The following is a 42,470-nucleotide window of genomic DNA, read 5'->3' as shown; positions in this document are numbered from 1 at the left end:
GCAACCTTCAGCGGTTTACGCAATCTGACTACACGATAAAGCACTGCGTGGCTCCCGTTAACCCTTCGGATCTCAGGCATAACCCTCGAGAGGCTCTACCATCGCCCTGAAATTCCAGGCGCGTTTCGATCATTGTCTGGCTCACATTTTTTGTTCGTGAGTCCCAGATAGCTCATTGCTCATGGATGACGCCGCCATTCAGCCAGCAAACATCAGCACCACACCAAGCCCTTAGAGCACTAGGAATTCGGTCCAGAGACGGCTCAATGATGGCAAGCTGCTCTCGCTCTCCGGCTCGTCCTGCCGGGTATCACTAGTAACGGAGGGGTACCACATGGGGTTGTCGCCGGCACTCTGTATGAGCCGGGTGCCATAGAAATAGAAGCCCAGCAATATCGGGGTAACTGGATGGATGTTCCAGACGGTCACATCCGGCAAGGTCGGCGCCAGAAGGAGCAATGCCAGGAGCGCGATCAGCAGTCCGTTCTGCATCATGTTCGGCGCCGAGGCCGCCGCGTGTTCCAGGTTTGCGCGACGGTAGACCATATCGGCAATAGCCAGGAAAAAGGTCTGTACCGCGATGCCCCCAAGAGCATTACTCACAGCCAACTCCGGGTGCCCACGGTAGGCCGCTGTTACCGAGAGCACCGAACCACTGAGGGAGGTCGCTGCCCCCAGAAGCACGGCTCCAGCGGTTGCCTCACCCAGCCCGGTCCTGTCGGCGAGCTGGTCGACCACCCGTGTGATGCGTGAGCCCGCAATCGCAATGACCAGGGCACAGATGCTGAAAATTACGATGCTCTGTGACAGCGTCCAGCTGTCCAGATCCATGATCGGCAAAGCCATCCTCCTGTTGCCTCTGAAGCCTACCGCGCGGCCAACGCGAAACGCGCGACAGCGACCGGTGTCGTCAGCACTTTTTTCTCATTACCCACTAAACCCAGCTCTCAGGTCCGAGCGCGCCTAACCCCCATAGTGGCGAGACCCAGTGCAAACGTACAACCCATGGCAGGGGTTTCCCATGCCCACTTGCACTGTCACGGGCGCGAATCGGTCTCTGTCGCCGCAGCCATCACAGCGGCCCACAACGCCCAAACCGGCGCTCCCCGGTTCTTTGCCCAGGTTCTGTTTTCTGCGGCCAATGAGGGTGACCACTTTGTGGGTGGCAGAGTGAACACCGCGCCTCAGGTTTATGTTCAGCCTGGTGCGGGAGGGCGGAAGCTTCGGACTCAAACAGGCCTAGATGAACCATATGCTAGAAGCAATTGGCCAAATCGTCGCCGGGGCTGCTCTGGAAGCGCTACGTTTCAGCCTCTTAGCAAAAGAGTTGGGAAAGCCTTTTCCGTTTTAAAATCTTTTACACATCAAACCGGCACTATCTCGAATCACTGCTACGCTTAAATAGGAACCTAAATCGAATAAAAGCATGGAGCTAGCCGTGTCCAACCGTCCTGACTTCCTCTCTGGCGGAGAACCCGCCCGACTCATCCCAATAGCCGCAGACAGTGCGCGGGAACAGAAATCCGTTTCGGTACTACTTGCGGGCCTCCGCTCCGTGCTTGAACTACGCCAGGCACTGCTGAAATCCCTGAATGTCAGGGTAGGCACAAATGCCACGCTGGAAGCCTGGACAGAAGTGGTCTTCCAGAACGAGGACAAGAAAGCCGCCAAACAGAAAGACCGGCCGGATGGACTACTGATACTCCGAACAGGACGCCGCGAGTGGCGGGCATTGATTGAAGCCAAGGTCAACAACGACACCATCGGTGAAGAACAGGTTTCGCGCTACCTCCAACAAGCTAAAACCCACGGTTTGGACGCTGTGATCACCATCACCAACCAATTCGCAGCACTGCCAACTCATCACCCTGTGAAGCTTCCGAAAAACGCCACCAAGTCCGTAGCGTTATTCCATTGGTCCTGGGCCTTCATTCGCACCCAGTGTCAGCTTCTACTCAAGAACGACAGCGTTGAGGACGTAGACCAGGTATTCATACTCAGCGAGATACTGCGTTATCTTGAAAGCGACCGTTCCGGTATCAGCCACTTCGACCAGATGAATGCTGAATGGAAAGATGTCGTCAACAAGGTGAAGAGTAATGCTCCACTGGCCAAAACCAGTGATGAAGTCCAGAACACGATTGCAGCCTGGCACCAAGAGCAACGGGATCTTTGCCTCATAATGTCCCGCTTAACCGGCAGTGACGTGTCACTGAAACTGAAAAACGAACACCGGCTAGACCCCGCCAAACGCGTAAAAGACGATGCCGAAGCATTCTGTAAAGCACCTACCCTTAATTGTGCACTCAGCATTATCAACGCGGCGGCAGACTTGGAAGTGACCGCAGACCTGCAACGGCGAATGATCTACTGCTCTATGCGCCTCGCGGCCCCCAAGGACAAACAGAGCACCAAAGCAAGAGTGAACTGGCTCCTGCGCCAACTGAAGAAAACCGAGCCCGCCGGCTTCTACATTCGAGCGACCCGACCCGGCAAAGCAGAAACCACCTACCAAGCCCTGAAAGATTTACGAGATTCACCGGAGTTGCTGGAATCGGATACATCGAAAACTGCGGCTACTACGCTTGAAGTAGTTTACGAGGTGGATCTCGCTGGAAAGTTCAGTGGCCGGAAAGTGTTTGTTGAAGAACTAGAGAAAGCTGTGCCGCATTTTTATCAGGAAGCCGGCCAGTCACTGAAAGCCTGGACACCACCTCCACCCAAAATCTCTAAAACAACGCCTTTACCTAATACAGATGATGAGGACGTAACACTGGAACAGTAGTTTGTGCATAGGGAAATCCAGGAACTATTTAATAAGCACGTCATCTTCCCTTGATGACATCAGCATTGGGAAACCCGGCAGCTAACAGTGTCGGCACAGCGCCTTGTTGGCAGGTATACCACAGACTTTACTCACAAAAGCTGTGGATAACTATGTTGGAAACCTAGCGTTAACCAGGCGCCACCCTTGCCCCACGGGCGCTCAGGAAAGTTGATGCAAAAACGGACGATAGTAATGAATCTCCCATAAACAGGACGCCGAAACTCAATGGGAAACCATAGAGACCGTCATTGTTCTCACCGTAGCTGACTATCCTTGCTGCCCCGCCGATTAAAGCCGCGTGATGTAGATTGCTGCTTCTCAAGCGCAGACTGGCAGGCAATGCAGAGGCGCACACCCGGAATGGCCTTGCGGCGAGCCTCAGGAATCGCCTGGTCACACTCCTCACAATAGCGCGCACTCTCACCGCCACCAAGCTGGCTCCGTGCCCGCTGCACTTCGTCTTCAACGCTCGCGTCTATCTGATCCTGAACTGCGCCATCCCGTGACCAACCACCAGCCATAGCGTTCTCCGTTCATCAAATGAATAGATTCAGCCTAGGGAACAAAAGGATAAGCTCCCCTCACCTGCCCCATCAAAATCCGCGCGTCTTCCGGTTTCAGACCCTGTTTTCGCAACTGCGGCATCACCATTGCGCCCACATGCTTACACCGAGATTGATCAATACCGTGTTTTTTGAAGACATCAGCAATGGCCTGCGGCTGGGCATCCGGATGGGCTTTGAGCAGGTTGCCGATTTCGATGGCGCAGGCTTGGTCTTCAGGTGCGGTGTTTTGTTTGCTGCGCCAGATCAGGAAAGCGACGATGGCGGCAAAGATTCCGATGATCAGAAATTTCATTGTGTAGAACCACTGTTTCGGACAGTGACAAGCAGGATAGTTCCAAACCTCTGACCTGTTAAGTCCATCTCCGGTGGAATAGGATAACAAGCAAACCCAGCCACTTCTCCGCCTGGCATGCAGAGGCTATCAATAGCGAACTGCCGTTGACGGTTGAATGGGATGACAAAAACTGACGCATAATCACCCATCGGCGAATTGAGGGGGATTGGCCTCCGGTATCTAACCCAGGCGTAAAAGCATTTTTCTCCGAAACGCTGAATGCGTTCGTTAATGCCTTCCGGCCACGCATGGAAACGTTGAGCGCCCTCGAGAACTGAGCGCCAAATGCTTAATGCTCCTTCAAGCCACGGTAGTGATCACAAGCCCTATCCCGCTCTCGCGCCAGCCTGGGATCACTATTCCCCATGGCTGCAACTGTCGCTGCATTGCAGGCCTGACGAGCCTCATCCAAACCCGACATCGCTGGTGCCGCCCCAATATTTGCTACTGTGGGTTTGAAAGATATCGCCGCGTTGCAATACATTGTCTGGAACTTCGCTTGCTGCCAGTTACTGGAACTAGTCTGCTTCAATTCCGAACATAGCGCGTTGAACAACCGCGATGCCTTCACGGTGCACTCAGAGAATTGCCCTATCTTCTGCTTATAGTTGGCGCACACACTCTCGGAGCGAACACGCCACATCTGATGCTGGTAGGAGATGGGAACACCCTCGTATTCGACAACAACAGGTGTCACCTCAAGGTTTCTGGTTTCACTGAAATGATTCGAAACCGTCGACTGCAAGGTATTGAGGTAAGCAGCGAAAACGTAACTTACTGGATCCAAGACGTCATACTCCGTTAGCGCCACCGGCAGTGGCTAGGCCGTCAGGCAAGATATTCCACTCCAGTATCCGACACTGTCAAAAACTTCTCCTGCACCAGTTGATTAACTGCCTTCTGGATAGCCATTTCATTGCCCTGAATGCGCAGGTGAGAGGCAATGTGATTACGAAGGGCTGTGACCTTTTGGGGGCGTTTCTCTCGGGGCTTTGCGGAGAGATTCTTGATCAGTTTCTCGGTATCACCCGAGGCACCCGCCACCTTAACTTGTTTACACACCCTTCCGCTGGCCTTGATATGGGCAATCAGCGGCGAGAAACCGGAATCGTTACTGATCACCTCGAACGCGACCGAGCGCTCGGCCTGACCGTCATACTTGCCCAGATAGTACGCGAGGTGAAAGTCCAGATTATTCGCCTGACAAGCTTTCAGCTGAACAACGACCATGTTGATGGGCTTGTCGTATTTCGTTTCCGCGAAATCCAGCTTGGGCTGCTTTGCTCCGAGAAACACAATGACTCGGTCGTAGTCGGAGAGATTAACCTTGCCGAGGTTTCCGATGTTTTCGTAATCAATAAAAGCCCATTTCACCTTTTAAATTCCTTATCAGTAAAAAACAATCTCATATACCCCGGCATCACCGACTCCCCATATGTAATTACTGAAAAATCACGAAATAAATGCTTTTCCAATGTTAGAGAAAAGTGATTTAAACCCTTTTAGATCGGCAGGCGAAACGTTCTTAGTCTTTTTGAATTCCTCAAGAAGCTTGGTTTTAAGCTCGTTTTTCGCCGACTTCCTTGTCTTAGTGTCCGTCGACGTCAATTTCATCACTAAATCAGTATTATTTCCGTAAACATTGGATAAAACATTTTTCGGCAAAAGCCCTTCAATACAATCCTTTCCTGCTTCATTCAGGCCTACGGCCATATGATCAACTTCATCTTCCAAGCTAAGATGAGACATTATTCTATTTAGTTCATTTTTAGCATCCAAATCATATGTAACATAAACACGATTAAACTTCTCAATCACAAACTTTAGCATTATAGAGTTCTTCAAGGCATCTTTTCCACCATATGCAATAACCTCAACTCCTTCAGGTATGGCAAACCCTTTAATCCCTAACGAAGAAATATACTCTAAATATTCTTTATCTATTGGCCCTTCAACCAAAACCGCATTATCTCTTGAGGCTTTAACGACATCACCCCATGGCTCAACGGACTCATGATTTAAGCCTAATATTTCTCCAAACGGCTCCATCCATTTTTCACGCGAAACATCGACAACAACAGTTTCTTTAAGCCTATTTCTAAAAACCTTCCTATCGAGAAGCACATTTGACTCAGGCTGCTCTTGACACAACATATAAGGACTATGGGTTGTAATAATAATTTGTATTTCAAGCTCTCTTGAAAGCCCTCTAATAACTCTCCCAAACTCTGCCTGTGCGGAAGGATGAAGAAAGCTTTCTGGTTCCTCTATGATAATAATTGGTGTGATTCTATTTTCGTCATTAGATTGCTGCTTAACTCGGCTTGCAGATAAAATAGACATCATAATTTGGGTACGATTCTGTGTTCCTGCACCCCAGTCATCCAACGGCACCTCTAATCCCTTATCTTTTAGATTTATCCCCAAAGGAATTGAGTCTCTGAAAAGCCCATCAAATACCGTTAGCTCAACCTCGTATTTATCTTCCAGCTTACCTAGTAGCCCTGAAAGCTCTCCTCTATGCTCTGAAGCAAACTTCTTAACTTTCTTTCTGATTCTTTCTTGCTCTCTTTTTAAATCTTCCTTTTCATCTTTAGAAAGCATCATCTCATGAAAACTTTTAGCTCCAGAAGGGTAGTAGATTTTGTTACCACCACCAGTAGAGTTATGTAGAAAAACGGTATTGGAAGACGACAGCCTTTGGTATATCTCTCCCGTTTCATATTTTTTTAAAACCTGCCCATTTATCAATATTGATATTTCCTTTTCCTCTTTCTCCTTAATTTTCACATTAACTTCCAATTGAAAATTATCAGAAAGGTCATCAATTCCGGCTATTTTCTTTACAAAACTATAAAGCCCAGGATCAGCTTCTTTCGAGGCGGTCAAATAGTAACCAAACTCTATCGGTGAATTATTAGACACCCATTGCGTTTTAGATGCCGTATAAGATATAGAGTCCTCATAATCAAAAAGAGAAAATGCCTTTTCCTGCCCCTTAAAAAGAGATCTAATACACTTTATGACAGATGTTTTTCCGGCATTATTTCTACCACTAACAGATGCAAAATACCCATCAAAGGTCAAAGTAACATTTTCAAGCGTTCTAAAGTTCTTAATCTCTAATTTATCAATTTTCATTAAATAAAGGCCTCAACATCAAAATCATCAATCAAAAAAAAACAAAACAAATTTATAAATAAAATCACGAAATACCAACCATCCCTCGGCACCTGGGAAACGCCATACAACCATAAAGCTCCTTCCCAGCATTCGACCCACGCTTCACCCTCCGCTTTACCATCTCACCCTGGCATTTGGGGCACCTCGGCGCGCTCGCTTTCTGCTCCACAATGCTCTTCACATGGGCCACATGCTGCCGATGGTTCCGGAAGGTTGCCGCCAAACGCCCGGTTTCGATTTTTGAGACGATGTCCTGCACTTCCGCTTCGGCAAGCACCTCTTCTGTGCGAGATTTAATAAAGCGAATGTATCCACCACCGTAAGTGACGTTGTCCGGCATGGGCGTTTTGAAAGTTGAATCCCCCACAAACACCACCAGCGAAACTACCTGCTCATCGCCGAGGCCCAACAAGCTTTGCAGTGTCCTCACGTGTTTGTAGTTTTGATGCAGCGGGTTCTGGAATTTCTGCGAGTGCTTGAAGATCTTCTGCGTCCAATACCGCTGTTTTGCGTTACCGAAGATCCAGCCCTTCATGTTCTTGGTTTCCACCACAAACACGCCATACCGGGAGACAATGATGTGATCGATCTGGGTGGTGCCGTCTTCGGTGGGCAAGGTGACGTTTTTGATGAGGTGGTAGCGGGTTTTGTCGAGAAACAGCTTTGCGGCGAGGTTGACCATGGCTTCGCCGGCTTTGCCTTTGAACCAGGGTGTTCTCAGAATTGGCAACAGGATAAACAGTGGTACGAAATACCAGACTTGATTCGGTAGAGAGTTCAGGAGGGTGTTGAATAGCTGGCCGAAGTCCATCGGTTTTCCTTAACAGCTGCGCAATCCGTTTCTTATAACTACACACTAACCTACTCTTCAGTAAACTTCCCATACCGTCAAGGTCAAATTTTGTAAACCATATACTGAAAAAGCCGCGCGGTTTCCCGAGCGGCTTTTTCGTTTCTGAGGGGACGACGGAATCAAGCGGCGGCCAGGTATGCTCCCGCCACAGCCAACACTCCCCCAATCCCACGACTAAACCGGCTATCCGCCCTCAGCATCAGACTACCCAGCCCACGCCCAACCAGCGTGATGGCCAGGGTGGCGATGGAGAAACCGGCCAGGTAGGCCGCCAACGTAGCGCCTTCCGGCATTTCCGCCCCATGCGCAAAACCGTGAAACAGCATGAAGGCACCAACCAGAGTGCCACCCACGGCGGTGGGCAGCTTGGCCAGGGTGGCGATGAGGATGCCCGCCACCAGTACCGAGAAGGTAATGCCTGTTTCCACGCCTGGCAGGCTCAGGCCGCCCCAGGCCAGGGCGGCGCCGAATACCATGCCGCCGATGACGAAGGCGGGGGTGGCGTTTTTCATGAGTTTGCTCTGGCGCACGCTCCAGAAGCCGATGGCGGCCATAGCCAGCAAGTGATCCAGGCCTAGCATGGGGTGCAGCAGGCCGCTGGTGAAGCCGCCTTCGGTGTGGCCGGGGTGGGCCATGGCGGTGGCGGAGGCTGTCAGCAGCGCGGCGGTGGCGAGAAGTTTTGAAGTCAGTTTCATGGTGTTGCTCCTGGTGGTTCTGTAATCGTATTGTTTCGTTTGCTCAGGCTATTTCAGCCAGTTTCTCAGGACGCCTTTCCGGCAGCATGCCGCGCTCCAGAATGAAGCTGATGATGGTGTCCAGCCCTACCCCGTCGTACAGGTTGGTGAACACGAAGGGGCGTTCGCCACGCATTTTTTTGCTGTCCCGTTCCATTACCTCCAGGGAGGCGTGTACCTGTTCGGCGATGTCGATCTTGTTGATGATCAGCAGGTCGGATTTGGTGATTCCGGGGCCACCTTTACGGGGGATCTTGTCGCCGGCGGACACGTCGATCACGTACAGGGTGAGGTCGCTCAGCTCCGGACTGAAGGTGGCGGATAGGTTGTCGCCGCCGGATTCCACCAGCACCAACTCCAGATCCGGATGGCGGCGCTGGAGGTCGTCAATGGCCGCCAGGTTCATAGAGGCATCCTCGCGAATGGCCGTGTGCGGGCAACCGCCAGTTTCCACGCCCAGGATGCGGTCTGCGGCCAGGGCTTCGTGGCGCAGCAGGAAGTCGGCGTCTTCCCGGGTGTAGATGTCGTTGGTGACCACGGCGATGTCGTAGTGGTCCCGCAGGGCGGTGCATAGCTGGCGTAGCAATGCGGTTTTACCAGACCCGACCGGGCCGCCGACGCCTACTCTCAGACAATGTGTCATGGCTGTATCTCCTTGATGTTTTTATTCAGCTTCTGAAAAGCCGTGAATACTGGGTTTCATGCAGGGCACTGCCGAGCGCGAGGCCCGGCAGGATGGGCCCGAGTTCGTGGTCTTGCCGTGCCAGCGCCTGGTCGGTGGCAATCACCAGGGCCGGGCGCAGTTGTTCGATAATCCGTTGGGCGGCGGTGTGGCCCAGGGGCAAGGCTTTGCAGGCCACCGCCAGCTGGTTTTCCAGCCAGGCCCAGGCAAAGCCCAGCAGGGTTTGCCGCACCGGCACCCGGCGTACCTGGGCGGCCCAGGCAAACAGGGTGATGTAGCCGGGCTCGGCCGGAATCAGGGTTCTCTCCGGCAGCAGGTTGAGGTTGCCCAGCAGGGTTTTAAGGGCACCGCCCAGGCGAGTGTCTTCGTCGCTCAGTTCTGCGGTTTCCCGGGTGGCGTGCAGCCACTGGTTCCAGTGCGCGATGGTGGCGCCGTTGTCGTTCGCCCAGGCGGTTTGCAGCCGGGCCAGTAATGGCAGTTCACACCGGCTCAGGCCGTCTTCCAGTACGCCTTCAATCCACCGGGCCAGTTCCGCTTCGTTGTTCACCCAACCCAGCTCAAAGGCACTTTCCAGGCCCTGGGACCAGGCAAAGGCGCCGATGGGCAAAGCCGGGCTGACCAGCTGCATCAGCCCCAGCAAAGCCAGGTCGCCGCCGGGCTCGCTCTCACCCGCCATGGCTGCTGGCTCAGTGGGTGTGCTTGTGGCCGTGAGCATGGGTATGTCCAGCAGCGTGAGTGTGGTCATGGCTTTTACCGTGCAAGTGCTCATGAGAGTCCGCGTGGGAATGGCCCTGGCCGGCCTGGTTGTAGGCTCCGGGTTCCGGGTCGAAGGTGGCGGTGTGGTGCACTACGGTGGCGCCCAGGCGTTCGGCCAGCTCTTCCAATACGTGATCGGGCGGAAAGCGCACGAAGGCGCCCTGCTCGTCTTCACCGATCGCCAGGGTGACGTGGCGGTTGCCCAGGTGGTAACACAAGCGGGCCAGCGGCAGGCCGGTTTCTACGCGGGCGGTGACCACACGCTCCTCGGCAGCGCGAATGCGGATGATCTCGCCGGATTTCGCTTCCAGCAGGTCGCCATCTCTCAGCACCGGGCCCCGGTCCAGAAACAGGCCCACGTCCAGGTTGGTTTCGGTGGTGGCCCGCAGGCGGCCGCGAATGCGCAGTTCGTAGGGCAGCACCAGGTTGTCGTGGATTTCGCTGGCGTCTACTTGGGTAATGCGTTTTATCAGTTCCAACATCCGTTCGTTCCTCTCCCAGCCTTGAGCTGTCTTGCTTAAAAACCAGCCTTAGGCTGTATTGATTAAAAAAGGTGGTAGCGCTGGGCCAGGGGCAGTTCGGTCGCTGGCTCGCAGGTGAGCAATTCGCCATCGGCGTGCACTTCGTAGGTTTGCGGGTCTACGGTCAGGTGCGGGCAGGCGTCGTTCAGTTTCATGTGCTGCTTGCGCACGTCCCGCACGCCTTTGCAGGCGGAGAGCGGGCTGTCCAGGCCCAGTTCTTCACCAATATTGGCGTCCAGCGCGGCCTGGCTGACGAAGGTCAGGCGGGTGGCACTGGCCGCTTTGCCGAAGGCGCCGAACATGGGGCGATAGTGCACCGGCTGCGGCGTGGGAATAGAAGCGTTCGGGTCGCCCATGGGGGCAGCGGCAATCATGCCGCCCTTGAGGATGCAGGCGGGCTTCACGCCGAAAAAGGCCGGGCTCCACAACACCAGGTCGGCCAGCTTGCCCACTTCCACCGAGCCCACCTCATGGGCGATGCCGTGGGTAATGGCGGAGTTGATGGTGTACTTGGCGATGTAGCGTTTGGCGCGGAAGTTGTCGGCGCCGCGTTCCTGGTCTTCCGGCAACAGGCCGCGCTGCACTTTCATTTTGTGGGCGGTTTGCCAGGTACGGCAGATCACCTCGCCCACCCGGCCCATGGCCTGGGAATCCGAGGAGATCATGGAGATCACGCCCATGTCGTGCAGGATGTCTTCCGCCGCGATGGTTTCCCGGCGGATGCGGGAGTCGGCAAAGGCCACGTCTTCCGGGATGTTCGGGTCCAGGTGGTGGCATACCATCAGCATGTCCAGGTGCTCATCCACGGTGTTCACCGTGTAGGGCCGCGTGGGGTTAGTGGACGACGGCAGTACATAGTCCTTGGAGCAGGCGGTGATGATGTCCGGAGCGTGGCCACCGCCGGCACCTTCGGTGTGGAAGGTGTGAATGCAGCGGCCTTTGAAGGCGGCCAGGGTGTCTTCCACAAAGCCGGATTCGTTCAGGGTGTCGGTGTGGATGGCCACCTGGATGTCGTATTGGTCGGCCACGGTCAGGCAGTTGTCGATGCTGGCCGGGGTGGTGCCCCAGTCTTCGTGCAGTTTGAGGCCGATCACGCCGGCTTTTACCTGCAGCTCCAGCGCTTCCGGCAGGCTGGCGTTGCCTTTGCCCAGAAAGCCGATGTTCATGGGCAGGCTGTCCACGGCCTGCAGCATCTTGCCGATGTGCCAGGGGCCCGGGGTACAGGTGGTGGCGTTGGTGCCGGTGGCCGGGCCGGTACCGCCGCCGAGCATGGTGGTCACGCCGCTCATCAGGGCTTCTTCCACCTGCTGGGGGCAGATGAAGTGGATGTGGGGGTCGATGCCGCCGGCGGTGAGGATCTTGCCTTCGCCGGCGATGATTTCGGTGCCGGGGCCGATGACGATGGTCACATCTGGCTGGGTGTCCGGGTTGCCGGCTTTGCCGATGGCGGCGATGCGGCCTTTCTGGATGCCTACGTCGGCTTTGACGATGCCCCACCAGTCGAGGATGAGGGCGTTGGTGATGACGGTGTCCATCACTTCGTCGTCGCAGCGCTGGCTCTGGCCCATGCCATCGCGGATGACTTTACCGCCGCCGAATTTTACTTCGTCGCCGTAGTGGGTGTGGTCTTCTTCCACTTCAATCCACAGTTCGGTGTCGCCCAGGCGGACCCGGTCCCCTACGGTGGGGCCGTACATGTCGGCGTAGGCTTGTCTGCTGATTTTCATCTTATCCCTCGTTGTAACTTGGGTGCTGGGGCCGGTCGGGTAAGGCTTTCCAGGAAACGCTCCTGGCGGCACATCCATGTGGCGCTTGTTCTCCGGCATCCATGCCTCCGCACATTCCTGGAAAGCCTTACCCGACCGACCCTCATAGTTATTTCGTGGAGTCCAAACTCCCCATTACTTCACCCCGGAAGCCATAGATTTCGCGCTTTCCTGCAAACGGAATCAGCGTCACAGACCGGGTCTGGCCAGGTTCAAAGCGAATAGCAGTGCCGGCGGCCACGTCCAGGCGGTAGCCGCGGGCCTTGGCGCGATCGAAGTCCAGGGCGGGGTTGGCTTCGGCGAAGTGGTAGTGGGAGCCGATCTGCACCGGGCGGTCGCCGGTGTTGCCGACGTCCAGCTGGATGCGTTCGCGGCCGGCGCAGAGTTCGATGTCGCCGTCTTTGAGTTGGTATTCACCGGGGATCATGTGTCTGCTCCTTAGACGATGGGGTTGTGGACCGTCACGAGTTTCGTTCCGTCCGGGAAGGTGGCTTCCACCTGGACTTCGTGCACCATGTCAGCCACGCCGTCCATCACGTCTTCGCGGGTGAGGATTTCGGTGCCGGCGCTCATCAGTTCGGCCACAGTGCGGCCTTCGCGGGCGCCTTCCATGATTTCGGCGCTGATCAGGGCCACCGCTTCGGGGTAGTTCAGTTTCAGGCCTTTGGCTTTGCGGCGTTCGGCCAGCAGGGCGGCGGTGAACAGCAGCAGCTTGTCTTTGTCTCTGGGGGTGAGTTCCATGGATGACTCCGTTGTCTCTTATGCGTCAGGTATGCCAGATTCTGGGTGTGTGGGCCGGTACGCCGGCGAGCAGAGGGCGCAGCAGGTGCCAGGCCTGTTCACACAGGGCCCAGGCTTCGTTGCGTTCGGTGCCCAGGTAGCGCAGGAGCAGCACGCCCCGGCGCCGGGTCACGGCCCAGCGGTTGTGGTCTGGTAACTGTGCTCTCAGCACGTCGATGGCGGCGGCTCCGTCGTCCAGGCCAACGGCCCATAGGGTGGCCTGTACAGTGGCGCCACCCTGGCCCCAGGGGCCGTTGAACCGGCGGTGTTTCGGGTTCAGCAGCTGGCGCTCCAGCCACAGCGGCTGGCCGTTCAGGCTTAAATGGAAACGCTGTTCCAGTTCGCCGGTGGCAAACGGCAGGTCGCTGGCCGGGCGGCCCAGCGCGAGCACTTCCCAGCCCAGGGTTCGGGCGCCGGTTTCCAGTTCAATGGTGGTGGTTTGCAAACCACGGGAGCCGTCGAAGGCGATGGTTTCCTGGGGCAGGTATTCCAGAATCGCGTCTTTGGCTACCAGCAACCGGGTGTGCTGGCCCCAGGCCACGCCATGGCTGTCGGCCTTGTACAGTTTCGCTGCGGCGGGGGTGGTCAAAAGCACGTGGCCACCTTCGGCCACATAGGCTTCGATGCGCAGTTCGTCGCCGCTCACCAGGCCACCCGGGGGATGCAGCAGGTACACATGGCAGCAGCCGGTTTTGCCCTCCGGGTAGAAGGGGCGCTGCACCCGCAGTGGGCCATGGTGGCGCCGGCGCACCAACCGGGTTACCGGCGCAGGTTCGCTCTCGGTACGTGCCTCAAAGCCCAGTTCCAGGGCCGCCGCCCAGCGCCGTTCCGTGTCGAAACGGTGGCCGGAGGCGTGGCGGTCGATGGCTTGGTAGGCGGTCATACGGTCAGGTGCTGTTTGATGAGTTCATCGGTCAGCCCGGTAATATCGCCTTCGGCCACACGCCGGCCCCGGTCGAGGATGGCGAAGCGGTCGGCGTATTTGCGGGCAAACGGCAGTTTCTGCTCCACCAGCAGCACAGTCAGGCCGTCTTCTTCAATCAACCGACGAATCACCTCGCCAATCTGGGCCACGATGTTGGGCTGGATGCCCTCCCCCGGCTCGTCGAGGATCAGCAGTCTCGGCTCAATCACCAGCGCCCGGCCAATGGCCAGCTGTTGCTGCTGGCCGCCGGAGAGGTCGCCGCCGCGGCGGTGTTTCATTTCTTTCAGCACCGGGAAGAGTTCGTAGATGCGCTCGGGGATTTGCTTACTGCCATCGGCCCGCACCGCCAGGCCGGTGCGCAGGTTTTCCTCCACGGTAAGCAGTGGGAAAATCTGCCGGCCCTGGGGCACGTAGCCGATGCCCAGGCGGGAGCGGTCCTCGATTTTCTTTTTGGTAAGTTCCACATCCTGGGCAAACTCGATGGCACCGCTTTTCACGGTTTCCTCGCCCATGATGCATTTCATCAGAGTGGTCTTGCCTACGCCGTTGCGGCCCATCACGCAGGTACACTGGCCCTGGGGCACGTCCAGCTCCAGATCCCAGAGAGTGTGGCTTTCGCCGTAGAACTGGTTGAGCTTTTCAATCTTGAGCATCAGGCCTCCTCCCCGAGATACACCTTGATCACGTCCGGGTCGTTGGAGACCTGGTCCATGGTGCCTTCGGCCAGCACACTGCCCTGGTGCAGTACCGTGACTTTGCGGGCGATGGAGCGCACGAAGCCCATGTCGTGCTCTACCACCACCACGGACTGTTTGCCCGCGAGACTGGTGAGCAACTCGGCGGTGCGTTCCATTTCCTGTTCGGTCATGCCGGCCACGGGCTCGTCCACCAGCAGCAGCCGGGGTTTCTGCATCAGCAGCATGCCGATCTCCAGCCACTGTTTCTGGCCGTGGGAGAGGATGCCGGCGGGCTTGTCGCGCAGCGCCTGTAAACCGATCATTTCCAGGATTTCGTCAATCCGGTCCCGGTATTCCGCGGTCATGATGGCGGTCAGGGTGGGCAGGATGCGTTTGTCGGCGGCCATGGCCAGTTCGAGGTTTTCGAACACGGTCAGGGCCTCGAACACGGTGGGCTTCTGGAACTTGCGGCCAATGCCCAGGGTGGCAATATCCGGCTCGTTCATGCGCAGCAGGTTGTGGCGGCTGCCGAACCACACCGAGCCGGTATCGGGCCGGGTTTTACCGGTGATGATGTCCATCATGGTGGTTTTACCCGCCCCGTTGGGACCGATGATGCAACGCAGTTCGCCGTCGTCAATGGTGAGGTTGAGGTTGTTGATAGCCTTGAAGCCATCGAAGCTCACGCTTACGTCTTCCATGTACAGGATCGGCCCGTGGCGCACATCGACCGGCGACGCCACGGGGGTGAGAAAATCGAACACCTGGTCCCGGTTAGTGAGTTGTTCAAAGATGCTCATGCGGTGGCCTCCTGAGCGGCGGGTTGGTCATCGTCCTTCTGGCGGCGTTTCTGTAGCAGGCCGGCAATGCCCTTGGGCAGGAACACGGTCACCAGCACAAACAGCGCCCCCAGGGCGAACAGCCAGGCGTCTGGCATGACGCCGGTGAACACGGTTTTGGCGTAGTTCACCAGGATGGCGCCGATCACCGCCCCGTAAAGCGTTGCGCGACCACCCAGGGCCACCCACACCACGATTTCAATAGAGAACAGCGGCGAGAATTCGCTTGGGTTGATGATGCCCACCTGTGGCACATACAACGCGCCGGCCACACCCGCCAGCATGGCGGAGACCACGAACACAAACAGCTGCACCCGCTCCACCCGGTAACCCAGGAACCGGGTACGGGCTTCGGCATCGCGGCAGGCCACGCTGACCCGGCCCAGCTTGCTGGTCACAATGGCACGGCACACGACATAGCCCACCGCCAGCGCGATGCCGGTCGCCAGGAAAAGGCCAAGCCGGGTGGCGTCGCTGCGCAGGTTGAAGCCGAGGATGTCTTTGAAATCGGTCAGGCCGTTGTTGCCACCGAAGCCCATCTCGTTGCGGAAGAACGCCAGCATCAACGCAAAGGTGAGTGCCTGGGTGATGATGGAGAGGTACACGCCGGTTACCCGGGAGCGGAAGGCCAGGAAGCCGAACACCAGCGCCAGCAGGCCCGGGGCCAGCAGCACCATGATGAAGGCGAACCAGGCCATATCGAACCCTTGCCAGTACCAGGGCAGCTCCTGCCAGTTCAGGAACACCATGAAGTCCGGCAACACAGGATCGCCATACACGCCGCGATCACCGATCTGGCGCATCAGGTACATGCCCATGGCGTAGCCGCCGAGGGCAAAGAAGGCGCCGTGGCCCAGACTGAGAATGCCCAGATAACCCCACACCAGGTCCACCGCCACCGCCAGCAGGGCGTAGCACAGGTACTTACCCAAAAGGGTAACGGTGTAAGCACTTACATGCAGGGCACTGTCTTCCGGCATATACAGATGCAGGAAGGTAACCACCACCAGGGCGGCGAACAGCACACCAAGGAAAACTTGGGTGGAACGCTCCTGGAAGGGCCGGAGCAGCCAGGTTTGTGATGTCGCCATAACTCAGCCCTCCGCCGCCCGGCCTTTCTGCGGGAATAGCCCGCGTGGCCGCTTTTGAATGAACAGAATGATCAGCACCAGCACCATGATTTTGGCGAGGACCGCACCAGCCCAGGGTTCCAGCAGCTGGTTGATGGTGCCCAGGGAAAGCCCGGCAATGAGGGTGCCCCAGAGATTGCCCACACCACCGAACACCACCACCATGAACGAGTCGATGATGTAGTTCTGGCCCAGGTTGGGGCCAACGTTGGTGATCTGCGACAGGGCCACGCCCGCCAGCCCGGCCACACCGGAGCCCAGGGCGAAGGTCATAATGTCCACTTTGGTGGCTTTAATGCCCATGGAGCGGGCCATGGCCCGGTTCTGGGTAACAGCACGGACTTCCAGACCCAGGCGTGTCTTGCGCATGATCAGCATCAGCCCGGCGAATACCACCAGAGCAAAGCCAATCACGTACAGGCGGTTGAGGGTGAGCGACAGCGCTTCGTTTACCATGATCGAGCCGCTCATCCACTCAGGCGTGACCACCGTGCGGTTGAGCGGGGAAATCACGGTGCGCACCAGCTGCTGCAGGATCAGGCTGATGCCGAAGGTGGCCAACAGGGTTTCCAGCGGGCGGCCTTTGAGGTACTGAATCACGCTGCGCTCAATGGCGATACCCGCCAGCGCCGCCACAAGGAAGCCGGCCGGGATGGAGAGGATCAGGGCCAGGCCAGGCTGGCCGGGGAACAGCTGCTGCATACCCCAGGTGGTGTAGGCACCGAGCATGATCAGCTCACCGTGGGCCATATTGATCACGCCCATCACGCCGAAGGTGATGGCCAGGCCAATGGCGGCCAGTACCAGTACCGAGCCCAGAGACAGGCCAAAGTACAGGGTCTCGGCGGCGCGATTGAGTTTCAGTTTCTGCTCAATGCTGGCCAGGGCCTTTTCGGCCGCCGCCGCCAGCGCGGGGTTATCGCTGTTCACGGCGTTATTCAGGGCCGCGCGGGCTTTCGGGTTCAGGCTGCCAGACAGCACTTCAACCGCGTCCACATGGCCTTGCTGAACCTGATGGATCGCGAGCGCCTGGGTAAGCATGGCCCGTACCTCTTGATGCTCTTCCACTTGCAGGCGGGCCTCAAGCTGGGTCGCCAGCGCAGGATTTACCTCGCCCAGCAAATTGCGGGCGGCGTCGAGGCGCTGGTCCGGGTCGGCCACGGTCAGGTCGATGACCGAGAGAATGCCTTCAATCTCGGCCCGCAGGGCGTTGTTCACCCCCACGCTTTGCAAATCCCGGCGCGACATTTCGCCCAGGGCTTCGCCGGTCATGGCATCGGCAATTTCCCAGTTTCGGCCCCGGTTGTTAACCACGATCACCAGGGCGCCGGTGTCTTCAATCATCGCGAGTTTGCGGTCGCGAACCGCCTCCAGCCAGCCCCGGGCGCGTTCGTCGCCGGTTTCGGAGAGGGCTTTGAGTAATTCGGTTTTTTCAGCTTGCCCGGCTTCTGCGAGCCGTTTCAGCAGCGCTTCGGGCGCATCGCTCTGCGCCTGGGCATTCGCCAGTGTGGCCCCAAGGGCCAGACAGACAGCCAATACCATCCTGGCGAGCAGTCGGTGAATGCTCATGATTCATTCCTGTTGACTTGGGAATTCGGGAGCGGTGCCGGGCAGGCTCAGGCCTGCCCGGCTGTGCCCGGTTGGAGCTTAGTTGGAGGCCACGTCAGCCGAGCCACCACCGCACTTGCCGGTGACCACGTTGAAGTTGCCGCAGCGCAGGGGCGCGCGCCAGTCGCTGATCAGATCCTTGGAGCCCGGCAGGAAGTCAGACCAGGCATCGCCAGCCACGGTGGACGGGGTTTCCCAGACTACGGAGAACTGGCCGTTGTCCTGGATCTCGCCAATCAGCACCGGCTTGGTGATGTGATGGTTCGGCATCATGGTGGCGTAGCCGCCGGTGAGGTTGGGCACGCTCACCCCGATGATGGCGTCTTTCACTTCATCCACGTCGGCGGTGCCGGCTTTCTTGACCGCTTCAACGTACATGTTGAAACCGATGTAGTGGGCCTCCATAGGGTCGTTGGTAACGGCGGCATCGTCGCCCTTGTAGGCAACCCAGGCGTCGATGAAGTCGTAGTTGGCGTCGTTATCCACGCTCATGAAGTAGTTCCAGGCAGCCAGGTGGCCAACCAGCGGAGCGGTGTCGATGCCGGAGAGTTCCTGTTCACCCACGGAGAACGCAACCACGGGAATGTCGGTGGCGGAAATGCCCTGGTTGCCCAGTTCACGGTAGAAGGGCACGTTGGCGTCGCCGTTGATGGTGGAAACCACGGCGGTCTTCTTGCCGGCGCTGCCGAACTTTTTGATGTCAGACACGATGGTCTGCCAGTCCGAGTGGCCGAAAGGCGTGTAGTTGATCATGATGTCGCCGGCGGCCACACCTTTGTCTTTCAGGTAGGTTTCCAGAATCTTGTTGGTGGTGCGCGGGTAAACGTAATCCGTGCCCGCCAGCACCCAGCGCTCAACACCCAGATCGTTCATCAGGTAATCCACCGCTGGAATCGCCTGCTGGTTGGGCGCTGCACCGGTGTAGAACACGTTTTCAGACGATTCCTCGCCCTCGTACTGAACCGGGTAGAACAGCAGGCCGTTCAGCTCCTCAACCACTGGCAATACGGATTTACGGGACACCGAGGTCCAGTTACCGAAGATCACGTCGACTTTTTCTTTTTCCAGCAACTCACGGGCTTTCTCCGCGAACAATGGCCAGTTGGAAGCAGGGTCAACCACCACCGGCTCCAGTTGGCGACCAAGCACGCCACCGGCTTCGTTCTGCTTTTCAATCAGCATCATCATGGTGTCTTTCAGTGCGGTCTCACTGATGGCCATGGTGCCGGACAGGGAATGGAGAATACCCACTTTGATGGGGTCTTCGGCGGCAAACGCGGTATTGATGGAACCGAGGGAGACAGACAGCGCCAATGCAGAGAGGCCCAGTTTCACGTGTTTTTTGATGCTCATGTTGTGCGTCCTTTTCGTTGGGTTATGAGTCGTCAACGCCTGAACCCCATAGCATCAGCTGTTCCAACACCACAGAAAATACTTTAAAAACATCACGTTATATATTGTTCGGCGCGCATTTCGTAATCGCGCCACAAGATAGCGCACTAACCTTTGCTTCAATTCAGTGCACTGGGCAACCAAGCGCGCTGTTTGTGTGCACGACGCTCGTAGCACCCAAACCATGAACCCAAATTCACCGAAATACTCACAACGATGTAAGACATCTCGCACACACCAACGAGCCGATGTCCGGTATTTCCCCCACTCATGTTCAGTAAAATGGCGGTTGTCAGGGATGATAAGCCAGCACGGACGTTGGCTCAGGGATGGAAACTCCACGGATTCAGGAGTTGCCCGAAGGACAGGGCTGCAAGGATGAACGCAAGGACGAAGTGCTCAGGATGATGCGCGCCTGACGGATCAGGCAGGGGTCAGCCACGGAATGTCGGGACTACACGGATCGTAGTCCCATTCCGTGCACTCAGGCTCCAACACCTACCTACCGCCCTACCAGCAACCACTCGCTGTCATGCCTGACTGTTCATAACAACATTATCGACACTCAGGAGTTCTCCGATGAAACACAACGCCCTTCTGGCAACCCTCGTTTTGCTGTTCAGCCTGGCCACCGGCTTTGCCTACGCCAACGAAGCTGAAACCATCAATATCAATACAGCCGATGTAGCTACCCTGGCCTCGCTGAACGGCATTGGCGAAGCCAAGGCACAGGCGATCATCACTTACCGCGAAGAAAACGGCCCGTTTTCCGCCACCGAAGAGCTTGCCAAGGTGAAAGGTATTGGTGCCCGTACGGTTGAGAAGAATGCCGAGCGGCTCGCCGTAGAGTAAGACCCTGTCGGGCAGCCCCGGCTGCCCTTCCCTGCCCCTCTGGCGCAGCCATGCTGCCGCTGCTACCCTTGCCGGCCAACCCACACCAATCCGGCAGATTCAGATGATTCAAGGCGCCCTTTTGATTGCCCTGGCCGCGCTGCTCTGGGCCACCACAGGCATTGTTGCCAAGTTTCTGTTTACCGGCACAGAGCTTGAGGCCATCACCCTCGGTTTTCTTCGGCTGGTGGTTGCCCTGCCGTTCTTCTGGCTGTTGATGCGCCGGGAGCAGAAGCAACTGGTTGCCGCCCACCCCGGCCAGCAGGTTGCCGGCAGCTCGCTCCGTTCGCTGGGCCTGAAAGCCTTTTTGCCATTGGCCGCCCTTGGCCTGTTCCAGGCGTTTTACCAGGGCAGCTACCTGCTGGCCGTCGACCTGACCGGCGCTGGCATTGCCACCCTGATTTCCCTGTGCCTGCCGCCCGTCCTGGTGGCCATTCTGGCCGCGCCGCTGCTCGGGGAAAAACCGAACCTGCTGACGGTCATCGCAGCACTCGCCGCCATTGCCGGCACCGGCATGCTGGTGGTCAGCGATATGGATACCGCCGGTTCACTGCGCCTTGCAGGTATTCTGATGGCGTTGCTGGCTGCCGCCGTCTATACCGGCTTCACACTGACCAGCCGCTACAACTCTGCCGGCACACCGGTATTCACAACAGCGTTTATCTGCTTTGCCACGGCAGCGTTACTGCTGTTGCCGGTGGTTGCATTCAGTGGAGGTTTTGAAGGGCTGGACACTCTCGGGCTGAAGCACTGGCTGATGATTGTCTACATCGGCGTGGTGCCCACCTGCATCGGCTATGTGAGCTTTTTTAGCGGTATGAAAACCACACCAGCAACCTTGTCCAGCATTATCGTAACGCTGGAGCCGCTCTTTGTGGCGCTACTGGCCTGGGTGATTCTGGGGGAAGTGTTGGGGCCTGTCGGTATTGCCGGAGCACTGATTCTGACCATAGCGGTGATCGTGGCCTCCCGCTATGGCAAATCCCCGGATACCAGTGCCGAGCACTGATACCGGGGCTACCGCTGGTTAACACGCGCAGAGATCAGCTGTCTTTGCGCTGTTTTTCCAGCATGTTCGGCTGCAGGATTTCAATCCAGTAGCCGTCCGGGTCTTTGATAAAGGCCAGGCCTTTCATCTTTCCGTCGTCCGGCTTCTTCACAAACTCCACGCCCAGTTTTTCGAAACGCTCGCACGCGGCGTAAACATCCGGCACTGCAACACCGATGTGGCCAAAGCCCTGGGGCTGGTCGTTGCCATTGTGGTAAGCGAAGTCTGCATCGTCTTCGGTACCCCAGTTGTGGGTGAGTTCCAGCATGGCTTCGCGCCCGAAGGTATAGGTTGTGCGATGGGCATCGTCTGCCGGTACAGATTGGGCCTGTTTGTCATCCAGGTAGCCGAGGAAATAGAGCGTGAACTTCATTTCCGGGAAATCCAGTTTACGCACCAGCCGCATCCCCATTACCCGGGTGTAGAAGTCCAGGGAGCGCTCAGGCTCTTTAATGCGCATCATGGTCTGGTTGAACACATAACCTTCGGTTTCCGGTACCGGAGCGTCGTAAAGACCGGGCGCCTGCTCGAAATGCTTGGGCATCGTGGTTTCCCCTTTGGTTTAGAGGGTGATTTTTGGGATTCAATCCCTATAACTGCGTGCTGCTGGCGCGGATTTCAAGGTCATAGACCGCTCCCATGCGACCAGCCGGTTTGTGAAACAGCGCACAGATACCCGCGCCCTCCCCGCCTAAAGTACACCTGTACAACAAATAACCACCGCAGCCTTGGTTGTGTTGTCCCTGCGGGCTTGTCAAAACAACAACAAATTGTCGAATGAAACCCGGGGCCAACATGTACCGCACCTATTCCAAATTGCCACTGACCGGCACGTTACTGGCCGCAGCCAGCTTGCTGCCCGTGCCTGCCGTTGCTGACTTCCAGCCGCTGAATGATTCAGCCATGTCGTCGGTTACCGGCCAGGCCGGGGTCACCATCGAGCTGGAAACCAAGCTGAACATCGACAGCCTGACCTGGACCGACGAGGGCACGCTCGGTGTGAACGGCATCCGGCTGTCCGGCCACAACGATTCCGTGCTCGATAACCTGAAACTGACGGTCGATATCGCCGGTGAGGGCGAAGTACTGACCCACGGCTTCTCTGAAATCGCCCGCCGGGCAGACGCCGGCCTGCTGGACAGCTCTGACCCCGATGTTGCCGATGCCCTGGCCCGCTACGCACTCTCCGGCGGTTACGGCAAGAAATTCAACAGCGGCGACCTGGTTATCCACCTGGGCGCCACCGATTACGGCGACCCGACCAGCCTGGCCGACTACCTGCAGGCAGTGGACTTCGAACTGGCCATCGACAGCGTGACCACCACCGGCTCGGAAGGCAGTGCCAACCTGTTTTCCAATATCTTTCTGCAAGGCTATGTCGGCCCGACGGACCTGGTGATTCGTAACGGTGGCACCTCTACCCGCACCCTGGCTAACGGCAACAGCGTCTCCGGCTCGGAGCTTCAGCTGGATACCCATTTTGAGATCACCAACGGCAGCCTGGACTGGGAAGCGGCAGACGTAATCCTGCTGTTCAACTTCGCCGCCGTCGGCATTGAAGGCCTGCAGATCCACAACCGCAGGGGCGACGATACCCTTGGCCACTTCGGTATGGCCCATGCCACCGCCCGCCTTGCGAAAGGCACCAGCGCGGGCTCCGGCAAAGACGGGCTGTCCATTCACGATGTCGAGTTCCGGGCGGACATTGATATGCCGGTTTTCAAGATTGGCGGCACCAGTATCGGTACGGTGCAGTTCACCGATTTTGCCATTACTGACACCACCATGATGGTTTACGGGCGCTGATAGAACCTCGCGTGGCACCGTTCACTGGACAAGGCCCACGCCGGTCAGGGTAAACTGCCTGCCCTGATACGGCGGGCGAGCAATGGCAAGCGAGACTGACAGCGATTACCAGAAACGGACCTCCTGGCGCAGGCTGACGCTGTTCAGCCTGGTCTTCCTGCTGATGACCGGCGCAGGCCTCTATGCCGTATACGACCGCTTTGCCGGCCGCAGTTTCGAGTTTGATAACCGCCTGCTCTCCCCTACATTATTGATCCCGGCCGCGGCCCTGCTGCTGGTGTATTACCTGGCCGATGGCCTGCGCCTGCACTACACACTTCGGGCGCTCGGCCACCGGCTGCCCTTGCGCAAAGTATTCCGGCTGGTGTTTATCAACCTGTTTTTCTCCAACGTCACGCCCATGGCCACGGGTGGTGGCTTTGCCCAGATCTGGTACCTGACCCGCCACGGTGTGCCGGTTGCCCGCGCCACAGCCGCCACCACGATTCGCACGGTACTGGCGGTGATCTTCATTTTCTCCCTGACACCGGTCTTTCTGCTCACGCTGGACGCACTCGATGGCGGGGTCTTATCGTCTGGTGTCAGCACGGCCCTGGCCGTGTTCGTAACCCTGTATCTGGGATTTTTTGCGGTGCTGCTGCTCCGCACCCGCTGGCTGATTGCCCCTCTGAGCGCCCTGATCGCCGGGCTTCGCAAGGCCCACCTGATCAACGCCTGCCGCCACGACCGGTGGCAGTTCAAACTGCGCCGGGAAATGCTCCGGTTTGCCCAGTGCTTCAGCGATTACCTGCAAGGTAACCCCCGCGATATACTGCTCTCGGTGGGCTTTACCGCGCTGTTCCTGCTCAGTTTGTTCAGCTTTCCGGCGCTGCTGATCCATGGTCTGGGCTATGAGGTGGATTACCCAGTCACTCTGGGGCTGCTGGTGGTGACAACCTTCATCATGTACTTCTCACCCACCCCGGGCGCCTCCGGCATTTCCGAAGGGGTGTTCGGCAGTTTCTTCCGGGATATCCTATCGGGTAACCACCTGGTGCTGGTCACCATTGCCTGGCGCTTTCTGACGATCTACCTGGGTATGCTGATCGGCCTGCTGGTGATGCAAAGGGAACTGATCAAAAGCCACCGGAGCGTGTCATGACCCGACGAAACCCGCTGAAACTCCTGTTTTACCTGTGCCTGGTAATTGTCGTGGCCTTGATCGGCTACAAGGTGTACCTGAATTTCTTCAAGCAGGATTTCGAAGCCCTGCACAGCGGGCAGGTGGAGAGAATCCACCAGCGCACACCACCCGGCGAAGGTATCCGCTTTGCAGTAGTCGGCAACATCAACAATTCGGTCGGCATTTTCGAGCGGCGCTTTATTCCGGAACTGAACCAGGCCGGCCTGGATTTCCTGGTTTCCGCCGGCAACGCGGTCAGCGGCGGTGGTGAAGACAAATACCGGGCGCTGTACGGCACCCTGAGCCACCTGGAGATTCCCTACTTACTCACCTTCGGGGCCCACGAATACGAGGACTTCGGCAGCTTCCGGTTCTACGACCACTTCGGGCCACATTTCTACAGCATCCGTACCGGCAATACCCGGCTGATTTTTCTCGACAGCACCGGCAAAACCCCCTGGCGCTGGCAAATACGCTGGCTGAGGGACCTGCTGGCCCACGACACCAGTAACGCCCAGATCCTGTTTGTTGGCCATCCGCTGTTGAAACCGCAAACCCCGATCCTGTTTGACGGAGAAGAAGACTACTTGCAACCGGAAGCCTTTCGCCAGGCGTTGATGCAGCTGGTGAAGGAGCAGGATATCGACCTGGTGCTTTCCGCCAACCTGTCCCTGTATGACGAACAGGAGATTGACGGCACTCCGTACATCACGACCGGCGGCGCCGGAGGCCTGGTACTCAACACAGAAGAAAGCTTTTACCACTACGTTGACGTGTCCGTCTCGCCGAACGGTGAGGTACAGCACCAGATGAAGCGCCTCGAAGTGGGCCAACACCCTATCTGGAAACGGCTGGAAGGTTTCTGGTTCTTTATCTACTCCCTGTTCTATACCGGCTTTTTGAACTTCATCCTGATTGTGTCCGTGTTTGTGGCCATCACCATCAAACTGTACCAGGTGATCTTCATCGGCAAAGACTACTACCCGGACTACGACCTGGACCCTACGCCCTGGCTGGAGAAACCGTTACGGGTGGCCATGTTTACCAACAACTACCTGCCGTTCATTGGCGGTGTGCCGATTTCCATCGAACGATTGCGCAACGGGCTGGAGCAGCTGGGCGACAGCACCCTGGTTATCGCGCCAAAATACCGCGACCAGTCCGACCAGGAAGATGCAGTGGTTCGCGTGCCCTCGCTGCTGGCCATGGGCGAGAAACGGGAGTTCCGGCTGGCCAATATCTTCCTGGCCCGCATTCGCAAACAGGTGCGGGCGTTCCGGCCTGATGTGATTCACCTGCATCATCCGTTCTGGCTCGGCAGCCTGGGGCTGTTTATGGCCCGCCAGCTCAGCGTTCCGGCCATCTACACCTACCACACCCGGCTGGAGCACTATGCCCACTTCGTGCCCCTGCCCGGCATGCTGTTCCGCAACCTGATTTCCCACGCGTTGATCAAGCGTTTTGCTAACCGCTGCGACGGGGTGATTGTGCCCACCTACTCCACCGAGGAATACCTGCGCATGATCGGAGTAACCACGCCCACCTTTGTGCAGCCCACCGGCATCGAGTACCAGCGCTTTCAGTCGGTAGAAAAAGCCGACGTTGACGCCCTGCGCAACAAACTGGGGCTGACCAACGAGAAGGTTTTCATCAGCGTGGCGCGGTTGTCTAACGAGAAAAACATCGACTTCATGATTGAAGCCATCGACCGGCTGAGGACAGAAACCCGCGTACCGTTCCGCTTCCTGATGATCGGCGACGGGCACCAGCGGGACCGCCTTCAGAAAAAAATTGAAAGCCTGGACCTGGCAAGCCATTTCACCCTGGCTGGTGCGGTGCAACCGGAGGAAATGGCGATCTGGTACAACCTGGGCGATGCCTTCCTGTTCGCCTCCAAATCCGAAACCCAGGGCATGGTCATCCTGGAGGCCATGTCTGCCGGCTTGCCGGTGGTGGCTGTTCGCGCCAGCGGCATTGAAGACGTGGTGCGCGACGGCCTGAACGGCTACAAGACACCGGAGAACCAGGCTCGCTGGCTCGAGAAGGCCCGGCAACTGCTGGAAGATGACGCACTGCGTGCAGAACTCTCCGACAAGGCCCGCAGCTTTGCCGCAGGCTACTCCATCGAACAGTTTGCCCGGGATGTCCGTGGCATTTACGCCACCAGCCTGGCGGCCAGGCAAAAGCGACACTGACCCGCACACTCCGGTGTTGGGCGCAGCCGCCTGATCGGTTTACACTGAAAGTACGTAAGCGGTATCAGCAACGTCACTTTCAAGACTGGAGAAGCCTGTGAGCGGTATACCTGTTGGCATCAGCACCTGCCTGCTCGGCAAGGAAGTTCGCCACGATGGCGGCCATAAACATTCCCGATACTGCACCCAGGTGCTGTCTAAGCATTTCGAGTTCCGTTCTATCTGCCCGGAGCTGGAAGCGGGCCTTGGCGTGCCCCGCCCGGCCATTCACCTGCGCGAGCACGGAGACGGCCTGCACCTGGTTGAAAGCAAAGGCACCAAAGACCACACACAACCCATGCAGGACTTCATCCAGCAGATTTTGCCCTCCCTGGAGAATCTGCGCGGCTATATCCTGATGGCGAAATCCCCCAGCTGCGGCATGGAACGCATCAAGATCCATAACGCCGAGGGCGCCTTCATGCATCGCGATGGCCGGGGCATGTTCGCGGATGCCCTGATGAAAGCCTACCCGCTGATGCCGGTGGAAGAAGAGGGCCGCCTGCACGACGACATGCTGCGGGAAAACTTTATCGAGCGTGTGTTCGCCTACGACGACTGGATGCAGAACGTGGCCGGCGACCAGCTCACCAAGCAGTCACTGCTGGAGTTCCACCAGCGCCACAAGTTCACCCTGCTGGCACATTCTGAAAAGATCTACCGCCAGTTGGGGCCGATGCTGGCCGATTTGAAATCCGAGCCGCTGGCGCAGATTGCCGAGCGCTATATTCACGGCTTTATGGAAGCCATGACCCAGAAAGTGAGCCGGGGCTCCCACGTGAATGCCATGCAGCATTTGCTGGGCTACCTGAAAGACGGTATGTCCGCCGAAGAGAAAACGGTGCTGCTGGAGCAGATTGAAGCCTACCGGCGCGGCGAGATCCCGCTGGTGGTGCCGATGACGCTGCTGCGCCTGGCCCAGCGCAAGGAGCCGGTAGACTACCTGCACACCCAGAAATACCTGACCCCCTACCCGGACGAGCTGGGGCTGCGAAACAACGTATAACCGGTTTCCGCAAACAAAAACGGGGCAGATGGTTGAACCACCTGTCCCGTTTTTTTAACCGACGCTGCTCAGAAACCGTAGAGCAAAGACAGCGACGTTTCGGTGTCGGTCTTGTCTGAACCTTCCGGCGCATCCGACACATGCTTCACCCGGAACGCCACTTTCATGGACAGGCTGTTCACGATGGTGCTCTGCAAGGAGGTCTCAGACTGGGTGATGGTGTTGTTGTCATCCAGGCCGATTTCCGTGCTCAGTTTCTGCCGGAACAGGGAGGTTTCAGACAAACCGTAATCGAACTGGCCTGCCAGCCGCGCGATGGCTTCTTCTTCCACGTCACGACCGGTGTCCACGTCCACCTGCTCGAGCTTGTTGTAGCGATAACCGGCGCCGGCAGACAGGTCCAGGAAGGAACGGTCGCCAGACTGCCACACCCGGTTGCCATAACCGGTGGTCAGGGTGGATTCAAAGTCGTAGCCGGAGAAACGGTCATCTTCCCAGGACCCGCGAACAAACCAGTACTGCTGGTCGTCGAACTTGTGGTCGGCTTCCAGTGCAGCCTTGTATTCCTCGGCAGTGGTTTCGTCTTCCGCCTCGGTGTACTTGGAACTGAAATCGCCGCTGTTACGCCAGGTGCCGGTTTCGTGAATCAGCCCCAGCCGGCCGTTCACCTTGGTTTCCTCGCTGTTACCGGAGGTCACCAACACACCCAGTTCGGCTTCGCCTTTCCAGTTTCCGCTTTCCTGGGCATGAACCATCGGGGCCAGTGCCATACAGGCGACTACCAGCGGTTTCCTGATCAACATAGTTTCTCCTTGGTTGAGTTTTCTTTAATTCGACGCAGACTTACGTGCGTTTTCCCCCTCCAGACTTCTGCGGGCCTGTTGCTCCCACTCGGCCTTCTTTCGGGCCTTGCGCTCGGCAATAATGCGGGCCGCTTCGCCACCCACGTGGGCTTCGCCACGTTCCTCGGCCAGACGCATCTGGCGCTCGCGCTCCTTGAACCGGGCTTTCTGCTCCTCGGTCAGCGAGTCGATGCACTGGTGGCAGCTCACACCCTGCTCATATTCCGGGTGCTGTTTATCGTCTTCGGTAATGGGCCGGCGACAGGCGTGGCACTGGTCGTAATCACCACGCTCCAGGTTATGGTTGACGGTAACCCGGTCGTCGAATACAAAACACTCGCCCTGCCACAGGCTCTGCTCCTGAGGCACCTCTTCCAGGTACTTCAGAATGCCGCCCTTGAGGTGATACACCTCGTCAAACCCCTGTTCTTTCAGGTAAGCGGTGGACTTTTCGCAACGAATGCCGCCGGTACAGAACATGGCGACTTTCTTGTGTTTTTGCGGGTCCAGATTCTGTTTCACATACTCGGGAAATTCCCGGAAGGTGTCAGTGGCCGGATTGACGGCGTTTTTGAAGGTACCAATCTCCACTTCATACTGGTTACGGGTGTCGACCAGCAGCACTTCCGGGTCTGAAATCAGGTCGTTCCATTCTTTGGGGTCTACGTAGGTACCCACGACGCGTTTCGGGTCGATACCTTGCACGCCCATGGTGACGATTTCTTTCTTGAGTTTGACCTTGGTGCGTTTGAACGGCTGGAATTCCACGAAGGATTCTTTGTAATCCACGCCTTCAAAGCGGTCGTCGCTGGCAATCCAGGCTTTTACGGCGTCGATGCCTTCACGGCTGCCGGCGATGGTGCCGTTGATGCCTTCACGGGCCAGCAGCAGGGTGCCGTGGACGTCTTTTTCCAGCATGAGGTTCAGCAGGGGCTGGCGTAGGTCTTTGTAATCATTCAATACTGCGAACTTGTACAGTGCGCAGACAACGATGTTGTTGCTCATGGTTTTCTCCTGCGGGCCGGATCGTAAATCCGGAGCATGGTTTGTGGTGTTCACGGAAGGGGGCAGAGTTTAACCAACCTGAGTTTGGACGCAAGTAGGTGCTAGCCGTGGAAGGTGCCGTGGATGCCGCCCTGACTGGGGGATGTCTTTCCAAAATACGCTGTGAATACGTCCTTGTACGCTCGGCTCCGCCATCCATGGCTCCGCACGATTTTGGAAAGACATCCCCCACCCAGGGCTAACTCTTCGCCTAGCCGCCGCAACGCATGCTGCGTTACCAGGCGAGAGCTTTAGTCTGCCGTTTTATTCAATTCACGCTCTACGACCGCAGACAACTGCCCCCAACCCGGGCGGGTCAGCTGGATGTTGTCCACCATCACTGTCGGAGTGCTGGAAACACGCATTTGAACGGCAACCTGCAGGCTCTGTTCTACCGCTTCTTTGTGCAGTTCGGTTTCCATGCAGCGGCGGAAGCGGCGTTCTTCGAGGTCCATGCCGTTGGCGTAGCGGGTGAAGGTGGCTATCGGGTCGTTGGAGCCGCTCCATTCGCCCTGAGCGTCGTAGAGTTTGTCGTGCATGGCCCAGTATTGGCCCTGGTCACCGGCGCAGCGGGCAGCCTGGGCGGCGGGCATGGCGTTCTGGTGTTGGCGCAGGGGGAGGTCGAAGTAAACGAAGCGGACTTTGCCGGTTTCGACGTATTCCTGCTTCAAACGCTGGCTGGCTTGGGCGAAGCGGGCGCAGGCGGGGCATTGGTAGTCGGCAAATTCACGCACGACGACTCTGGCGTTTTCGGAGCCAACGGAGGTGCCGTACTGGTCAAGGAAGGCCGGGAAAGGTTCGGCGTTCGCGGCGGCCACCGGCAGTTCGTCGGAGGTCGGGGCCGGCGGGGTTGTGAGGAAGTACAGGGCGGCGGCCACAGCCACAACAACCACCAATGCACCTGCAATCAGCAGGGGCTTTTTGTTGTTTTTCCTGGCTGGCGAGGGGGCGCCGTTTTGTTTGCGTCGTTTGGCTTCACCCATCTGGGGCTCCTTGTTATACGTTCGGAAACTGGCGGGCGAAGGTTTGGAGTTCCGGGAAGAACGTCAGGAAATTCGCCTCGAGTTCCGGCTCATTGTCCCGAATTTCGTCAATTATTCCAGTGAATTGGTTGGGGAAGCGGATTCGGCCGGCAACCCGGTCCAGGGCGAAGCCAATATTGTCGAGGTCCTGATAGGCGCCAAACCAGTCGTGCTCCACCATACGGCGGGTGACTTTGACCATGGCAGGCGGCATGACTTGTTCGTGGCACTGCAGCTCTTGATAGACCGTCTGCACAAACTCCCCACTCTCGCAGTCGGCAAACCGGCACCAGTGCCGCAACAGGAAATGGTCGTAGAGAATGTCCAGCGCCACGCCGGCAAAGCGCCGGCGCTGGCTGGAGAACAGTCGCTTGCTGGCCAGCACTTGCGGGTGCTGGTCGGTGAAGCTATCGACTGCCAGGTGGTGGCGAACGCCTTCCAGCACCGGGGGGGGCAAGGCCGCCCAGTCCACACCCCGGGAGAAATCCCCGAGGATGCTGCCCACACGTGCCTCGGGGGAGTCAGGGGCGAGGAAGGTGTGGGCGAGGTGGTTCATACTCAGTCTTCTGCTAGTTCGATTTCTTCGGCAATATAGTCACTCGAAGCCGACCCGGAATATTCGATTTCCAGCAACGGACGCTGACCTGCATTCAGGGCATCTTCCAGAGCGTCACGACTCGTATCATCAAACTCCGCGCCGCTGGTCTCGATCTCAATCCCAAGAATACTGAAAACAGTGCCGGAAACCTCAGTTAGCTCCCCAGTTAGCTCAAACTCGAGCTCCTCGCCGGCTTCAGAATCATCATCGTCCCGCTCAATCCGGAATGCTTCCAGGAACACAACGCCAGACGCACTGGTACGTTCGATACCATCAACCTCCAGCTCGTAGCTGCCGTTCAGGTCTGCCAGTTTCAGGCGCTGATCACTGTCATCGTCACTGATAATGGTCAGGGGGGTAACCTTGACTAGCACGCCACCCACCCGGAAGGTTTCATTAGCCGGGTCCAGAGTATTTACATCGACCACACCTTCGACAGAGGCATTACCTTCACGGGCCTCGATTTCCTCTGCCAATACAGTGCCATCACTCCGGAATGTGCCTTCCACCTGAATCAACAGGCCTGGTACCAAGTCTGATTCCGTGAGGTCGTCATCGAACTCCGTGTCGTTATCTACCTGAACGATCAGGCCATTGATCCGGAAAGTCCGTGAACTTGCGCTGTAGGCCGAATTGACGGGCCCGGCGAACTCGATTTCGTCGCCAGAGCCCCGACGATAGCGGCGAATCTCGCCTTCATTGACTTGTTCCGCAATGAAATCAGTGCCCGAAATCGAGCCTTCGACTTCCACCAGCAGCAGATCGGCGAGGTCGGTCTCACTCAGGTCATCAGTAAACAAGGCGCTGCCATAGGAAACCAGCTGACCGTTGATGCTGAACTGCTGAAGGCTGGTGTCGAGTGAGCCCGGATCAATGCGCCCTTCAATTTCCAAGTCGTTTTCGGTGCCATCAACCAGACCCAGAAAACTCGCTCGATAAACCCCATCTGGCTGGCGCCAGCCACTTACCCGCACAAAGTCACCGTTAGTCAGAGTGGTCAGGGTCGTTCGTTTGGTGACTGTCTGTTTATCGACAACCAAGGGTTGGCCGTAGATGGTGAAGGTCACCGCATCCACGGCACCGTCAGTATCCAGAATTTGCTGTACATCGGAGACGGGGCCACGGAAGGTATCGTCGTATTCAACAGTATCCGCGTCGCCGGAGCCATCATCACGCCAATCGCCATCAATCCTCAGGATCATGCCTTCTTCAAGCTGATCCTCGCGCTCGATGCCGTCATTGCTGATGACTTCGCCGTCAGTCTCAAACTTCACCCCATTCACAAACACACTACCAAACCCGGAAACCGGCCCGACGCTGGAGCCGGTGCCGCGAATGCCGCCGTCGGCTATACCGATACCGCCGCCTCCACCGCCGCCACAGGCACTGAAAATGCCGAAAGCCACAGGTGCGATTGCCAGCGAAAGGCGTTTACGGAGTTGGTCAGACGTCATTGTGCTCTCCCGCCAGCCATCCGGGCCGGCCATGGTTATCAGGTATCGTTGAAGCGGCGGCGTGGAATGCCGTTGCTGAACAGGTCTTCAGGCTCAGCCAGTACCGATTCCGGTTCAGGCTGCCCCGCAGGAGCATAGGCGCTGCGTTTTAACAGAACATGACCGCTTTCCAGGGCCTCGACAATGCCCTTGCGCAGGAGTTCGTTCAGCACAACGGCAGACACCAGGTCGGGGTTGGCGCGCCGCACCAGGTCGGTGAAGGCGTCATCCCCTTCGGCGAGTGCCAGCAGTATTCTGGGCTGGTGCTGCTCATCCAGGAAGTCACCGGTTCCCAACCAGCAGCGGATCACCTGCCGAGCTCCGGGTGACAGCAAGGTGGTCACCAGCCCGGTCGGCTGCCATCGGGCAGGCTCCACCGTTGTGATCTTCGGGCTCATGAGCGTTTATCTCCGCTGGTGTCCGGTTGTATCGGTTCTTCGAAATAGAAAATGCCAACGCCGGTACGCACTTTGCTGGCGCCTTCATCTTGGTTTCCAGGCCCTTGGCGGTCATGGGGCCCCAGCCAGTCGTCCAGTTGTTCCAACAACGCCTGGGACTGTTCCGCCGAAATCTCCCGCCACCGTTCAATCACGTCTGCCGGGATGTTGTCGTAGGTCAGGGTCCGCTGGAACAGCGGCGACTTCCCGGCCGAACGGCTGATCAGGTTGTGATCGATGGTAGCCACAAGATCAGATACGTCTTCACCGAAGATTTGGAGCATATCCTCACTGTCACCGGCCGGTACGTAGGCTCTTTGTTTTAGCTGGAGCCTGCCGGAGTCCGGCTCTACCGCGGCCACGCCCACCCGCATCAGCTCATCCAGCACAGCACGCGGCGTCATGTCGCCGCTGTACTTGCGCACCAGTTCGGTGAAGCTGCCGGCACCTTCAAAATCCAGCATGGCGGGCTGTTTGTCGTCAGCCTGATAAGCCGGATCGTGTACCCAGCCAGACACCACACGGGATGCCCGGTTGGCATTAGACCGGGATTCCCGCGCTGGGTTCTGGCCCGCCAGGATTTCCCGCTGGCGTTTGACTTCCTTGCGGGTAAGGCCGGTCATGACCGCTGCCCGGGAATCCGTAGGTTTACGCCGGCCATCACTGAAATCTTCCAGTGCCGCTTCCACATAGGCGCGTTTGACCAGTTCGGAGAATTCGCCGAAAGGCACACCATTGCGCAACAGCAAACGGGCCAGGGGCCGCAAAATGCGGAACAGTGCTTTGTGGAGGGGGTTGGCATTGGCATCAGTCATGTTTGGGATTGTATTCCCATAGCGATTATAAAAGCCAGAACGGGCCGCCAGCGCTGCGGCCCGTTTCGGGGTTACCGGTCAGTCGTCATCATCGTCATCGTCGTCCTCGTCTTCACGCTCGATGGTGAAGGCTTCCAGGTATCCATCCCGGCGGCGACCTTCCACTTCTACATAGTCGCCGACCATGAAAGCGTTGATGTCGTCTACCCGGCTACGGCGGCCATCGTCATCGTCGTCATCATCAATCAGGGTGCTGGCCGTGAGTTGAACCCGAACGCCACTGACAATCAGCACTTCACCGGCCAGGTCGACCTGCTCGATCCGGCCTTCCACTTCGTCATCGCCTTCCCGGCCTTCAATTTCCTCGGCCAGCAAGACACCGTTGCGGAAGTCGCCCTCTACCTTCACAAATACACCGTCCTGAAGGCTGCCGGCGCTGATGTCATCGAAATCAGTGTCGCTGTCGATCTGCACCAGCACACCATTGATGCGGAAGGTTCGGGTACTGCTGTCGTAGTCGTAGAGATCACCGGAGATTTCGACGTCATCGTCGTCATCAAACAGGTCGTCTTCATCGTCAATTTCTTTGGCCATCAGGATGCCATCCTGCAGATAGCCTTCCACCTCGACCGCCATGCCGTCGCTCAGGTCATCCAGGTCGAAGTCGTCATCACCACTGGCCAACTCGTAATTGACGGAGAAACCGTTAATGGTGAAGGTTCGGGCTATGGCATCCAGGTTCTGTACCACGCCTTCCAGCTCAACCTCATTGTCATCGTCAAAATCCGGTTCGCTAACCCTGGCGCCCACGTAACTGGCCCGGAAGCTGCCATCGTCCAGCCGCCAGCCGCTCACCCGCACCCGGTAGCTTGCCGGGCTGGCCGCCAGTTGCTCCGGGGTTGCGCCACGGAAGACGGTTTCATTGGTCAGGCCAATCACCTGGCCCAGCATTTCAAGCTGGCCGGTATTGGCCGAGGCGTCCCAGCTTGCCGCTGTCAGCGGGCCACGCAGGTTGTCGTCATAGGAAATGTCATCGGCCCGGCCTTCACCCCGGTCGTCCCAGCTGCCCTTCACTTTCAGGATCATGCCCTTGTCCAGCTGGTCTTCCCGCTCGAGCCCGTCATCGCTGTCCACCCTGCCATCGGTGGTAAAGCGAGTGCCGTTCACATACACACTGCCAAAGCCGGTAACCGCACCCACACTGGTGCCCTGGCTGCTGGCGCTGGTGTCAGCGGAACCGGAAGAGCCGGAGCCACCACCGCCACAGGCCGCCAGGCCACCCACCAAAGCTCCGGCCACCGCCAACTTGATCGCTTTCGAAAGTCCGTTACGTTTCATGTTCCATCTCCAGGCTGATTTCACTCAATCCGGCGCATGCTCACTGCGCGCCCATTCGTTTGGGATATTTTTCCCAATTCTTTAAATGGGAAAATAATCCCAAATTTTTAGATTGTCCAGTTTTTGTTCATGAAATTTTTTTGAACCTGACCGGGCAACGAACGTATACAGCAGAAGAAACACAAACCTGGAGACTGGTTATGCTGGGGTTCTTGAAAAGCGATCCGAAGAAGAAACTGCAAAAGGCCTATGAGGAAAAACTGGCCAAGGCTCTGCACTCGCAACGCAACGGCGATCTACGCAGCCACGGCACCTTGATGGAGGAAGCTGAAAAGATCTACGCGGAAATTCAGAAGCTGGAAAAAGCCGGGGGCTGACAGCAACGCTCAGCCCCCGGCCGGTTGGTTATTCGCTCATTAGCTGGCGAATCCGCTGATTGAGCCGGTTGACCTCCCGGCGCATATCCTGCACTTCGTCCAGAAGCTCCAGCGACATTGCCAGCCCTGGCAGGTTGAGTTTCAGGTCGCGCTGCAGGCGACGGGCTTTCTGGAGGCGGCTCAGTGCGGCCACATCGAACTGCCACTGGCGGATCTCCGGCCCTTCCTCCAGCGGAGTAATAACGCCGTAGTTCACCAGCTTGATCACAAACTCGGCATGGCAGTCTCCCCGTTCGCAGATCTCGCGCAGGGTAAAGGTGGTGCCATCTGCATCGGTGACCTCCACGGTCAGAATCCGGTCTTTACTCGTCATGTTCGCCTCCCTCACACGTGCAGCTTGCTGCGCGGATCAAACCCTTTCTCCAGCTCAGCCAGCTTCTCGTAGAGTTTCTCGGCTTCCGCCGTGTGCTGCTCGGGCATGGCCACTTGCAATACCACAATCTGGTCCCCGGGATGCTTGCCCGGGAACCCCTTGCCCTTAAGCCGGAGCTTGCGCCCGCTGGTGGAGCCCTTGGGTACTTTCACATTTACCTTTCCGCTGACCGTCGGCACCGTCACCGTAGCGCCAAGTGCCGCCTCCCAGGGTGCAACCGGTACCGTCACCAGTACATCCCGACCCTCGATGGAGAAATGGGGATGAGGTGCCAGTTCAATCTCAATGAACAGATCGCCCGGCTCGCCACCGCCTACACCGGGCGCGCCCTGGCCTTTCAGGCGAATGTGCTGGCCTTCACGCATACCAGCGGGAATCTTGACCTTCAGGGTTTTCTGCCGGGGCACCATCCGGCCATGACTGTCGATCTCGTGCACGGTGAACGACACCTGTTTTTCACAGCCGTTAAATGCCTCTTCCAGGAACAGGGCCAGGCGGGCGTGAACGTCTTCCCCGCGCATTTTCGCGCTCTGGCGGAAACCACCGCCACCGAAGTCTGCGCCCGAAAACCCGCCATGCCGGCCGCCGCCAAAAATCTCCTCGAAAAACTCGCTGAACTGCCGGGCATCGGCTTCGGTATATCCGCCGCCACCAAAGCCGGACGCACTCTGCCAGCCCGGTGGCGGCTGGAAGGAGCCATCGGCCCGGGCGCCGTATTTGCGCAGCTGGTCGTACTCGGCCCGCTTTTCCGGATCTTTGAGTACTTCGTAGGCCTCGCCCACGTCCTTGAACTTGTCGCTGGCGTTCTCTTCCTTGCTCACATCCGGATGATATTTGCGCGCCAGCTTGCGGTAGGCCTTCTTGATGTCCTCAGGCGTAGCCGACTCGCTCACCCCCAGAACGGCGTAATAGTCTTTGAAGTCCATGTAACCCCTCGCATCTGACCAAAACGTGATCTCTAACTTCTTATATTTGTCGCTGCCGTGGAAATTACAAGCCGCTTCCTTGTAGCCTTGCTGCAGGTCAAACACTGAGACCGGGTTCACACCCTTTCTCCCGTGGCCGAATCTGACAACCTCTCACCTCTGTTTGCGGTCGAGAAATTCCGGAGCCTGGTCAATAGTTAAGGGGCAGTATTTGTAGACGAATGGTCTGTCTCTTACACACGGAGCTCTAACAATGATAAATAAAGCACGCCGCTGGTCCCTCTCGGCCTTTACCAGCAAATCCCTGAAACCCGCACTGGCACTCAGTGCCGCGCTGTTGTTTTCCGGTTGCAGCGAACTCGGCTACCTGCTGAGCAACGACAAAGTGACCGATGCCGACAACGACCAGGTGGTCTTTGTGGGCGATTCCATTTTTGCCCTGTCTGGCGAAATCCAGAACCAGCTGGAAGCCAGGGCCGGTGAAACCTTCCGCCGCTACACAGTTTCCGGTGCGGAGCTGTCAGGCGAGCTGATTGCCCCGTCTATTCCCCAGCAGTTCCGGAATGCGGTTGCTGATAACCCGGACATCGAAACCGTGGTGGGCGACGCCGGCGGCAATGACATCCTGATTCCGGCCATCGCCCTGAACTCCAATAACTGCAAAACACCCTGGTGGCGCTTCGGCCGGCTGAGCAAACAGTGCCGGGACTTTATTGATGATATCTATGTAGATGCTGTCGACTTTCTGAACGAGATGGCCGCAGCCGACGTCCGGAATGGCATCCTGACCGGCTACTACTACACCAAGAACGGCTTGTTCCGTCTGGATGATATGAAAGAAGCTGTGGACTACGGCAACGCCACTCTGGCGCGGGCCTGTGAGAACTCCGTGCTGGACTGCACCTTTGTGGACCCGCGCTGGGTGATCAACGACCGCGACATCATCTTTGATGGTATCCACCCGGCGGATAGTGGATCGAAAAAGATCGCTGATCTGATCTGGCCGAAACTGCAACCGCTCCTCTGAAGCCCCAGCGTCCCGGCCGGAAAGCGGCCGGGACCACATTCTGCAATACCACTGGCAGGACAGCTGCAATGAAACCACTCAATTCCGTATTGGCGCTCGGTGCCCTGGCCTTAGTGATTGCGGGCGGTTTTCATTACTGGCCCGAGTCATCAAAGCCGGCGGCTATGCAAACGCCCAATGGTTCCATCCCCTCGCGTGCGGCAGCGACGTCCGCCGCCGAGCTAACCCAAAGCGGCGACCAACGCGTTGTTGAACTGGCCGTTAAGTACCTGGAACTGTATGGCGACACCATCACCGAGCCGGCCACCCAGGCACGTCTGTATAACGAACGCCGAAACCTGTTGGCGCGTTATCCGGATTCCGGTAACGAACTTTTTCAGTCCGCCATCACCACCGCTTTTCCTGAACTGGCCGACAGCATTTTCGCGTTAATGACCAAGCTGGACCGCTACAACCGTTGGCTCGACAATCACGAGCTTCGTTTGCAGGGGCTGCCGGACATGGAACGCTACGCCGAACTCTGGCAGCAACGCGAAGCGATTTTCGGCCCGCTGGCAAGCCAGATCTGGGCCGAGGAACAAAACCCGGTGGAAGCGAAATCGGACCAGTTCCAGCAAACTCTGGCGCGGCTGGACCAGGCCAACCAGATGCCACTGACCGAGCTGGCTCACCAACTGCAGACCACTGCCGACGAACTCTATGGTGCCGATCTGGCCCGGCAACTGGCAGGTTCCGGTGCGACCGGCCATGCCCTGTTTGCCATGGACAGAGTGCAACTACAACTGGCCAACCTGCCGGCTGATCAGCGCCAGCAAACCATCAACGATCTGCGCCGCCAGATAGGCTACTCCGAAGAAGCCGTTCGCCAGTTAGCCAAGGACGACCAGCGCCGGGAGGAAAAATGGCAGAAAGGCAAAACCTACATGGCCGAAAGACGTGCCCTGGAGAACCGCCTGAACGGCGACCAACTGGAGGCCGCGTTAACGGATCTTCGCCAGGAACATTTCGGGTTTTCTGCTCCGACCATCGAACGGGAAGAGGAAGAGGGCTTTTTCAGGTTTGAGCGCGAACGCCGCTACGGCTTGAATTAGCAAGCTAACGTCCATCCTCATAATCGCTTATAGCCGTTAGCACACCCAACCCTGACAATGGCGGGCTTTCTCTTCCCTGATTGGATCAAGGAGATCAGATTGAGCGCCGCCAACCACAATTCCGAGTCCGGCCTTCCAACCAGGCTGATCGTCTTTGCGCTGGCGATGGGCGGCTTTGGTATCGGTACCGGTGAATTCGCCATCATGGGGTTGATGCCCAATGTCGCCCAGGATCTCGGCGTTTCTGAGCCACAGGCAGGCCACCTTATCTCCACCTATGCGCTGGGCGTAGTCGTCGGCGCACCCATTCTGGCCATTCTCGGTGCGCAACTGTTCCGGCGGCAGCTGCTCATTCTTCTGATGTCCTTCTACGCGCTGGGCAACCTGGCCAGTGCCCTGGCCAGCAATTACGAATCCCTGCTGGTTTTCCGGTTTATCGCCGGACTGCCCCATGGCGCCTACTTCGGTGTTGCCGCACTTGTGGCAGCTTCACTGGTGCCGGTACACAAGCGGGCCAAGGCGGTGAGCCAGATCATGATGGGGCTGACACTTGCACTACTGATCGGCAACCCCCTGGCCACGGTGATGGGGCAATCCATGGACTGGCGCTATGCCTTTGGTTTTGTTGGCCTGGTGTCGTTACTAACCGTGGTGCTGATTACGCTGTTCCTGCCCAAAAACCCCCAGGAACAAAGGCACAGCCCGTTAAGCGAAGTCCGCGCCTTTAACAAACCACAAATCTGGTTTGCGCTGGCCATTGGTGCCATCGGCTTCGCAGGCATGTTCGCGGTGTTCAGTTACCTTGCCCCGACACTGCTGGAAGTCACCCGAGTGGATGCGGTCTGGATTCCCGTGGCCCTGGTGGTGTTCGGGATGGGCGGTTTTGTGGGCAACCTGCTTGGTGGCTGGCTGTTTGACCGTCTGCAATTCCGGGCCGTTGGCGTGATCCTGGTGTTCAGCGCCATGATTCTGAGCGTCTTTCCGTCTGCCACAGGCTCATTGCCCGTGTTACTCGTAGTCTGCTTCCTGACCGCATTAATGGTAGCCCTGGGCCCGGCTCTGCAAACCCACCTGATGGACGTGGCAACCGGCGCCCAGACTCTGGCCGCTGCCTCCCATCACGCCGCGTTCAATCTCGCCAACGCCCTCGGCCCATGGCTGGGCGGGCTGGCCATTACCGCCGGCTTCGGCTGGCAGTCCACTGGCTACGTAGGGACTGCCACCGCCGTGGCCGGGCTGATGATTTTCCTGGTTGCCTGGCGCCGGCCTGAGCCGGTGCCAGAGGCCAGCTAGGCGCTCATTTCTCACGCTACAGTCATTATCATTCACTCCGCTTAGCCAGTAGAATAGCGAGCTTTGAACGTTACCTGCGCGGAAACCGGAGTGAAACCCCAGCCAATGCCCTCGCAACCTCTGGCAAATACTGGCCTCAGAGCCAGGCTATTGCGCCAACTGGATGATTCAGCGACAACGCTGAACGGCACCCAGTTGCCCTGCTTCGCAGAGCGCCTGAGCCGGCTGTTTGGCCTGGGCGACACCATGACTCTGGATGCGGCCATTGGTTATCGGGCGAAACAGCCAGGCACGCCTCAGGGCGCCACGGTAGAGCGGTTAACCGAGGAGCTGGCGACAATACGCAGGGCACTGGTTCAGCGTATTCGCGGGTTTGGCGCCGATCTGGAGTTTGACGGTGAACCCGAGCTTGAAGCCGCTCTCAATGCCTGGCTGGCGCTGCAACGCAAAGTGGCGGCCAACAGCCGTCAGTTGCGGGACAAGGTTCGAAAATCGATGAAAGATCAGGGCCCGAAGCTGGCCCACCTGGCCGAATTGGACGCCGTGTTTGATCAAACAATGGCCGGGTATACCGCACAGTGTTTTTCCCATATTCCCAAGGTTCTTGAACAACGATTCGAGCACCGATCGACCACCCCGGAGCAAAGCCCCACCCCGGCCACAACGGCCGACTGGTTCCACCGCTACTGCGAGGAAGCGCAGTCTTTGTTACTCGCTGAACTGGATGTTCGGCTGGAACCGGTTCTGGGTTTGCTGGAGGCTTGCCACAAAGAGGTTAACAACACCCCATGAGTAAACTGTTCTTTACCCTGGCGTTTGCCATCGGCCTGGCCGTGGTAGCCTGGATTGGTGCCGGATTTGTCGGTTCCGACCTGCTGGCGCTGGCGTTTACCGGCCTGATTGGCGCCGTTTACTGTCTCGGCTTTGGCGAACTGGTGAATTTCCGCCAACAAACCCGCGAACTGAACGCACAGGTTCATCAGTTACCTGAAAGCCAGGAGCAGGTTAACCACTGGCTTGGCACACTGCCCGCCCCGATGCAGTTCCCGGTGCAACGGCGAATCGAGGGCCATGCCGCCGCATTACCCGGCCCGCAACTGACACCCTACCTGACCGGCCTGCTGGTGATGCTGGGCCTGCTGGGCACCTTTGCGGGCATGATTGTGACCCTGGGCGGCGCCGCCTCGGCGCTGGATAACAGTACCGAACTGAGCGCTATTCGCAGCGCACTGGCCGCACCGATTGCCGGTTTGAGTCTCGCCTTCGGCACCTCCATTGCTGGCGTGGCCGCCTCCGCCATGCTGGGGCTGGCCTCCACCCTGAGCCGCCGGGACCGGTTGCAGGCTTCCCGCGCACTGGATAGTGCTCTGCGCGACAAGCTGCATCATCTATCCGCAGATCATCAACGCCACCAGGCGTTCCAGGCACTGGAAAGCCAGACCAAAGCCCTGCCCGAAATGGCCTCGGCCATGGAACGCATGACGGCGCGCATGGAGCAACTTGGCCAGCAACTGGAACAGTCCCTGACTCACAACCAGCAGGAATTCCACAGCACGGTCGGCCACCACTACCAGACCCTGGCCAACTCCGTGGCCGACTCCCTGAAAACGGCATTGGATAACACTGCAAAGCAAGCGTCAGAGCGGATTGAGCCCATTGTTGTCCAGGCCCTGGAGCAGCTTCAGAAGGATGCTCACGGCCTGCAACAAAGCTGGGCAGATAATGCCCGTGAACAACTCACCGAATTGATCTCCGGGTTTCAGACAGTTACCACAGAGGCGGGCGAACGCTGGCAGCAGAATCTGACTGCACAGCAGGCCCAGAACCAGGAGACGCTAGCGGCCCTCTCAAAGCAGAACGAACAAAGTCAAAGCCAGTTGCAGGAACAGCTCCACACCTGGCTTGGCACCATCAACGACCGGCACCAAACCTGGCTCAAGGAACAGCAGCAACAACTGGTACAGAGCTGTGAACGCCTGAACAACGCCGGAGCTGAGGTGTCGCAACACTGGCA

Annotated in this window: 44 protein-coding genes and 1 pseudogene; 14 read left to right on the top strand and 31 right to left on the bottom strand. The window is 57.8% G+C overall.

Annotated elements, in window-relative coordinates; all coding sequences use genetic code 11:
- Positions 1–231: 231 nt before the first annotated feature.
- Positions 232–831 (bottom strand): hypothetical protein, encoded by a 600-nt coding sequence (locus tag B2589_RS07785; protein WP_286816173.1) that lies wholly within the window; start codon positions 829–831, stop codon positions 232–234.
- Between the two features lie 174 nt (positions 832–1,005).
- Between B2589_RS07785 and B2589_RS07780 the strand changes: the two genes are divergently transcribed.
- Both B2589_RS07780 and B2589_RS07775 read left to right on the top strand, forming a co-directional pair.
- Positions 1,006–1,401, top strand: coding sequence for a tautomerase family protein (locus B2589_RS07780; protein WP_286816170.1), 396 nt, complete (start codon positions 1,006–1,008; stop codon positions 1,399–1,401).
- A 37-nt stretch (positions 1,402–1,438) separates the two neighbouring features.
- Positions 1,439–2,785 carry a hypothetical protein gene (locus B2589_RS07775; RefSeq protein WP_286816169.1) on the top strand — a complete coding sequence of 449 codons (1,347 nt, stop codon included), beginning with the start codon at positions 1,439–1,441 and terminating at the stop codon, positions 2,783–2,785.
- Positions 2,786–3,081: 296 nt separating this feature from the next.
- Here B2589_RS07775 and B2589_RS07770 read toward each other — a convergent pair whose 3' ends face one another.
- From B2589_RS07770 to urtA, 19 genes are all read right to left on the bottom strand, one after another.
- Positions 3,082–3,348, bottom strand: a complete 267-nt coding sequence (locus B2589_RS07770; protein WP_222179326.1) for a DksA/TraR family C4-type zinc finger protein — start codon at positions 3,346–3,348, stop codon at positions 3,082–3,084.
- Between the two features lie 34 nt (positions 3,349–3,382).
- Positions 3,383–3,685 (bottom strand): hypothetical protein, encoded by a 303-nt coding sequence (locus B2589_RS07765; protein WP_286816168.1) that lies wholly within the window; start codon positions 3,683–3,685, stop codon positions 3,383–3,385.
- 331 nt (positions 3,686–4,016) lie between these two features.
- Complete coding sequence (locus tag B2589_RS07760; protein WP_286816167.1) at positions 4,017–4,514, bottom strand: hypothetical protein; 498 nt, start codon at positions 4,512–4,514, stop codon at positions 4,017–4,019.
- Between the two features lie 41 nt (positions 4,515–4,555).
- Entirely contained in the window at positions 4,556–5,101 is a 546-nt protein-coding gene (locus tag B2589_RS07755) for a PIN domain-containing protein (RefSeq protein WP_286816166.1), read from the bottom strand.
- A 78-nt stretch (positions 5,102–5,179) separates the two neighbouring features.
- Positions 5,180–6,868 carry an ATP-dependent nuclease gene (locus B2589_RS07750; protein ID WP_286816165.1) on the bottom strand — a complete coding sequence of 563 codons (1,689 nt, stop codon included), beginning with the start codon at positions 6,866–6,868 and terminating at the stop codon, positions 5,180–5,182.
- A gap of 64 nt (positions 6,869–6,932) precedes the next feature.
- On the bottom strand, positions 6,933–7,721 hold the full coding sequence (locus B2589_RS07745) for a nuclease-related domain-containing protein (RefSeq protein WP_286816164.1): 789 nt from the start codon (positions 7,719–7,721) through the stop codon (positions 6,933–6,935).
- 161 nt (positions 7,722–7,882) lie between these two features.
- On the bottom strand, positions 7,883–8,458 hold the full coding sequence (locus B2589_RS07740; protein WP_222472977.1) for a HupE/UreJ family protein: 576 nt from the start codon (positions 8,456–8,458) through the stop codon (positions 7,883–7,885).
- A gap of 43 nt (positions 8,459–8,501) precedes the next feature.
- Positions 8,502–9,140: an urease accessory protein UreG gene (ureG, locus tag B2589_RS07735; RefSeq protein ID WP_286816163.1), complete on the bottom strand. Its 639-nt coding sequence runs from the start codon at positions 9,138–9,140 to the stop codon at positions 8,502–8,504.
- Positions 9,141–9,165: 25 nt separating this feature from the next.
- Positions 9,166–9,894 (bottom strand): urease accessory protein UreF, encoded by a 729-nt coding sequence (locus B2589_RS07730; protein WP_414673940.1) that lies wholly within the window; start codon positions 9,892–9,894, stop codon positions 9,166–9,168.
- Positions 9,866–10,417 carry an urease accessory protein UreE gene (gene ureE, locus B2589_RS07725; protein WP_286816162.1) on the bottom strand — a complete coding sequence of 184 codons (552 nt, stop codon included), beginning with the start codon at positions 10,415–10,417 and terminating at the stop codon, positions 9,866–9,868. The genes B2589_RS07730 and ureE overlap by 29 nt, the downstream gene beginning before the upstream one ends.
- A 62-nt stretch (positions 10,418–10,479) precedes the next feature.
- Entirely contained in the window at positions 10,480–12,183 is a 1,704-nt protein-coding gene (gene ureC / locus B2589_RS07720) for an urease subunit alpha (RefSeq protein WP_286816161.1), read from the bottom strand.
- A 148-nt stretch (positions 12,184–12,331) separates the two neighbouring features.
- Positions 12,332–12,649, bottom strand: a complete 318-nt coding sequence (locus B2589_RS07715) for an urease subunit beta (RefSeq protein ID WP_278350408.1) — start codon at positions 12,647–12,649, stop codon at positions 12,332–12,334.
- An 11-nt stretch (positions 12,650–12,660) separates the two neighbouring features.
- Positions 12,661–12,963, bottom strand: a complete 303-nt coding sequence (gene ureA / locus B2589_RS07710) for an urease subunit gamma (protein WP_022992779.1) — start codon at positions 12,961–12,963, stop codon at positions 12,661–12,663.
- 25 nt (positions 12,964–12,988) lie between these two features.
- Positions 12,989–13,885, bottom strand: a complete 897-nt coding sequence (locus tag B2589_RS07705) for an urease accessory protein UreD (RefSeq protein ID WP_286816159.1) — start codon at positions 13,883–13,885, stop codon at positions 12,989–12,991.
- A complete protein-coding gene (urtE, locus tag B2589_RS07700) occupies positions 13,882–14,580 on the bottom strand; it encodes an urea ABC transporter ATP-binding subunit UrtE (protein ID WP_094623767.1) in 699 nt (232 codons plus the stop codon). The genes B2589_RS07705 and urtE overlap by 4 nt, the downstream gene beginning before the upstream one ends.
- Entirely contained in the window at positions 14,580–15,404 is an 825-nt protein-coding gene (urtD, locus tag B2589_RS07695; protein ID WP_286816157.1) for an urea ABC transporter ATP-binding protein UrtD, read from the bottom strand. The genes urtE and urtD overlap by 1 nt, the downstream gene beginning before the upstream one ends.
- Positions 15,401–16,534 (bottom strand): urea ABC transporter permease subunit UrtC, encoded by a 1,134-nt coding sequence (gene urtC / locus B2589_RS07690; protein WP_286816156.1) that lies wholly within the window; start codon positions 16,532–16,534, stop codon positions 15,401–15,403. Before urtC ends, urtD begins: the two co-directional genes overlap by 4 nt.
- 3 nt (positions 16,535–16,537) lie before the next feature.
- The gene (gene urtB / locus B2589_RS07685) at positions 16,538–18,142 is read right to left on the bottom strand and encodes an urea ABC transporter permease subunit UrtB (RefSeq protein ID WP_286816155.1); all 1,605 of its coding nucleotides are present in this window, start codon (positions 18,140–18,142) and stop codon (positions 16,538–16,540) included.
- Between the two features lie 78 nt (positions 18,143–18,220).
- Positions 18,221–19,534: an urea ABC transporter substrate-binding protein gene (urtA, locus tag B2589_RS07680; RefSeq protein ID WP_022989768.1), complete on the bottom strand. Its 1,314-nt coding sequence runs from the start codon at positions 19,532–19,534 to the stop codon at positions 18,221–18,223.
- A 618-nt stretch (positions 19,535–20,152) separates the two neighbouring features.
- Here urtA and B2589_RS07675 point away from each other — a divergent pair.
- Both B2589_RS07675 and B2589_RS07670 read left to right on the top strand, forming a co-directional pair.
- A complete protein-coding gene (locus B2589_RS07675) occupies positions 20,153–20,425 on the top strand; it encodes a ComEA family DNA-binding protein (RefSeq protein WP_058341622.1) in 273 nt (90 codons plus the stop codon).
- Between the two features lie 103 nt (positions 20,426–20,528).
- Entirely contained in the window at positions 20,529–21,473 is a 945-nt protein-coding gene (locus B2589_RS07670) for a DMT family transporter (RefSeq protein WP_022989765.1), read from the top strand.
- Between the two features lie 34 nt (positions 21,474–21,507).
- Here the strand turns inward: B2589_RS07670 and gloA are convergent, their stop codons facing one another.
- A complete protein-coding gene (gene gloA / locus B2589_RS07665; protein WP_022989764.1) occupies positions 21,508–22,056 on the bottom strand; it encodes a lactoylglutathione lyase in 549 nt (182 codons plus the stop codon).
- A gap of 251 nt (positions 22,057–22,307) precedes the next feature.
- Between gloA and B2589_RS07660 the strand changes: the two genes are divergently transcribed.
- The 4 genes from B2589_RS07660 to B2589_RS07645 all read left to right on the top strand — a co-directional run bounded on the left by B2589_RS07660 (position 22,308) and on the right by B2589_RS07645 (position 27,720).
- Entirely contained in the window at positions 22,308–23,318 is a 1,011-nt protein-coding gene (locus tag B2589_RS07660) for a DUF6160 family protein (RefSeq protein WP_286816154.1), read from the top strand.
- Positions 23,319–23,400: 82 nt separating this feature from the next.
- Positions 23,401–24,459, top strand: coding sequence for a lysylphosphatidylglycerol synthase transmembrane domain-containing protein (locus B2589_RS07655; RefSeq protein ID WP_286816153.1), 1,059 nt, complete (start codon positions 23,401–23,403; stop codon positions 24,457–24,459).
- The gene (locus B2589_RS07650) at positions 24,456–26,675 is read left to right on the top strand and encodes a glycosyltransferase (RefSeq protein ID WP_286816152.1); all 2,220 of its coding nucleotides are present in this window, start codon (positions 24,456–24,458) and stop codon (positions 26,673–26,675) included. The genes B2589_RS07655 and B2589_RS07650 overlap by 4 nt, the downstream gene beginning before the upstream one ends.
- A gap of 97 nt (positions 26,676–26,772) precedes the next feature.
- Positions 26,773–27,720, top strand: a complete 948-nt coding sequence (locus B2589_RS07645) for a YbgA family protein (protein WP_199456680.1) — start codon at positions 26,773–26,775, stop codon at positions 27,718–27,720.
- A 68-nt stretch (positions 27,721–27,788) separates the two neighbouring features.
- Here B2589_RS07645 and B2589_RS07640 read toward each other — a convergent pair whose 3' ends face one another.
- From B2589_RS07640 to B2589_RS07605, 8 genes are all read right to left on the bottom strand, one after another.
- Positions 27,789–28,523, bottom strand: coding sequence for a DUF481 domain-containing protein (locus tag B2589_RS07640; protein ID WP_094623759.1), 735 nt, complete (start codon positions 28,521–28,523; stop codon positions 27,789–27,791).
- Positions 28,524–28,547: 24 nt separating this feature from the next.
- Complete coding sequence (locus B2589_RS07635) at positions 28,548–29,567, bottom strand: rhodanese-related sulfurtransferase (RefSeq protein WP_286816151.1); 1,020 nt, start codon at positions 29,565–29,567, stop codon at positions 28,548–28,550.
- Between the two features lie 290 nt (positions 29,568–29,857).
- Positions 29,858–30,589 carry a DsbA family protein gene (locus B2589_RS07630; RefSeq protein WP_286816150.1) on the bottom strand — a complete coding sequence of 244 codons (732 nt, stop codon included), beginning with the start codon at positions 30,587–30,589 and terminating at the stop codon, positions 29,858–29,860.
- A gap of 13 nt (positions 30,590–30,602) precedes the next feature.
- On the bottom strand, positions 30,603–31,184 hold the full coding sequence (locus B2589_RS07625; RefSeq protein ID WP_286816149.1) for an ACP phosphodiesterase: 582 nt from the start codon (positions 31,182–31,184) through the stop codon (positions 30,603–30,605).
- Between the two features lie 2 nt (positions 31,185–31,186).
- Entirely contained in the window at positions 31,187–32,680 is a 1,494-nt protein-coding gene (locus tag B2589_RS07620; protein WP_286816148.1) for a DUF5666 domain-containing protein, read from the bottom strand.
- A gap of 38 nt (positions 32,681–32,718) precedes the next feature.
- Entirely contained in the window at positions 32,719–33,117 is a 399-nt protein-coding gene (locus tag B2589_RS07615) for a hypothetical protein (RefSeq protein ID WP_286816147.1), read from the bottom strand.
- Positions 33,114–33,971 carry a DUF6502 family protein gene (locus tag B2589_RS07610; protein ID WP_286816146.1) on the bottom strand — a complete coding sequence of 286 codons (858 nt, stop codon included), beginning with the start codon at positions 33,969–33,971 and terminating at the stop codon, positions 33,114–33,116. Before B2589_RS07610 ends, B2589_RS07615 begins: the two co-directional genes overlap by 4 nt.
- 78 nt (positions 33,972–34,049) lie before the next feature.
- Positions 34,050–35,309, bottom strand: a complete 1,260-nt coding sequence (locus B2589_RS07605; RefSeq protein WP_286816145.1) for a DUF5666 domain-containing protein — start codon at positions 35,307–35,309, stop codon at positions 34,050–34,052.
- Positions 35,310–35,509: 200 nt separating this feature from the next.
- Here B2589_RS07605 and B2589_RS07600 point away from each other — a divergent pair, with 200 nt between their 5' ends.
- Complete coding sequence (locus B2589_RS07600; protein WP_286816172.1) at positions 35,510–35,686, top strand: DUF6435 family protein; 177 nt, start codon at positions 35,510–35,512, stop codon at positions 35,684–35,686.
- 28 nt (positions 35,687–35,714) lie between these two features.
- On the opposite strand, the gene B2589_RS07595 is transcribed toward B2589_RS07600, so the two are convergent.
- Complete coding sequence (locus tag B2589_RS07595; RefSeq protein ID WP_094623752.1) at positions 35,715–36,059, bottom strand: chaperone modulator CbpM; 345 nt, start codon at positions 36,057–36,059, stop codon at positions 35,715–35,717.
- 11 nt (positions 36,060–36,070) lie between these two features.
- A complete protein-coding gene (locus B2589_RS07590) occupies positions 36,071–37,045 on the bottom strand; it encodes a DnaJ C-terminal domain-containing protein (protein ID WP_232901352.1) in 975 nt (324 codons plus the stop codon).
- Positions 37,046–37,298: 253 nt separating this feature from the next.
- Here B2589_RS07590 and B2589_RS07585 point away from each other — a divergent pair, with 253 nt between their 5' ends.
- The 5 genes and pseudogenes from B2589_RS07585 to B2589_RS07565 form a co-directional block, all read left to right on the top strand.
- Positions 37,299–38,072, top strand: a complete 774-nt coding sequence (locus tag B2589_RS07585) for an SGNH/GDSL hydrolase family protein (RefSeq protein ID WP_286816144.1) — start codon at positions 37,299–37,301, stop codon at positions 38,070–38,072.
- A 68-nt stretch (positions 38,073–38,140) separates the two neighbouring features.
- Complete coding sequence (locus tag B2589_RS07580; protein WP_286816143.1) at positions 38,141–39,163, top strand: hypothetical protein; 1,023 nt, start codon at positions 38,141–38,143, stop codon at positions 39,161–39,163.
- A gap of 165 nt (positions 39,164–39,328) precedes the next feature.
- On the top strand, positions 39,329–40,456 hold the full coding sequence (locus tag B2589_RS07575) for an MFS transporter (protein ID WP_286816171.1): 1,128 nt from the start codon (positions 39,329–39,331) through the stop codon (positions 40,454–40,456).
- 105 nt (positions 40,457–40,561) lie between these two features.
- Positions 40,562–41,248 carry a DUF3348 family protein gene (locus tag B2589_RS07570; RefSeq protein WP_094623749.1) on the top strand — a complete coding sequence of 229 codons (687 nt, stop codon included), beginning with the start codon at positions 40,562–40,564 and terminating at the stop codon, positions 41,246–41,248.
- A pseudogene (locus B2589_RS07565) lies at positions 41,245–42,470 on the top strand (DUF802 domain-containing protein); the annotation flags it as partial. The gene B2589_RS07570 and the pseudogene B2589_RS07565, both read left to right, overlap by 4 nt.

The sequence above is a fragment of the Marinobacter sp. UBA3607 genome, assembly GCF_002375525.1.
Lineage (GTDB): Bacteria > Pseudomonadota > Gammaproteobacteria > Pseudomonadales > Oleiphilaceae > Marinobacter > Marinobacter vinifirmus.
Note: the sequence above shows the minus strand (reverse complement) of the source record. Positions and strands in the feature narration are given on the sequence as shown.

Excerpts from the sequence above, each read along its gene's own strand:
- B2589_RS07585 (WP_286816144.1), top strand. The coding sequence starts at position 37,299 with ATGATAAATAAAGCACGCCGCTGGTCCCTCTCGGCCTTTACCAGCAAA.
- B2589_RS07625 (WP_286816149.1), bottom strand. The coding sequence starts at position 31,184 with ATGAACCACCTCGCCCACACCTTCCTCGCCCCTGACTCCCCCGAGGCA.
- ureG (WP_286816163.1), bottom strand. The coding sequence starts at position 9,140 with ATGACACATTGTCTGAGAGTAGGCGTCGGCGGCCCGGTCGGGTCTGGT.
- urtA (WP_022989768.1), bottom strand. The coding sequence starts at position 19,534 with ATGAGCATCAAAAAACACGTGAAACTGGGCCTCTCTGCATTGGCGCTG.
- B2589_RS07590 (WP_232901352.1), bottom strand. The coding sequence starts at position 37,045 with ATGGACTTCAAAGACTATTACGCCGTTCTGGGGGTGAGCGAGTCGGCT.
- B2589_RS07780 (WP_286816170.1), top strand. The coding sequence starts at position 1,006 with ATGGCAGGGGTTTCCCATGCCCACTTGCACTGTCACGGGCGCGAATCG.
- B2589_RS07635 (WP_286816151.1), bottom strand. The coding sequence starts at position 29,567 with ATGAGCAACAACATCGTTGTCTGCGCACTGTACAAGTTCGCAGTATTG.
- B2589_RS07675 (WP_058341622.1), top strand. The coding sequence starts at position 20,153 with ATGAAACACAACGCCCTTCTGGCAACCCTCGTTTTGCTGTTCAGCCTG.
- B2589_RS07575 (WP_286816171.1), top strand. The coding sequence starts at position 39,329 with ATGGGCGGCTTTGGTATCGGTACCGGTGAATTCGCCATCATGGGGTTG.
- B2589_RS07750 (WP_286816165.1), bottom strand. The coding sequence starts at position 6,868 with ATGAAAATTGATAAATTAGAGATTAAGAACTTTAGAACGCTTGAAAAT.
- ureA (WP_022992779.1), bottom strand. The coding sequence starts at position 12,963 with ATGGAACTCACCCCCAGAGACAAAGACAAGCTGCTGCTGTTCACCGCC.
- B2589_RS07705 (WP_286816159.1), bottom strand. The coding sequence starts at position 13,885 with ATGACCGCCTACCAAGCCATCGACCGCCACGCCTCCGGCCACCGTTTC.
- ureC (WP_286816161.1), bottom strand. The coding sequence starts at position 12,183 with ATGAAAATCAGCAGACAAGCCTACGCCGACATGTACGGCCCCACCGTA.
- ureE (WP_286816162.1), bottom strand. The coding sequence starts at position 10,417 with ATGTTGGAACTGATAAAACGCATTACCCAAGTAGACGCCAGCGAAATC.
- B2589_RS07580 (WP_286816143.1), top strand. The coding sequence starts at position 38,141 with ATGAAACCACTCAATTCCGTATTGGCGCTCGGTGCCCTGGCCTTAGTG.
- B2589_RS07785 (WP_286816173.1), bottom strand. The coding sequence starts at position 831 with ATGGATCTGGACAGCTGGACGCTGTCACAGAGCATCGTAATTTTCAGC.
- B2589_RS07600 (WP_286816172.1), top strand. The coding sequence starts at position 35,510 with ATGCTGGGGTTCTTGAAAAGCGATCCGAAGAAGAAACTGCAAAAGGCC.
- B2589_RS07570 (WP_094623749.1), top strand. The coding sequence starts at position 40,562 with ATGCCCTCGCAACCTCTGGCAAATACTGGCCTCAGAGCCAGGCTATTG.
- B2589_RS07630 (WP_286816150.1), bottom strand. The coding sequence starts at position 30,589 with ATGGGTGAAGCCAAACGACGCAAACAAAACGGCGCCCCCTCGCCAGCC.
- B2589_RS07730 (WP_414673940.1), bottom strand. The coding sequence starts at position 9,894 with ATGCTCACGGCCACAAGCACACCCACTGAGCCAGCAGCCATGGCGGGT.
- B2589_RS07765 (WP_286816168.1), bottom strand. The coding sequence starts at position 3,685 with ATGAAATTTCTGATCATCGGAATCTTTGCCGCCATCGTCGCTTTCCTG.
- urtC (WP_286816156.1), bottom strand. The coding sequence starts at position 16,534 with ATGGCGACATCACAAACCTGGCTGCTCCGGCCCTTCCAGGAGCGTTCC.
- B2589_RS07655 (WP_286816153.1), top strand. The coding sequence starts at position 23,401 with ATGGCAAGCGAGACTGACAGCGATTACCAGAAACGGACCTCCTGGCGC.
- urtE (WP_094623767.1), bottom strand. The coding sequence starts at position 14,580 with ATGCTCAAGATTGAAAAGCTCAACCAGTTCTACGGCGAAAGCCACACT.
- B2589_RS07640 (WP_094623759.1), bottom strand. The coding sequence starts at position 28,523 with ATGTTGATCAGGAAACCGCTGGTAGTCGCCTGTATGGCACTGGCCCCG.
- B2589_RS07660 (WP_286816154.1), top strand. The coding sequence starts at position 22,308 with ATGTACCGCACCTATTCCAAATTGCCACTGACCGGCACGTTACTGGCC.
- B2589_RS07715 (WP_278350408.1), bottom strand. The coding sequence starts at position 12,649 with ATGATCCCCGGTGAATACCAACTCAAAGACGGCGACATCGAACTCTGC.
- B2589_RS07620 (WP_286816148.1), bottom strand. The coding sequence starts at position 32,680 with ATGACGTCTGACCAACTCCGTAAACGCCTTTCGCTGGCAATCGCACCT.
- B2589_RS07595 (WP_094623752.1), bottom strand. The coding sequence starts at position 36,059 with ATGACGAGTAAAGACCGGATTCTGACCGTGGAGGTCACCGATGCAGAT.
- B2589_RS07615 (WP_286816147.1), bottom strand. The coding sequence starts at position 33,117 with ATGAGCCCGAAGATCACAACGGTGGAGCCTGCCCGATGGCAGCCGACC.
- B2589_RS07740 (WP_222472977.1), bottom strand. The coding sequence starts at position 8,458 with ATGAAACTGACTTCAAAACTTCTCGCCACCGCCGCGCTGCTGACAGCC.
- B2589_RS07605 (WP_286816145.1), bottom strand. The coding sequence starts at position 35,309 with ATGAAACGTAACGGACTTTCGAAAGCGATCAAGTTGGCGGTGGCCGGA.
- urtD (WP_286816157.1), bottom strand. The coding sequence starts at position 15,404 with ATGAGCATCTTTGAACAACTCACTAACCGGGACCAGGTGTTCGATTTT.
- B2589_RS07610 (WP_286816146.1), bottom strand. The coding sequence starts at position 33,971 with ATGACTGATGCCAATGCCAACCCCCTCCACAAAGCACTGTTCCGCATT.
- gloA (WP_022989764.1), bottom strand. The coding sequence starts at position 22,056 with ATGCCCAAGCATTTCGAGCAGGCGCCCGGTCTTTACGACGCTCCGGTA.
- B2589_RS07650 (WP_286816152.1), top strand. The coding sequence starts at position 24,456 with ATGACCCGACGAAACCCGCTGAAACTCCTGTTTTACCTGTGCCTGGTA.
- B2589_RS07670 (WP_022989765.1), top strand. The coding sequence starts at position 20,529 with ATGATTCAAGGCGCCCTTTTGATTGCCCTGGCCGCGCTGCTCTGGGCC.
- B2589_RS07745 (WP_286816164.1), bottom strand. The coding sequence starts at position 7,721 with ATGGACTTCGGCCAGCTATTCAACACCCTCCTGAACTCTCTACCGAAT.
- B2589_RS07770 (WP_222179326.1), bottom strand. The coding sequence starts at position 3,348 with ATGGCTGGTGGTTGGTCACGGGATGGCGCAGTTCAGGATCAGATAGAC.
- urtB (WP_286816155.1), bottom strand. The coding sequence starts at position 18,142 with ATGAGCATTCACCGACTGCTCGCCAGGATGGTATTGGCTGTCTGTCTG.